Consider the following 56,344-nt stretch of genomic DNA (forward strand, 5'->3'; position numbering starts at 1 on the left):
CGACGCCGCCCACCGCGACCGTCCGGGCCTCTACGACCACTACCTCGTCGGCGAGCGTCTGGAGAGCGCCGAGGTGGCCCGGCTGGTCACCGAGGAGCGGCTGAACGCCCTGGTGGCCGCGGGCGCGGTCGGCGAGGGCCACGTCCCGGTGGACGCCCTGGGCGAGCTGTGGTCGACGTTCCCCTCCGGCTCGGTGCTCGCCCTGACCCTCAAGGACGGCGAGCACGACCACGACGTGGCCGACGTCGACGCGTGGCTCGCCCGGACCAGCGACACCGGGACGGTCGTCCGGCGGCGCTTCCGCCACCGCCTGTCGATGGCCGGGAACGAGCTGTACTACGTCGTGCTCGGCGCGGTGAAGCGCTAGTCCGCGAGCCCTCCGCGCAGCACGCGCAGCCGCGGCCGTGCGCGGACGGGCACCGTCGCGACGACGGGTGGGACGAGCTCGGCGCCCACCGCGCGGGCGGGCCGCCGGTGCACCCGGGGACGCAGGCAGGCGAGCTCGTTGACGAGGTCGTCGGCGAGCTCCTCGCAGAGCACGCGGTCGAGGTCGTAGTCGTCCAGGACCTCCCGGCCCCGCCGCCACGACGCATGCTTCCCGTTCCCGATCATCACGACCATCGTCGGCGCAGGTCGGGAACCTCCACAGGCCTGATGCCGCATGGAGTGATGACTCGATCGAGGGCCGTTTTCCGACGCGCCGCCCGGCGTGGCGCACCCGATCGTCGGCGTGGCGCGTTCCGACCGGTCCTCCCGGCCGGGCGGGACCGGAGAGGTGCGGATCACGCCCACCTCCGACAGGATCACCGTATGAGGACGCACGCCGTGGCGATCGTCGGCTCGGGCCCCTCGGGCTTCTACGCCGCGGGGGCGCTGCTGGACTCGGAGGACCCGCCGGTCCGGGTGGACATGTACGACCGCCTCGCGACGCCGTGGGGACTCGTCCGCGCGGGCGTGGCCCCGGACCACCCGAAGATCAAGTCGGTGAGCAACCAGTACGAGAAGATCGCCGCGCGGCCCGGGTTCCGGTTCTTCGGGCACGTGCACGTCGGCGAGGACGTCTCCGTGGACGAGCTGCTCGACCGGTACGACGCGGTGATCTACGCGGTCGGCTCGCAGACCGAGCGTCGGCTGGGCATCGAGGGCGAGGACCGTCCCGGCAGCCTGGCGTCGGTGGACTTCGTCGGGTGGTACAACGGCCACCCCGACTACGTCGACCTCTCCCCGGACCTCTCCGCCGAGCGCGCCGTGGTGATCGGCGCGGGCAACGTGGCGCTCGACGTCGCGCGGATGCTGCTGCTCGGCGAGGACGACCTCCGCGCGACCGACACCGCGGACCACGCCATCGAGAGCTTCGTCGCCTCGACGGTCACCGAGGTCGTCGTGTGCGGGCGCCGCGGCCCGGTCGAGGCGGCGTTCACGACGACGGAGCTGCGGGAGCTCGACGACATCGACGGCCTCACCACGGTGGTCGACCCGGCGCAGGTGCCGCCGGTCGAGGGCGACGCCGACCTGGTCAAGGGCACCCGTCGCAACGTCGAGATCCTGCGCGGGTGGGCCGAGCGCGGGCCCGATCCGGACGCCGCCCGCCGGATGGAGTTCCGGTTCCTGCGCTCGCCGCTGCGGGTGCTCGGGGACGGCGACGAGGGCCCGGTGACCGGCGTGGAGCTCGCGGTCAACCGCCTCGAGGCCGACGACGACGGCCGGGTCCGTCCCGTCGACACCGGTGAGCGCGAGACCGTCGAGTGCGGCCTGGTGCTGCGCGCGGTCGGGTACCGCGGGATGGCGCTGCCCGGGGTCCCGTTCGACGACGCGTCGGGCACGATCCCCAACCACGAGGGCCGCATCGACGACCGCGAGCGCGAGTACGTCGTCGGCTGGATCAAGCGCGGGCCCACGGGGATCATCGGCACCAACCGCAAGGACGCCAACGAGACCGTGCGCGGCGTGCTCGCCGACCTCGCCGGCGGCTCCCGCGAGGACGCGACCGTGGCGAGCGCCGAGGAGGTCGAGGAGTGGCTCTCGGGCCGCTGCCCGGACCTGGTGGACCTCGACGGCTGGGACGCGATCGACGCCCACGAGCGCGCGGCGGGCCAGGACGGCGGCCGGCCCCGCGTGAAGGTCGTCGACCGGTCGTCGTTCATGGACCTGGTGCGCCCGCAGTAGTCACGGTTCGTCCGGCGATGCGGCACTCGCCGCTCCGGGCTGACGCATCTCGGGGAGCGCCCATGAGCCGGCCCGACGAGACGATCCGCCTGCTCGGCGGCTTCCCACGGCCCGCCGGCACGGACCGCAGGTTCGCCCGCCGCACCACCGCCGCACGGCCCACGCGCCGCCAGTCCGAGTAGCCGAAGATCCTGTTCCACCGAGCGGAGAGGGGCGCGGACCGAGCGGTCCGCGCTGCTCGACGAGATCTTGGGCGGCGAGCGGGCGCTCGGCGCTCAGGCCGGAACGGTGCGCCGGCGTCGGGCAGGCCCACGGACCGTCGGCCGTCGTCTTGTCGTGGGTTCCGTCCCCGCCTCCGTCACCCTGTCGCTGTGACTCACTACGACAAGGTGAGCGGCGGGTGGAGGTAGCCCGCGACAAGCTGTCCGGGCGCACCTTGTCGTTGCGGTTCACCGCGACAAGCCGCACCCGCCGGAGGACCACCCGACCCCGGGGTCGCCCGTGACCGCGCGAGGCGCGACGAGCGGGTACCCAGCGCTCTCCGAGGCTCTCGCCCGGACAGCGCTGAGTACCCGTTGATCAACCGCCCCATGGGACCTACGCGGTGTCGGACTCCTCGTCGAGGTCGATCCGGCGGAGGTCCCGCGCCTCCGGGGAGGCCAGGAGCTCGGTGACGTAGCCGATCACGTGGTGCCGGATCTCGGCGTCGAGGTTGCCGAGCCGGCGGACGAGCACGCCGCCGATGCCCGAGGTGCGGGTCTCGAGCGCGATGTCGCCGGGCCCGATCTCGTCGACCTCGACGACGATGTGGTCCGCGTCCGGGGCGAGGCACGCCTCGAGCCCGATCCGCACCGTCATGTCCGCGTCGACCGGCACCGTGCGGGCGCCCATGTCCACCGTGAGGTCGAGCTGCACCGGCACGTGCACCTCGGTGCGGGTGGCGCCCTGCTGCCGACCGCGCAGCTTCCCGACCACCCCGGTCGCCCGCGCGGTCGCCATCCCGCCCGGCCCGGCGGGGACCGGGCCGAAGGCGATCCGGTCGCCGATGAGCCAGGAGATGTCGCGGACGGCACGGTCGGGACCGGCGATGGCGGCGATGATCGCGTCGCGGTCGGTCATGCGGGCACCTCCGTGACGACGGCGAACGGCGGCGTCGAGACCCCGGCGATCCGGTAGCGGCCCCACGGGTCGACGTCGGAGAGCTCCCCGACCGCCTCGCCCCGGGGGGTCGTGACGACGGCCTGGGCCCGCTTCCCGCCCAGCGCGGCCTCGAGCCCCGCGTGCACGGCGACGCGGCCGTACCAGTGGTAGCGGCCGTCGAGCGGCTCGACGTACCCGCGCAGCGTCACCTCCGCGTCGAAGACCTGCTCGTCGGCCAGGCGCAACGACGCCGGCCCCCGGTACCCGTCGTCATCGTCGTCGTGATCGGTGTGGCCGTCGTGCGTCATCGATCCCCGTTCCCCGCGTCGGCGACATCGGACTCGCCCCTCCCGGAGGAGGATCCTCCGGGAGACATCTGGATCACCTTGTTGATCTCGAGCGGCACGTTCGGGTCGATCACCACGTCGGCCTGGCGCGCGAACCCGTCGATCGCGGCCCAGACCAGCTGGGTGAGGTACTCGGTCACCGAGTCGCGGCTCATCGACCGGCGTTCCAGCCACCACTCCGCGGTGTTCTGGACGAAGCCGACCACGCCGTAGGCCCAGGGCTCGGCGGCGCCGGAGTCGAGGCCGAACGCCCGCAGGTAGTCACCGAGCAGCGCCGAGAGCGCCGTCGCGATGAGCTCCTTGTCGGCCTGCACGACCTCCTGGCCGTGACCGTGCCGGGCCAGCACCCAGTAGAGGTTCGGGTAGTCCTCCAGGGTGCCGAGCACCGCGTCGATCGACTTGCGGATGCGCGGGAGCGGGGCCTCCTCGGAGTTCAGCGCCGGGATCAGCCGGTCGAGCAGGATCTGCGTCCCGCGCTCGCCCATGGCCTCGACCAGGTCGGCCTTGTCCGAGAAGTGGCGGTAGAGCACGGGCTTGGTGACGCCGGCCTCGATGGCCACCTGCTCGATCCCGAACTCCGGACCGGTGTCGGCGAGCACGCGCATCGCGGCCTCGACGAACTCCGCGCGGCGCTCCTCGCGGTGCTTCGTCCACCGGGTGCGACGCCCGTCACGAGCAGGGGGCGTACCGCCCTGTCTCGGCTTGACACCGTCCGCCATGGGCGATGACGCTACCACCAGTTACGGTTACCAGCGGTAAGACGTACAGCAGGTTGGGGATACAGCTCGTACCCCCCTCGCTCCCCCGCACGACCGACCGAGAGGACGACGCCATGTCGGCCCCTGCCACGACCCGCTCCGGCGAGCGGGACGGCAACGCGACCGCCGCCCGCCTCCTCCGCTCGGCGGCGAAGAAGTCGTACGACCCGGACGTCGACATCGACTGGGAGGCCCCGCTCGTCGAGGGGAAGATCTGGGTCCCCGAGCACCGCGTCTCCCTCTACGGCACGGAGCTGTGGGAGCGCCTGACGCCAGAGCAGCGCGTCGAGCTGGGCAAGCACGAGGCGTGCAGCGTCGCGAGCGTCGGGCTGTGGTTCGAGACCCTGCTGATGCAGCGCCTGCTCAAGGACTTCTACGCCGACGACCCGACCAGCGAGCGCGCCCAGTGGGCCCTCACCGAGGTCGCCGACGAGTGCCGGCACTCCCAGATGTTCGCCCGCCTCGTGCACCGCGCCGGCGTGGAGCCCTACGGCGCCGTCCCGTTCGTGCACCAGCTCGGCAAGCTGTTCTCCGTCGTGAACTGGGGCCCGGCGGCGTACGCCTCGATCCTGGTGGCCGAGGAGGTCCTCGACCGGCTCCAGCGCGAGCAGGCGAACGACGACCGCATCCAGCCGCTGATGCGCCAGGTCAACCGCATCCACATCATGGAGGAGGCGCGGCACGTCGCCTTCGCGCGCGACGAGGTGACCCGCGGCCTCGCCGGACTGTCCCGCGCCGAACTCGCCTACCAGCGCTTCATGTGCGCCTTCACCTCGTACTTCGTGGTGCGCAGCCTGATCAACCCGAAGGTCTACGCCGCCGTCGGGATCGACCCGGCCGAGGGCCGCCGGGCCGCGCTGGCCAACCCGCACCACCGCGAGATGATCCGCTTCGGCGGCGAGAAGATCATGTCGTTCCTCGACGGAGCGGGCATGATCGCAGGACCGGGCACGGCCCTGTGGAAGAAGTCGTTCCTCCTGGAGACGTGATGGCACAGCGAGAATCCGTCGGTCCCCTGACGCTGTCGACCGGGATCACGCTGCGCGTGGCGCGCAGCGGGGTCCGGAGCGCGGGAGTCCCCACCCTGGTCCTCGCCCACGGCTGGTCGCAGGACCTCCGGACCTGGGACCGGGTGGTGGGCGACCTGCGCCGCGCCGGGCTGTCCGGCGAGATCGTCCGCTACGACCACCGCGGCCACGGTGGGTCGGAGTCCGGCGGGGAGCACGCGTCGACGATCGGCCAGGCCGCCGACGACCTCGCGGCGCTCCTGCGCGACCACGTCGAGGGGCCGGTCGTGATCGCCGGCCACTCGATGGGCGGGATGACGCTCATGGCACTCGCCGAGCGCCACCCCAACCTCGTGCGCGAGCGGGTGGTCGGTGCGGGCTTCGTCGCGACGGCGAGCGACGACATGGCCGACCTGACCCTCGCGATCCCCGGCCGGCGCGGGGCCTTCGTCGCCCACGGCGAGCGAGCCGTGATGCCGTGGCTCGCCTCGCTGGGCAACCGCGCGCCGATCAACCGCGCGGACCCCGAGGGCAGCGGGGTGCATGCCCGCTCCGTCGCGCTGGCCCCCGCGGTGCGCGCGCTCGTGTTCGGCCGGCACCCGCGGCGCGCGGACGTGCTGTCGGTGGCCGAGCAGACCTTCGCCGCCGACCCGGTCGCCGTCCTGGCCTTCCGCGCCTCGATCGGCGAGCACCGGCGCACGTCGTCGCTGGAGGCGATGCGCGAGGTCCCGACGGTGGTGCTGGTCGGCACCCGCGACCGGCTCTGCCCGATCGACCACGCGAAGACCATCGCGACGGCGTTGCCCGCGGCCGAGCTCGTCGTGCTGCCCGACGCCGGGCACATGATCACCTTCGAGCGGTCCGTCGAGGTGGCCGCCCACCTGCAGGGCCTCGTCGAGGCCGCCACCGTGCCCGCACCCGCCGTCGCGAAGGAAGCATCCCTTGTTCAGTGAGGTCGTCATCGTCGGCTCGGGCTTCTCCGGACTCGGCCAGGCGCTCGCGCTGCGGGAGGCCGGGATCACCGACGTCGTGATCCTGGAGAAGGCCGACCAGGGGGTCGGGGGGACGTGGCGCGACAACACCTATCCCGGGTGCGCCTGCGACATCCCCTCCCACATGTACTCGCTCTCGACCGATCCGAACCCGCGCTGGTCCCGGTCGTACTCCCCGCAGCCGGAGATCCACGACTACCTCGAGCACGTCGCCGACCGCCACGACCTGCGCCGGCTGATCCGCTTCTCCACCGAGATGACGGGGGCGACGTGGGACGAGGAGTCGCGGACGTGGACCGTCCACACCACCACCGGTGAGTACCGCTGCCGCTTCCTCGTCTCCGGGGTCGGTGCGCTGCACCTGCCGTCCACCCCCGCGCTGCCGGGCGTGGAGCGCTTCCGCGGCGAGACCTTCCACTCCGCGCAGTGGCGGCACGACGTCGACCTGCGGGGCAAGCGGGTCGCGGTCGTCGGGACGGGCGCGAGCGCGATCCAGTTCGTGCCGCAGATCGCGCCGCTGGTCTCCGAGCTCACGCTGTTCCAGCGCACGCCCGCGTGGGTGCTCCCCAAGGGCGACCACCCGATCGGCGAGTGGCGCAAGCGGCTGTTCGAGAAGGCCCCGGTCGTCCAGCGGGCCTACCGGGGAGCCGTCTACGCCGCGCTCGAGTCGCGGGCGTTCGGCTTCATGAGCCGTCCCGAGCTGCTGCGTCCGGCGGAGTGGGTGGCCCGCAAGCACATCGAGCGCTCGATCTCCGACCCCGACCTCGTCGACCGGCTCACCCCGCGCTACTCGCTGGGCTGCAAGCGGGTGCTGGTGTCGAACGACTACTACCCGGCGCTGGCCCGGCCGAACGTCGACGTCGTCTCGAGCGGCATCGCCGAGGTCACCGAGCACGGCGTGGTCGACCACGACGGCGTCGAGCACCCGGCCGACGTGATCGTCTACGGCACCGGGTTCCACGTCACGGACGCCTTCGACGGCCTCGAGTTCACCGGCCGTGGCGGGCGCACGCTGCGCCAGAGCTGGGGCGAGCTCGGGATGCGCACGCACTACGGCATGACCGTGACCGACTTCCCGAACCTGTTCCTCCTGCTCGGCCCGAACACCGGCCTGGGCCACAACTCGGTCGTCTTCATGATCGAGTGCCAGGCCCGCTACGTCGCCCAGGCGATCTCGACGGTGCACGAGCTGGGCTGCTCGGGGCTCGACGTACGCGCCGAGGTGCTCCAACGCTCCAACGCCGCGGTGCAGCGCCGCCTGGAGAAGGGCATCTGGACCCGCGGGGGCTGCACGTCCTGGTACCTGGACGCCGCCGGGGTGAACCGGACCATCTGGCCCGGCTTCACCGTCCGCTACTGGGCCGAGACCCGCCGCTTCCGGGCCGCGGACTTCGAGTTCTTCGGCCGCGCGTCGGATCTCGCGCCTCACGAGGTCACGTCGAGCACCACCTTGCCCGCGACGCGCCGGCCGAGGAGCGCGTCGACCGTCTCCTCGTAGTCGGTCCACGGGCGGCGCAGCCCCACGTGCGGGTCGAGCCGGCCGGCCGCGAGGAGCCCGACGAGCGCGGTCAGGTCGGCTGCGCTGTCGGCGCCGCGGGTCATGATCTCCAGCCGGGTGCCGCCGGCGCGGCGGCGCTCGGCCTCCAGGTCGAGCACCAGCGGCTGCTCCGACGACGAGCCGACGGCCTGCACCACCCCGCCGGGTTCGAGCCGGGCGAAGGCGCGGGCGAGCAGCGGTCCACCGACGTTGTCGACGACGCCGGCCACGTCCGCGGTCAGCCCCTCGAGCTCCTCACCGTGCACGATCTCCGTCGCGCCGATCTCGCGGAGTCCCTCACCCCGGGCCGGTGCCCCGACCGCGGCCACCACCTCCGCGCCCATCGCCGCGGCGAGCTGCACCGCGAACCGGCCCACCCCGCCCGACGCGCCGGTGACGAGGACCCGCCGGCCGAGGACGTTGCCCAGGCCGCGCAGGGCCCGCAGCGCCGTGACCCCGGCGACGGGGAGCGTGGCGGCGTCGCCGAGGTCGACGCCGTCGGGGACCAGCGCCGTCTCCGCGATCGGGACCGCACGCCGCTCCGCCCACGCCCCGCCCCAGCCGAACGTCACGACGCGCGCCCCGACGGGCGGCCCCGACCCGTCCGCGGCGGCCCGGACGACGACGCCGGCCGCGTCCCAGCCGGGCACCTCGCCGGGCGCCCGCATCTGGGCGACGTAGCGGGTCTCCCCCGCGTTCAGGGACACGGCTCCGACCGCGACGAGAGCTTCGTCCGCGGCCGGCTCCGGCTCCGCGACCTCGGCGAGCGCCAGGCCGACGCGCGCCGCGGGGTCGTGCACCAGGGCGCGCACGCTCAGCGCTCCCCGAACACGTCGGCCGTGCCCCGGAACCCGGCGGAGGCCAGGGCCTCGTCGATGCGGGCGAGCGTGGGTCCGTCGAGCACCACCCGCGCGGCGTCGAGGTTCTCGACGATGTGCGCCGGCGTGCGGCTGCCGGGGATCGGGACGACGTGCGGGTGCTGGGCGAGCAGCCAGGCCAGGGCGAGCTGGGCCGGGCTGATGCCGAGGTCCTCCGCGATCGCCCGCACCGGCGCGTAGCGGTCGTTGTTCTCCTGCAGGTGGGAGAACCGCTCCAGGTTCTGCCGGAAGTCCCCCTCGCCGATCCCGGCCACGGCCCCCGTCAGGAAGCCGCTGCCGAGCGGGCTCCACGCGACGAGCCCGGCGCCGATCTCGTCGCAGGCGGCGACCAGGTCCGGGTCCGGCCGGTGCCACATCGCCCACTGCGTCTGCACCGCGCTCACCGGGTGCACGGCGTGGGCCCGGCGCACCAGCGCGGCGTCCACGTTCGACAGCCCGAGGTGGCGCACGAGGCCGGCCTCGACGAGCTCCGCGACGGCGCCGACGGTGTCCTCGACCGGCACCTCCGGGTCGGGGAAGTGCGGGTAGTACAGGTCGATCCGGTCGGTCCCGAGCTCGCGCAGGGACTGCTCGGCATAGCCGCGGACCAGCCGCGGGTCGTTGTTCACGGCCAGCTCGCCGAACTCCATGCTCACGCCGAAGCGGTGGGCGGGCTCGCCGTCGGGGACGCGGAAGCCGAACTTGGTCGCGATGACGACGTCGTCGCGGACCGGGGCGAGGGCGCGGCCGACGAGGCGCTCGTTGTGGCCGTCGGTGCCGTAGCCGTCGGAGGTGTCGACGAGGGTCGCGCCGGAGTCGACCGCCGCCCGGAGCGCGGCCTCGCCGCGCTCGTCGTCGATCTCGCCGTACATCCCGGGGGAGAGGACCATCGCGCCGACCCCGAGGGCCGAGGTGGTCAGGCTGCCGAGGGTGCGGGTGGGCATCACGGTGCCGAGCCTCCGGGCTCGGGGTTTCGGAGTCCAAGACCTGCTGTGATAACCATCGGTCATGACGGCGGACGTCCACCTGCGCGACCTGCGGTACTTCCTCGCCGTCGTCGACGCGGGCAGCTTCACGCGGGCCGCGGCCACCTTGTTCGTCTCGCAGCCCGCCCTGTCGAAGCAGGTCCGGGCCCTCGAGACGCAGCTCGGCGTGCGGCTGATCGACCGGCGGCCGGGCGGGCTGGTGCTGACCGCCGAGGGTGAGGCGCTGGTCCCCCACGCCCGGCGGCTGGTGGCGGACTGGGCCCGGGCCTCCGACGAGGTGCGGCGGGCCGGGTCGGTGCCCACGCTCGTCGTCGGGATGCAGACCACGGTCGGGCGGGACCTCACCCGCCGGCTGCTCGCCGCCACCCGCGAACGCGGTCACCGGATGCAGGTCCGCCTGATCAGCTGGTCCGACCCCAGCGCCGGACTGGCCGACGCCACCACCGACGTGGCGTTCGTGTGGCTGCCGCTCGTGGCGGGTGACCTCGAGGCGCACGTGCTCCTCCGCGAGCCCCGTCGGGTGGCCCTGCCCGCGGACCACCGCCTGGCGGGACGGTCGTCGGTCGACCCCGCCGAGCTCGCCGACGAGCCCTTCGTCGCCCTCCCGCGCAGCGCCGGCCCGCTGCGCGACTTCTGGCTCGGCGGCATCGCCCGGACGATCGGAGCGGAGACCGACAGCGCCGAGGGTGCGATCGAGGCCGTCGCCTCGGGCAGCGGCGTCGCCCTCATCGCGGAGGGCAACGCGCGGCTCCTGGCCCGGCCGGACGTCGTGTGTGTCCCGGTCCCGGACCTGGCGCCGTGCGAGCTCGCCCTGGCGTGGCGGCGCGGGGACGACCGCGAGGTGGTGCGGACGGCGGTCGCGGCCCTGACCGCCGGTTCCTGACGGCGGGTCGTCAGCGCGTCCGGCGCCGGATCAGGCCCTCCTGCACGACGCTCGCCACGAGGGTGCCGTCGGCGCTGTAGAGCCGGCCGGACGCGAGCCCGCGGCCGCCACCGGCGTTCGGGGACTCCTGGACGTAGAGCAGCCAGTCGTCGGCCCGGAACGGGCGGTGGAACCACACCGCGTGGTCGAGGCTCGCGAGGCTGACGTCGCGGGAGCCGGCGCCACCCTGCACGTGCGGGAACACCGCGGCCTCGAGCAGGGTGAGGTCGCTCGCGTAGGTGAGGACGCAGACGTGCAGGAGCCGGCCGCCGGGCTCGGACGGGTCGGGCAGCTCCCCGTCGGCCCGGATCCAGACACGGTTGCGCGGCGGGCGTTCCGCGATCTCGTCCCACGGGGCGTGGTCGACGTAGCGGACGTCGAGCGGCCACGTCAGCGCCTTGCCCGTCGTCGTGAAGGCCGGTCGGTCCGCGGGCACGGGCGGCATGTCGCGGCGCGGCAGCCCGTCCGGGCCCGGGGTGTCGGGCATCGGCGCCTGGTGCTCGACGCCGGACTCGGGCCGCTGGAACGACGCCGACATCGTGAAGATGATCTCGCCGTGCTGCACCGCGGTCACCCGCCGCGTGGTGAACGACCGACCGTCGCGGGCCCGGTCGACCTCGTAGACGATCGGCGCGAACGGGTCGCCCGGGCGCAGGAAGTAGCCGTGCAACGAGTGCACGTCCCGGTCGTCCTCGACGGTCCGTCCGGCGGCCACCATCGCCTGCCCGGCGACCTGACCCCCGAAGACCCGCAGCAGGGACTCGCGCGGGCTGCGTCCCCGGAAGATGTCGCGTTCGATCGCCTCGAGGTCGAGGACGTCACCGACGAGCTCGTCGAGAGCCTTGCTCATGGGGCGGCATCATCCCCGAGCGGCGCCGCCGGCGTCGATCACTGCCCGAACGAGAGGACCGAGACCTTCGCGACGCCGAGGTCGAGGCCGAGCAGCGCCCCGCCGCCGCCGGACTGCTGCTGCCCGCCGTCGTCGGTGTCGTCGTGCTCGGCCTCCTGCGGGGCCGGCGCGGACTGCTGGTGCTGCGGCGCGGCCGGCGCGGCGGCCTGGCGCTGCGGCGCGGTCTGCTCACCACCGGAGAAGGTCATCATCGACGGCGCGGGCTTCGCTCCGGCGATCGGCAGGGTCTGCGTCGGAGCGGCGGCCTCGCCCGGGGCCGCGATCTTCGTCGTGGAGGTGCCGCGGGCTGTGGAGCCCGCGGAGGAGGTGCCCGGGGTGGTCGACGACTCGGCGGGCTCCTGGTCGCCCGGGGCCGAGAGCAGGTCGAGCGTGGCGGGCGGCGGCGGGGTGGCCAGTCCGTAGGACTGGAGGGGGCTCGCGGACGGAGCGGCGGTCGCTGCGGCGGGCGCGGCGTCCTGCTGCTCGGACAGCGGCGTCACGCCCAGCACCGAGTGGGCCCCGAACGCGACCGCGGCGGCCACGGGGACGCCGACGACGACGCCCTTGGACCGCAGGGGGTGCACACGCATGGCGTGGCGAGCGCGAGGCATCGGGTTCCTCTCCACGAGCGATGTCGTCCAGGGGTGTCCGCCGTGCCCCTGACACACGGCGGCGTGACCACTCGACGCACCTAACGCGCCCGCGGCACCACCGTTACGGGTGATCCGCCGATTTCTTGAGCCTCCGGAGAGGTGATACGGACCGTGGTCGTATGTCGCTCTTCGTGACCGGACGTGACCGACTGGCCGCGGCGGGTCCCACCGGTCAGACTCCTCGCCGAGAGGCGTCGGGGCCGGTGGGAGGAGACGCGTGCAGCAGCTGTCGGGTCTGGACGCGGTGTTCCTCGCCGCGGAGGACGACCACCAGTTCACCCACATCAGCCAGCTCGTCGTGCTCGACCGGCCGGACCCGGACTTCGAGCCGTTCACGGCCTGGCGCCGGCAGCTCGCCGACCGCCTGCACCTGTTGGAGCCGCTGCGCCGTCGGCTCGTGGAGGTCCCGTTCGGGCTGGACCACCCGTACTGGATCTCCGACCCGGACTTCGACCTGGACTTCCACGTCCGGCACTCCGCGGTGGCGCCGCCCGGGTCCGACGACCAGCTCGACGAGCTCGTCGGGCGCCTGGTCGCCGGGCCCATGGACCGCGACCACCCGCTGTGGGTCTCGCACGTGATCGAGGGGCTCGCGCCGACCGAGGAGTCACCGCATGGTCGCTTCGCGCTCCTGACGATGATCCACCACGCGGCGATCGACGGGGCCTCGGGCGCCGAGCTGCTGACGCTCATGCTGGACGACTCGCCGGACGCGGAGCGCCCCGCCGACGCGGGCGAGTGGCGTCCGGAGGACCCGCCGTCGTACCCGGGGCTGGTGGGACGTGCCGCGTGGCACGGCGTGCAGCGCCCGGGCCGGGCGCTGCTGCTCGCGGCGAAGGCGGGTCAGCAGGTCGCGGGGGCGACCCGGCACCCCGCCGTCATCGACCTCGCCGACCGCATCCGGAACACCCTGCGCGGGCAGCTCGGCGCGGTGCTCAACCTCGGACGGGCGCGCGACGCCGACGTCTCCTCACCCCGGCTGCCGGCCACGCCTGCACCGGTCACGCCGTTCAACGCCCCGATCAGCCGCTACCGCCGGTTCGCGCGGCGCTCGGTGCCGCTCGACGAGGTCAAGGCGGCGGGCAAGGACAACGACGCGACCGTGAACGACGTCGTCGTGGCGGCGTGCGCGGGAGCGCTGCGGGCCTACCTGCTCGAGCACGACGCGCTCCCCGGCGCGCCGCTCTCCGCGATGATCCCGGTCTCGCTGCGCACGGGTGAGGAGCCCGACCGGTGGACCAACCGGGTCTCGGCCACGGTGGCCTCGCTCCCGACCGACCTGGACGATCCCGCCGCGCGCCTGTCCGCCGCCCACCGGGCGCTCGACACCGCGAAGGCGGTCTTCGCGGCCTCCCCGGGCGCCCTGGCCCCGGAGGGCGCCGGGCTCGGTGTCCCCGCGCTGACCACGCTGATCAGCCGGGTCACCACGCGCACCGCCGCCCGCGGCCTCGTCCCGTTCAACGTCATCATCTCGAACGTGCCCGGCCCGCAGGAGCCGCTGTACATGGCCGGCGCCCGGGCCCGGCACTACTTCCCGGTGAGCGCGGTCGCCGACGGGCAGGGCCTCAACATCACGGTGCAGAGCTACGACGGGTCCGTCGACATCGGCCTGGTCTCGTGCGCCCGCCTCGTGCCGGACCTGCACCGGCTGGTCGACCTGATCGTCGCCGAGTTCCACACGTTGCACGAGCTGGCCTCGTCGTGACCGCCCGGGACCGGGTGCTGGCGCTGCTCGCGGAGCGGCCGACCGACACCTCCGGGCCCTGGCTCGACCTCGTGCACGGCCGCCCCGGGTCGCGCGGCCGGGTGCAGGAACTCTGGGAGAGCGCCTCCGGCGCGAGCGGGTACGACGGGGTGCTCGCGCTCGGCGACCGGGTCGAGGCCTACGTCCCGGGTCTCGTCGGCGGCGCGGCGCTGCGGGACTTCTACCGGGTCGACGAGCGCCTGGGGCTCGTCGGCGGCGAGACCGTGCTCGACCTGGCCTGCGGCCCCGGGACGTTGACCCGCCGGCTGGCCCGGGCGGTCGGCCGCCGCGGTCTCGTGATCGGCGCGGACCTCTCGGAACCGATGCTCGCCCGGGCGGCCCGCTCGACCGCGTTCGCCCAGGTCGACTTCGCGCGTCTAGACGCGATGGACCTGCCGTTCACCGACGCCGCGATCGACGCGGTGTCGTGCTCGATGTGTCTGCACCTGGTGCCGGACCTCGTCACGACGCTGCGCGGGATCGCCCGGGTCCTGCGCCCGTCCGGCCCGGTGGCCTTCGCGGTCCCGGCGCACGCCCCGGGCCCGCTGCGCCCGTTCAGCGACCTGTTCGCCCGGGTCGGGCAGGCGCGCCTCTTCGGTCCCGGCGACCTCTCGGGGGTCCTGCGCGACCTCGGCTTCACGGGCGTCGAGGAGCGGTGGCTCGGTGGGGTCCGGGTCGTCGACGCGAGCGCGCCGCCGTCGTAGGGGCGCATTTCGGTGTCAGCAGTGCGGCCATGCTGACGTCGAATGTCAGCATGGCCGCATTCACGACGTGCGGAGGAGGCCCCGCCGGGCGCCGTCCAGCACGAGCAGCGCCCCGCCGACGGCGGCGAGCACGCCGTAGGCCGCGAGCACGTCGCCCGGCCGGTGCCAGCCCGCGGCCACGACGGCCACCGAGGCACCCGCCACCACGACCAGCCCGACGACGCCCGCCACGTACCGCGCCGCCGCCGGCAGCACCAGCAGCGTCGCGATCACCAGCGCGCCGATCACCGTCACGTGGCCGCTCGGCAGGGAGTTCTCCCCCGCCCCCTCGCGCGGCAGCACGGCCTTGAGGCCCTGGGTGATCGCCTGGGACGTCAGGACCAGCACCACCGCGGCCACGGCCGCACCGACCCGTCGTCGGGACAGCCCGATCGCGGCGATCACCACGAGCGCGAGCCCGACGGTCGCGACGCTGACCAGGCCGAGCAGGTCGAGGACGTCGCCGCGCACGCCGGAGAAGAGGTCCTCGACGGAGACCATGACGGCGTGGTCGACCCGGCGACCGGACGCGGAGTCGACCAGCAGCAGCCAGCTCGCCGTCGTGAGCACCGTGCCGAGCAGGCCGAGGACGAGCCCGCCCACGACGCGAGCGGCCCACCGTCCGCCCGGCCGGTACGCCGGGTGCATCGGGACGGTGGGCCGCGTCGCGAGGGTGGTCATGTCGACCAGGGTCCCCGCCGGACCTGAGGATGCGGTGAGAACCTCCTGGGGCGTGCGGAGCGACGGGGAAGGGTCACCGCCAGGCGCGCTCCGCGTGGCCGAACACGATGACGTTGTCCTCGTAGCTGCGCCGGTCGGCGTCGAACTGGCCGCCGCACGTGATCAGCCGGATCTGGGCGTCGCCGGTGGGGCCGTAGACCTGCGCGGTCGGGAACGCCTGCTTCGAGGCCTGCTCGACGCGGTCGACCACGAACGCCACCGACGACCCGTCCGCCCGGTGCACCAGGATCTGGTCGCCGGCCGTGAGGTCGTCGAGGTGGGCGAACCCGCCCTCGGCGCCGTGGTAGTTGACGTGCGAGGCGAACACGGCCGGGCCGTTCGTGCCGGGGGCGGCGCCCCGGGAGAACCAGCCGACGGTCGCGGCGTCCGGCGGGACCTGCAGCGACAGGTCCTCGTTGTAGCCCAGCTTCATGACGGAGTCCCGGGTCAGCCCGATCGCCGGGATCTCGATGCCGGTGGGCGCCGAGGCGGCGAGGGGCAGCGACTCGACCGCCGCGCCCGCGGGCGCCGACACCGTGGTGGTGCCGGTGCGCGCGGAGCCCGGGCCGGTCATGAGCACCGTGAGCGTCACCGCCGCGGCGACGATCGCGAGCACCCAGATCAGCAGCGGCGAGCGCGTGCGGGTCACGCGTCCTCCCGTTCCCGACGGCGGGTGGTGCCGGCCACGCCGGCCAGGGCGAGTCCGGCGAGGGCGACCGCACCGGCCGGGACGCCGGGCTGCGAGTCACCGGTCGCGACGCCGCCCTGCGGGTACCCCTCGTAGTGCGCGGCGACGGTCTCGTAGTCGTCCGGGTTCCACTCGCAGGCGCGGCCGTCGTCGTCACCGTCGAGGTTGTTCGGGTCCGACCGGTCGGCCTCGTAGGTGGCCTGCGCCTCGTCCGCGGTCACGTCCCCGCAGTCGATGTCGCGCCCGTGCCAGTCGTGGTGCTTCGTGTGCTTCAGCCCGTGGCAGAGCCGGTCGAGCGCGGCGACGAGGTCGGGCAGGGTGCCGTAGCCGGTCGCGGGGTCGAAGGAGTCCGGGAGCGCGCCGCAGAACGAGGCGAACTGCGTCCCGACCGCGTCGGCGTCCGCGTCGTCCACGCTGACCTTGCTCGCGAGGTAGACACAGGCGTCCCGTGGGCTGGAGAACGACCCGGACTCCGGGAAGTCGGGGATCGTCACGTCGCCGAGCTCGAGGTTGCCCCGCGGCAGGTCCTTCAGTGCCTCGTCGATCGGGAGTCCGGATCGGACCGTGCCCGTGAGGTTCTGCAGCGCAGCGGCGGCGTCCTCGGCGGAGACGGTCGAGCGGGTGGCCGGCGCGTCCTGCTCGGAGTCCGTCGTGGTGGTCGTCGTCGTGGTGGACGAGTCGGTCGTCGCCTCGGTCGACGACGCACCGGTCGTCGTGGCGGTGTCCGGCGTCGTGGTCGTGACCGGGGCGGCCGCGGCGGCCTCACGGGCCTTCTCCTGCGCGGCGCGGGCCTTCTCCTGGGCCGCCTGCACGCGGGCCTGCGCCTGCTCGGCGGCCGCCTTCGCGCGGGCCCGGGCCCGCTCGGCCGCCGCCTGTGCGCGGGCCTGCGCCTGCGCGACCATCTCCTGCGGCGAGACGCACGACCCGCTGTCGGCGTCGAAGATCTCGCCCTGCGCGGCGCAGCTCGCCGAGGACGGCCCCGACTCCTGCGCGGACGCCACACCCGGCGCGATGACCGCGGCTCCCACCAGGCCCGCCATCAGCACCGCGGCGGAGCGGGTCCCCCTGCCAGTCCTCACGTGCACTCCTCGACTCCGTCGTCCCGCCACGACGGGGGACCGTTCGAGGAACGCATCGCCGGAATGTCCCGTCCGCGTTACACCGATCGGACCAGCGACGTTCGTGGCACGGACCGGCTCGGTCTGCGAGCGCTCCGTGAATCCGCTTCCGCCGGAATCGGTTCCGCGGGGGGTGTGGCACCGAGGGCCGGCTCCTACGGCGCGCTCCCTGGTTCCGCTTCCGCCGGAATCGTTCTACGGGGGTCGTAGCGCAGGGGGCCGGAGCCCCCAAGCGCGCTGTCTGGATCCGCTTCCACGGGAATCGGTTCTGCGGGAGTCGTGCCGCCGAGGGCCGGATCCCACAGCGCGCTGTCTCGATCCGCTTCCACGGGAATCGGTTTCTGCCGGGGCGTGGCGCAGTGGAGCCGCCTCCTCCGCGAACTCGAGGGATCCGGGTCCACGGGAAGCGGATCCGCCGGGAGCCCCGGTCGAGTCGGGGCGTGTCACCACGGAGTCGGACGTCGTCGGACGCGGACCCGGTCCGTCGGTGCGACACCCGGCAGGTTCGGCGACCGCCGGACCTGCGTCACGTCACTCTCGCGACGGCGGGCGGTGCGGCGCCAGGGAGTCCTCCCCGGTCACCGGCCCCGTGCGGCCCCGTGACCTCGCCGGCGCCGGGCGACCATGTGCCCCGCGACCAGGCGGGCCGGGCTCTCGCGCAGGCAGATCGACACACCGGCGTCGAGCATCGCGACGAGCCGGTCGGTGGGGGCGTGCCGCCCGAGCAGGACGACGACCTCCGCTCCCGGTTGCCGGTCCAGGACGTCCACGACCTGCTCCGGCTCCGGGTCGACCAGGACGACGAAGTCGACGCAGGGGTGGTGGGACGGACGGTCCGTGGCGACGATCCGCCAGCTCGTCGGCGCGACGTCGGTGAGCAGCCGGGCGGTGGAGCGCGAGGCCACGACCTCCACCGTCGCCGGGGCGTCGTCCACGAGCCGCGGATCGGGTGTCGGGACGACCGGCAGCGGACCGCTCGGGTGGGGGTCCCGCGCGACGGGCTCGGGGGTCCGCGGGTGCCCGACGGAGTGCCGACCGGAGCGCAGGGAGAACCTCATGACGTCGATGCTGCGCCGCGGACCTGGACGTCTCCTGAGCGCCGCCTGTGGGATCCGGGTACGCCGACGCGGCGGTGTCCCGGGGGGCAGGACACCGCCGCGTCGACCCGCACCGCTCGTCAGGCGAGCGGCCGGCTCAGGTCGTAGACGGTCCGGCCGCCCACGTCGAGCTTCGTGAAGTGCGCCGCGACCCACGTGGCGATCTCGCCCGTGGTGCCCCGGCTCGTCCGGCCACCACGCTGGTCACCGGGCGCGTCGCCTCCCGGGGCGCCGCCGCCGGGACCGCCGCCCTCGAGGTAGTACCGGACCTGACCGGTCGCCACGTACTCCTGGAACTGCGCCAGGGTCGGCGCGGGGTCGCCGCCGTTGAACCCACCCAGGGCCATGACCGGCACCCCGGTCGCGAGCTGCACGGAGGCCTGGCTCATGGCGCCGGTGGTGGCGGCGGCCCAGCGGGTGCCGGCGCCCTGCAGGAGGGCGACGAGCTGCGGCGACGCCTGCTCGCCCTCCGGGCCGCCGCGCATCCCGCCGGCCTGGTCGTCGGCGCGGGCGCGGTCCCCGTCGCGGCGCATCCCGCCGCCGGGCCCGCCCATGCCACTGCTCGCCCCGGCCGAGACGATCGAGCCCTGGTGCGGGGTCGCGGCCGTGACCGCCGCGAGGGCCGTGGACGCGCCGACGGTGCCGAGCAGTGCCAGGACGGTGACGACGACCGCGCCGGCGCGTCGGGCGAGCAGCCTCGGCAGGAGGAGCCCGACGGCGCCGAGCAGGCCGGCGGCCACGACGACCCAGCGCAGCCACGCGAGCGACTCCGCCTGGGTCAGGACGACCGCGCTCCAGGCCGCCGTCCCGAGGACGACGACCGCGAGCACGATCCGCGCGGACACGAGCGCGCGGGAGCGCCACAGGACCGACGCCCCGGCGGCCGCGGTGATCGCGACGCCGGGCGCGAGCGCCACCGTGTAGTAGGGGTGGATGATCCCGCTCATCGCGGAGAACACCACCGTGTGGACGAGCAGCCAGGTGCCGCCGAGCAGCAGCAGGCCGCGGGTCCGGTCGGTCCGGGGAGCCGTCCGCGTGAACCACAGCCCGGCGACCAGCAGCACGATCCCCGCCGGGAGCAGCCAGGAGGCGTTCGCGGAGAACTCCGAGGTCAGCATCCGCCACGGGCTCGGCGAGCCGCCGAAGCCGCCGCCACCACCGGGGCCTCCGCCGGGACCACCCGGCCCACCACCGGGCGGCATCCCGCCCCCCGGCATCCCACCGCCGGGCATCCCACCGCCACCGCCGCGCTCGTTGCCGAGGATGCGGCCGAGCCCGTTGTAGCCGAGGGCGAGCTCGAGCAGCGAGTTGTCGGTCGAGCCGCCGATGTAGGGCCGGTCGGACGCGGGCCACAGGTCGACCAGCGCGACGTACCACCCCGCCGACACGACGATCGCGACCCCCGCGGCCAGCAGGTCACCGATCCGCCGCCGGAGCGTGGTGGGGGCGACGAGGACGTAGACCAGCGCGAGGCCGGGGACGACGAGCAGGACCTGCAGCTGCTTCGTCAGGAAGCCGAGCCCGACGAGCACGCCCGCCGCGACCAGCCACCACGTGCCGGCCTTCGTGCCCGCGGCATCGACGGCGCGGACGGTCACGTACGCCGCGGCGACCATGCACAGCACGAGCAGGGCGTCCGGGTTGTCGAACCTGAACATCAGCGCCGCGACCGGCATGAACGCCAACAGGGCGGCCGCGGCGAGGGCGGTCCGGGGCCCCGACCAGCGTCGACACGCCGCGTACACCAGCGCCACCGACGCGACGCCCATCAACGCCTGCGGCACCAGCAGCGACCACGACGAGAACCCGAAGATCCGACCCGACAGCGCCATGACCCACAGCGAGGCCGGCGGCTTGTCGACGGTGATCAGGCCCGGGGCGTCCAGCGCGCCGAACAGCCAGGCCTTCCACGACTGCGTCCCCGCCTGGACCGCGGCCGCGTAGAAGGAGTTGGCCCAGCCCGAGGCGCCGAGGTTCCACAGGTAGGTCACCGCGGTCGCGGCCAGCAGGACCCAGAAGGTGGGCCGGACCCAGCGCGGGTCGTCCACGGTCGCGGCGACGGGTTCGTCGGGCGCCGGGCGGGGCGTGTCGAGGGTGGTGCTCATGGCGGGGTGGGTGCTCCTGGCGGTCAGGCGGACTGGCGACGCGGGTGGAACACCCACGCCCGGTAGGCGACGAAGCGCAGCAGGGTCGCGACGGCGTTGGCGACGACGAGGGTGACCAGCTCGACCGCGTGCGAGGCCCCGGGGGCGAGGACGTCGAGCAGCGCGAGCGCACCCGACGTCAGGACGAGGCCCAGACCGAACACCACCAGGCCCTCGACCTGGCTGCGTCCGGCGTGGCGACGCCCGCGGATGCCGAAGGTCAGGCGGCGGTTGGCCGCGGTGTTGCCGACCGCGGTGATCACGAGCGCGAGCAGGTTCGACACCTGCGCCGGCATCGCGGTGCGGAACAGCGAGTAGAGCAGCAGGAACGCGAGCGTGGACACGACGCCGATGGCCGCGAACCGCACGATCTGCGCCGTGGTGCCCGGCGCGACGCCGGCCGCCTCGTCGGCCTCGCCGATGGGGCCGCGCCCGAACTCCCGCCGCAGCTGGGCGACCGGCAGTGCGCCGGTCGCGAGGGCCTTCCCGACGCGCGCGACGCCCTTGAGATCCGCGACGGCAGTGGCCACGACGTCGACGCGGGAGTCCGGGTCGTCGACCCAGTCCACCGGCACCTCGTGGATGCGCAGTCCGGAGCGCTCGGCGAGGACGAGCAGCTCGGTGTCGAAGAACCAGCCGGTGTCCTCCACCAGCGGGAGCAGGCGCTGGGCGACGTCGCGGCGGATCGCCTTGAAGCCGCACTGCGCGTCGGAGAACCGCGCCCGCAGGGTCCCGCGCAGGAGCACGTTGTAGCAGCGGGAGATGATCTCGCGCTTCGCGCCGCGGACGACCCGGGAGGTGCGGGAGAGCCGCGACCCGATCGCCAGGTCGGAGTGGCCGGAGATCAGCGGGGCGACGAGCGGGAGCAGGGCGTTCAGGTCGGTCGAGAGGTCGACGTCCATGTAGGCGAGCACCGGCGCGTCCGACGCCGACCACACCGCCCGCAGCGCGCGACCGCGGCCCTTCTGGTCGAGGTGCACGACCTCCACCTCGTCGAACCGCGCGGCCAGGTCCTTCCCGACGACGAGGGTCCGGTCGGTCGAGGCGTTGTCCGCCACGGTGATCCGGAACGGGTAGGGGAACGCGGCGGTGAGGTGGGCGTGCAGGCGCTCGACGCACGGGCCGAGGTCGCGCTCCTCGTTGAACACGGGCACGACGACGTCCAGCACCGGGGTCCCGGGGACGACCTCCGGGGCGGGCCGGGTGAGCGGCTGGGGAGCGAGCGTTGCGGTCATGTCCTCACCGTCGGAGCCGGACGTGGACGATCGGTGGGCCTCGCCTGTGATCGCCCTGTGCATGACGACCAGCGTCGGGAGCGGGCATGTCACCGGGCTGGAGGGATGCTGTGCGGGAGCTGTGCGCCTGCCTGTCCGCTTCGTCCGGACAGTGATCCGCGTCTCTCAGGAACTTTGCAGACTCGTCCACAGTGAGCACACAGCCGACGCGGGAACCCTCGGTTCCATGACCGACCAGGACCCGTTCGCCCGGACCCCGCAGTCCGGCGAGCCCGCCCACTCCGCCGGCCCGGCCCCGCGTGACGGGTCCCCCGGCGCCGGAGTGCGCTACGACGACCCGACGACCAACCCCGGCGGCACCGCGACGATGCCGCGCTCCGACCAGCAGTACCCCTCGGCCGGCTGGAACCAGCCCACCGGGCAGCATTGGGCACCCGGCCCGTCGTCGGGCACCCCGGCCGGGCCTCCGCCGCCCACGAACCAGTGGCCCACCGGCGGCCCCGGGTCGGGCGGTGGCGGTGGACGGCGTCGGCGCAGCCCCGTCGTGCTCGCGGCCGCCGCCCTCGCCGCGTTGCTCGTCGCCGGGGGCATCGGCGGGGCGGTCGGCTACGAGGCCGCCTCCGCGGGTGGCTCGGGCACGTCGGTGCTGTCCGGGTCCTCCTCCGACTCCTCGTCCCCCTCGGCCGCCGCGCCCGCGGGGTCGGTCGAGGCGGTGGCGCAGAAGGTCCTGCCGAGCGTGGTGCAGCTGCGCGGCGCCTCCGGTGAAGGCTCCGGCATCGTCATCTCTGCCGACGGACTGATCCTCACGAACGCCCACGTCCTCGAGGCCGGGCAGTCGCAGCAGCCGTCGTCGGGCGGGCTCGGCGGCCTCCTCGGCGGCGCCGCGCCGCAGCAGCAGGCCGCACCGCAGCTCCAGGCGGTGTTCCAGAACGGGCAGACCGCGCAGGTGCAGGTCGTGGGCACGGACGCGACGGCCGACCTCGCCGTCGTCCGCGCGGTCGGCGTCTCCGGGCTGACCCCGGTGGAGATCGGCGACTCCTCGCAGCTGCAGGTCGGCCAGGGCGTGGTCGCCGTCGGGTCGCCGCTGGGCCTGTCCGGCACGGTGACCACCGGCATCGTCTCCGCCCTGAACCGGCCGGTCGTGGCCGGCGGCGAGGGCTCCGGCCAGGCGACCGTCACCGACGCCATCCAGACCGACGCCGCGATCAACCCGGGCAACTCCGGCGGTGCGCTGGTCGACATGGAGGGCCGCGTCGTCGGCATCACCTCGTCGATCGCCTCGCTCGGCGGCTCCTCGGGCGGCGGGCAGCAGTCCGGCTCGATCGGCCTCGGGTTCGCCATCCCGATGAACCAGGCCAAGCGCATCGGTGACCAGCTGGCCCAGCAGGGCTTCGCGACGCAGGCCGTGATGGGCGTCGGCATCGCCCAGACCCAGCAGGGCAGCACCGACTCCGGCGCCATCCTCGGCACCATCGCCCCGGGCGGTCCGGCCGCGGGCGCCGGACTCGCGCCCGGCGACGTCGTCACGAAGCTGAACGACCGGATCATCGACGACGGCGACGCCCTGGTCGCCGCGGTGCGCACCCAGGAGCCGGGCTCCCAGGTGACGCTGACGGTGCAGTCGGGCAACGCCGCGCCGCGCCAGGTGCAGGTCACGCTCGGCTCGGAGCGCGCGCCAGGTGCCTGACGGCAGGTGAGCACTTTTCCGTGTCCTGACACGGAATAGTGCTCACCTGCGCGCAGCGCACACTCCACCCCGTCTCCACCCCCGGGCCGAGGCGGTCGAGGGCCCCCGGATCGCAGGGTGGTCGCCATGACCACGACGGAGATCCCCGCACCCGCCCCGGCCTCGTCGACCGGGATGCGCAGCAGCCTGCGCGGCCTGCTCGCCGACGTCGGGCTGCCGATGGGCACGTACTACGGCCTGCACCTGCTCGGCGTCGGCGACTCGACCGCCCTGCTGGCCGCGACCGTCGCGGCCGGCGTCCGGGTCGGCGTCGTCGCCCTCCGCACACGGCGCCTCAGCGCCTTCGCCGCGTTGATGCTGGGGGTCTACGCGATCGGGCTCGCGGCCTCGTTCGTCACCGGCGACCCGCACCTGATGCTGCTCAAGGACTCCGTCGGCACCGCCGTCGTCGGCATCGGCTTCCTGGTCAGCCTGGCCCTGGACCGCCCGCTCCTGCTGGCGGCGATGGAGGGCATGAACCCCGCGAAGGCGGTCGAGGCCCGGCGGGCGTACGAGGACATGCCGGGCGCCCGGCGCACGATCCGCGGGGTCACGGCACTCTGGGGCGTGGGCCTGCTCGCCGAGGCGATCCTGCGCATCCCGGTCGTCCTCGCGCTGCCGATCAGCGTCGGCGTCGCGGTGTCCCAGCTGATGACCGTCGTCGTCATCGTCGGGCTCGTGGTGGTCGGCGGAATCTGGGTACGGACCGCCCGCCGCCGCGCACACTGACCGTCGTGGCCTTCGACGAGCGCGCCCTGGTCCGCGGCCCACAGCCCGCCGTCCCCGAGATCGTTCCCTATGACGACGGGTGGCCCGACCGCTTCGAGCAGCATCGACGCCGCATCGCCGTCGCCCTCGGGTCCCGGGCGCACGAGGTGGAGCACATCGGCTCGACCTCGGTGCCCGGGCTCGGCGCCAAGGACGTCGTCGACGTGCTGGTGGTGCTCGACGATCCCGACGACGAGGCCGCCTACCTGACCGACCTGGAGCGCGCCGGGTACGAGCTCCGGGTCCGCGAACCGGGGCACCGGGCCCTGCGGGAGACGTCCGGACGGCGGGTCAACGTGCACTGCTACGCCGCGGGCGACGACGAGATCACGAAGTACCGGCTGCTGCGCGAGCACCTCCGCGCTCACGAGGACGCCCGCCGCACCTACGAGGACGCCAAGCGTGCCCTCGCGGGCCGGGAATGGCCGGACATGAACCACTACGCCGAGGCCAAGGGCCCGACGATCCACCGGCTCCTCCGCGAGGCCGGCTGGACGGGAGCCCTGTAGCAGAACCGGTGCCGCGACGGCAGGGCTGGACGGAACCGGACATTCGCGCGACTGTGATCGGCACCACCACCCGCCCCGCCGGCCCCGGAGCGCGCCCGTGACGCAGACCAGCACCCCCTTCGTCGGACAGAGCCTGCCGCGCCGGGAGGACGAGGCCCTCATCACCGGCCGCGGCACCTGGACCGACGACATCTCCCCGCCCGGCGTCCTGCACCTGGCCGTCGTGCGCAGCGACGTCGCGCACGGCCGGATCCGCTCCGTCGACGCGACCCGGGCCCGGGAGCACCCCGGTGTCGCCGCCGTGTTCACCGGCGCCGACCTCGCGGGCGAGTTCGCGGCGGGGATCCCCTGCGGCTGGCCGGTCACCGAGGACATCCTCGTGCCCGACCACCCGCCGCTCGCCGTCGAGGAGGTCAACCACGTCGGCGACGGGCTCGCGGTCGTGCTCGCCACCTCCGCCGCGGCCGCCCGCGACGCGGCCGAGCTGGTGGAGGTCGATCTCGAGGAGCTCCCCGCGGTCGTCGACGTCGAGGCGGCCCTGGAGCCCGGCGCCCCGCTGGTGCACGAGCAGTTCGGCACGAACCACTGCTACACGTGGCCGCTCGCGGTCGGGGACGTCGACGCCGCCTTCGCGCAGGCCGACGTCGTCGTCGAGGGCCGCTACGTCCAGCAGCGGGTGCTCGCGTCCCCGATGGAGCCGAGAGCCGTCGTCGTCACCCCGGACGCGTACGGCGGCGGGTTCACCCTCCACACGTCCACCCAGGTGCCGCACTTCGTCCGCGACATCCTCGCCGCGATCTGCGGTGTCTCGGACACCAAGCTCCGGGTGGTCGCCCCGGACGTCGGCGGCGGCTTCGGCGCGAAGCTCAACGTGTACGCCGAGGAGGCGTTGGCGCTCGTCCTCGCGCGGCGGCTCCGGAAGCCCGTGAAGTGGACCGAGACCCGCTCCGAGCACCACGTCGCCACGACGCACGGGCGCGGGCAGGTCCAGCACCTCACCATCGGCGCCACCCGCGACGGCCGCATCCTCGGGATGCGGATCCGGCTGCTCGCCGACATGGGCGCCTACCTGCAGCTCCTGACGCCGGGCATCGCCGTCTTCGGGGCGTTCACCTACTGCGGGCTCTACGACTTCGGCGCCTACGACTTCGAGTGCCGCGGCGTGTTCACCAACCTCACGCCGACCGACGCCTACCGCGGCGCCGGGCGCTCCGAGGCCGCCTACGCCCACGAGCGGATCCTCGACGACCTCGCGCGGGCGCTGGAGATGGACCCGGCCGAGCTGCGGCTGCGGAACCTGCACCCGAAGTTCGACGAGCCGCGCACCGTGCCGTCCGGGGTCATGTACGACTCCGGCGACTACGAGCCCTGCATGCGGCGCGCGCTGGAGCTGGTCGACTACGACGGTCTGCGGGCCGAGCAGGCCGAACGCCGGCGTCGCGGCGACCACGTCGAGCTCGGCGTCGGGATCGGGAACTTCACCGAGTCCGGTGGGCTGTCGCCCTCCAAGGTCGCCGCCGGGGTGCGGCTGCAGTCCGGCGGCTGGGAGGCCGCGACGGTCCGCATGACGACGGCGGGTCGGGCCGAGGTGGTCACCGGCACCAGCCCGCACGGGCAGGGCCACGAGACCGCGTGGGCGCAGATCACGGCGGACTCGCTGGGGATCGACCCGGCGGACGTCGAGGTCCTGCACTCGGACACCATGATCGCGCCGTTCGGCCGGGACACCTACGGGTCGCGCAGCCTCGCCGTCGGCGGCAGTGCGGTGTACGGCGCGGCGGAGAAGGTCGTCGCGAAGGCGAAGCTCCTCGCCGCACACCTGCTCGAGGCGGACCCGGCCGACGTGGAGTTCGCCGCGGGCACCTTCTCGGTGCGCGGGACCGGGGGCGGCGGGATCACCATCCAGGAGGTCGCGGGCGCGGCCTCGCTCGCCGCCGACCTGCCCGAGGGCATGGAACCCAACCTCACCGCCGACCACAACTTCGACCCGCCGAACTTCACCTGGCCGTTCGGCACGCACGTGTGCGTGGTCGAGGTCGACACCGAGACCGGCTTCACGACGGTTCGTCGCCGTCGACGACTGCGGCCGGATCGTCAACCCGACGATCGTCGACGGGCAGCTGCACGGCGGGATCGCGCAGGGCATCGCCCAGGCCCTCTACGAGCACGCGACCTACGACGAGGCCGGGCAGCCGACCACGGCCACCCTCGCCGACTACGCCGTCCCCGCCGCCAGCGACCTGCCCGGCTTCGACCTCGAGCAGCGGGTGACGCTCTCACCGACCAACCCGCTGGGCGCGAAGGGGATCGGGGAGTCCGGGGCGATCGGGAGCTCACCCGCCGTCGTGAACGCGGTGATCGACGCCCTCGCCGCGCGCGGGGTGACCCACCTGGACATGCCCGTGACCCCGCAACGGGTCTGGCGGGCGCTGCACGGGACAGGAGTGGCCTAGATGGAGACGCGGTACGACCACGGGGGCGACGAGTTCGTCTACGTCGAGATCGACGCGGCGATGAGCCTGCCGGCGCACTTCACGTCCCTGGCGATCACCCGGCAGCTGGCCGCCGAGGCGATCGACGGCGTGGAGGAGATCTGCCCGTCGAACGCGTCCTACATGGTGCGCGTCGACCCGGACCGCATCCACCCGCGCGACCTGGTCCGGGAGCTGCAGCGCATCGAGTCCGAGGTCGGGGCCGGGGACGACGACTTCACCGTCGAGACCCGGATCGTCGACGTGCCGATCATGCTGAACGACCCGTGGACCCACGAGGTCCTCATGCGCTTCCGGGACCGGCACCAGGACCCGACCGGCACCGACCTGGACTACGGCGCCCGGATCAACGGCTACGACAGCACCGACGCGTTCGTCGACGCGCTCGCCTCCTCGCCGTACCTGGTGACGATGATGGGCTTCGTCCCCGGGCTGCCGTGGTGCTTCCAGCTTGTGCCGCGGGAGCGTCAGGTCGAGGTGCCGAAGTACGTCCGGCCCCGGACGGAGACCCCGGAACGCGCATTCGGGTTCGGGGGCGCGTTCGCGGTGATCTACCCGGTCAAGGGCGCGGGCGGCTACCAGCTCTTCGGCTCCGCGCCCGCCCCGATCTTCGACGCCGCGATGGAGCAGCCGGACTTCGCCGAGCAGGACTCCGTGGTGTTCTTCCGGCACGGCGACGTCATCAACTTCCGCCGGGTCGACGAGGCGGGGTACGACGAGGTCCGCGAGCAGGTGGCGGACAAGCAGTGGCGCTACCGGACGGCGCCGGTCGAGTTCTCGCCGCGCCGCTTCCTCGACGATCCCGACGGCACGAACGCCGCGATGCTGGAGGGCCTGTACTCGTGAGCATCCTCGTGCACGACCCGGGACTCGAGACGACGGTGCAGGACACCGGACGGTTCGGCCACTACGCGATCGGTTTCCCGCCCTCGGGCGCGCTGGACTCGTTCGCCTACCACGTCGGGAACGCCCTGGTCGGCAATGCACCCGGTGCTGCGGCCCTGGAGGCGGTCTACCTCGGGCCGACGCTCGAGTTCACGGCCGACACCGTGATCGCCGTGACCGGCGCGGACATCCCCGCCACGCTCGACGGCGAGGTGATCCCGCTGTGGGAGTCGGTGGCGGTGCGGGCCGGGCAGACCCTGGCGTTCGGGCAGCTGGCCGGGGGCGCGCGCCCCTACGTCGCGGTCGCGGGCGGCATCGACGTGCCGGAGGTCTACGGCAGCCGCTCGACCTACACCCTCGTCGGGATGGGCGGGTTCGCCGGCCGCGGTCTCGCGGCGGGCGACGAGCTCGCCCTCGGCGACGACGCGGTCGCACCGCGGGCCGGACGACGGGTGCCCGACGACGCCGTCCCGGTCCATCCCGAGGTCGCGGAGCTGCGCCTACTGGTCGGGCTGCACAGCTACCGGCTGACCCCGGACAGCCTGGAGCGGTTCACCGACACGGCGTGGAAGGTCACCCCGGACGCGAACCGCGTCGGCTACCGGTACCGCGGCGCGGAGCTCGAGTTCGTGCCGCGCGAGCAGCCCTTCGGCGCCGGCAGCGACCCCGCGAACGTCACCGACTGCGGCTACCCCGTCGGGTCGGTGCAGGTGCCGGGCGGCGTCGAGCCGATCGTCCTGCTCCAGGACGCGGTCACCGGGGGCGGCTACGCGACGCTGGGCACCGTCGTCTCCGTGGACCGCGACCGGCTCGCCCAGACCAAGACCGGCGACCGCACCCGCTTCGTCCCCGTCGACCTCGACGAGGCCCTGGCCATCCGCCACGACCGGACCGCGCAGCTCGAGCGTCTCCGGTCCGACCTGAGCTGAGGAGAGCGCACCCATGGGACACACCATCGCCGCGCGGACGCCGGGCGTCTTCTACCGGCGGCCCTCCCCCGACGCCGACCCGTACGTCGCCGACGGCGCCACGGTGGCCGAGGGCGACGTCATCGGTCTGATCGAGGTGATGAAGACCTTCCGCGAGGTGAAGGCCGACGCCGCCGGGACGATCGCGCGCTGGCACGTGGACAACGAAGACGAGGTGTCGATCGGCCAGGAGCTGGTGGAGATCGACCCGTGAGTCCCCTCCGGTCCGTCCTCGTCGCCAACCGCGGCGAGATCGCGGTGCGGGTGATCCGCGCGTGCCGGGACCTGGGGCTCGCGGCCGTCGCGGTGTACTCCGACGCCGACGCGTCCGCCGCGCACGTCCGGCACGCCGACTCCGCGGTGCACCTCGGGAAGTCCTCGGCCTCGAAGAGCTACCTCAACGTCGAGGCCCTCCTCGCGGCCGCGCGGGAGTCCGGCGCGGACGCGGTCCACCCGGGCTACGGCTTCCTCTCCGAGAACGCCGCCTTCGCCCGGGCGGTGGCCGACGCCGGGCTGACGTGGGTCGGGCCGTCCGCCGACGTCATCGAGCGGATGGGCGACAAGGCGACCGCCCGGGCCACGGCCGAGGCGGCGGGGGTGCCCGTCGTCCCCGGCAGCGGCGTCGTCGCGTCGGTCGACGAGGCGGTCGCGGCCGCCGCGGAGGTCGGCTACCCGGTGCTGGTGAAGGCGTCGGCCGGCGGAGGCGGGCGGGGCATCCGCCCGGCGGCCGACGACGACGAGCTGCGGCGCGTCGTCGACGAGGCGCGGCGCGAGGCGGCCTCCGCGTTCGGCTCCGACGCGGTCTACGTCGAGCGCGCCCTGCAGCACCCCAAGCACGTGGAGGTGCAGGTCCTGGCCGACGCCCACGGCGGGGTCGTGCACGTCGGCGAGCGCGACTGCTCGCTGCAGCGACGCCGGCAGAAGCTGCTCGAGGAGGCCCCCGCACCCGGGCTCGACCTGGCGCTGCGCGAGCGCATGTGCGCCGCGGCGGCCGACCTGGCGCGGGAGGTCGGCTACGTCGGCGCCGGGACCGTCGAGTTCCTCGTGGAGGACGGGGAGTTCTTCTTCATCGAGATGAACACCCGCATCCAGGTCGAGCACCCGGTGTCCGAGCTGGTCACCGGCGTCGACCTGGTCGTCGAGCAGCTGCGGGTCGCGGCGGGCGAGCCGCTGTCGGTGGCCCAGGACGACGTCGTCGTGCGGGGCGCCGCGTTCGAGTTCCGGGTGAACGCCGAGGACCCGGACGACGACTTCCTGCCCACCCCCGGCGAGATCACCGCGCTCGAGCTGCCGGGCGGGCCCGGGGTGCGGGTGGACACCGCGCTCGCCGTCGGCGACGTCATCCCGCCGTTCTACGACTCGATGGTCGCGAAGCTGTGCGTCTGGGGGCCCGACCGGGCCACCGCCCTGGCCCGGGCCCGGCGCGCCCTCGCAGAGTACCGGGTGGAGGGCGTCCCGACGACGCTCGGGCTGCACCGGCGCCTGGTCGACGAGCCCGCGCTCGTCGACGGCACCCACGACATCACGAGCCTGGAGCAGATCCTCGCTCAGATCAGCTGAAGCGCCGGCACGCGCTCGACCCCGAGCTCGTCGAAGCGGGCGACGATCGCCGCGCAGATGTCCGGGGAGTTGGGCCGGTCGCCGTGCAGGCAGATGGTGTCGACCTCGACGTCGAGGTGCTTCCCCGACGTCGACGTCACGTGCCCCTCGAGGAGGTCCACGGCCTGCTGCGCGACGACGGCCGGGTCCTTCGCCAGCGGGGCGGGCTCGACGATGATGCGGGCGTCGTCGTCGTACTCGAGGTCGGCGAACCCCTCCCGCGCCACCTTCGCGCCGAGGGACCGGGCGAGGTCGGCCGTGGGGCCGGCGAGCCAGAAGAGCAGCAGGTCGGGGTCGAGGCGCAGGACGGCCTCCGTGATCGCCGTGGTGATCGCGTCGTCGGTGAGCGCCATGCCGTAGAGCGCGCCGTGCGGCTTGACGTGCACCACGGCGGCGCCCTCGACCGCGGCCGTCGCCTGCAGCGCGCCGACCTGGTAGACGACGATCTGCGCGGCCTCGTCGGGGCGCAGCGCCATCCGGCGCCGGCCGAACCCGACGAGGTCCGGCAGCCCCGGGTGGGCGCCGATCGCAGTGTCCGTCGCCGCCGCGGTCCGCACCGCCTCCCGCATCGTCACGGGATCGCTCGCGTGGTAGCCGCAGGCGACGTTCACCGAGGTCACGTGCTCCATCAGCGCGGTGTCGTGCCCGAGCTTCCAGAGCCCCAGGCTCTCCCCCGCGTCGGCGTTCAGGTCGATCCGCGTCTGCATCAGCGCCTCCCGGGCCGTCCGAGCCCCCATCGCATCAGCGCGGCGGCGCGGGCTCAATACCGGAACGGTCGCGCCGCCGGGAACGACCGGACGTCGACGACCCGGTCGTCGCGCACGACGAGCAGGTCCAGGCCGTTCCCGCCGGTGGGCGCGGTCCACATCACGGTCGCCGTGCCGCGGTCCGGGTCCACGATCGGCTCCCGGTGGACCGCGGCCGCACCCCGGGCACGGAGCACCGCCGCCACGGCGTCCCGCCCGTCGACGTCACCGACCTCGGCGAGCCGCGAGTGCAGGACGACGTCGGGTGCGAGGACCGCCTCCGTCCCGCGCGCCCAGCCGCGGGCGACGCCGAGCAGGACATCCCGGGACGCCGACCGCGGGGTGGGGTCCGCGGCGGTGATCCGGCGGTCGCCGGCGATGGTCCAGTTCTCGGCGACCCGCCCGTCGCGCAGGGCGTTGACGTCCAGGCCGGAGAGGATCCGGCCGTCGGGCAGCACGGCGTCCCAGCAGTACGCCAGCCACCCGGCGCCGTCCGCGGCGGCGAGGCGGGGAGTGAAGCGCGGGCCCGGGTCGATCGCCCAACGGGTCATGAACGGCACTGTCGGCTCCGGGCCGACGAGGTCGTCGAGGCCGGGGGTGAGCCCGGACCACTGCACGGCGTCCGGGGTCAGCAACTCGTGGGCCAGGGTGGGTTCGGCGTTCCACATGCGGCACCAGCGGAGGGCGAGGTCGGGGACGGCGGGGACGGTGCTCGTCTCGGTCATGCACCGAGCGTCGGACGCGACCGCGACACCGTGCTGTCGGTGTTCGCCGTCACGTCCGCAGCGGGTCCGCGTCCAGCCGGTCCAGCTCACGACGCAGGTCGGCGTCTCGGGGTGGTGCGTGCTCGGCCAGTTCCGTCACCGCCGTGATCCGCCCGACGTGGAATCCGCGGACGCCCTCGCGCCGGCGGCACCACGCCATCAGGTACCAGCCGCGCGTGCCCCACAGGAGCCCCAGCGGCTCGACGTCGCGCTGCGAGTCGTGTCCGGCGGAGTCGGTGTAGGCGAGCCGGAGCACGCGGCCGGAGGCGACGGCGTCCGCGAGGGTGTCGGTCGGGGTCCCGGCGGGGGCCTCGACGTCTCCGACGGTGTGCACCCGGGCGGCGAGCACCTCCTCCCGACGACGGACGTCCGGGGACAGCCCGGCCAGCACCTTCCGGGCCGCGGACCGGGCGGCGCCGGCGAACGGGGAGGACGCCGCCGACCGCAGCGCGATCCCGACGGCCAGGGCCTCGCCCGCGGTGAGCGCGAGCGGCGGCAGGGTGCGGGCCCGGTCGAGGCTGTAGCCCCCGGACCGGCCGGTGTCGGCGGTGATCGGCACCCCGGACTGTTTCAGGGCGTCGAGGTCGCGCTCCACGGTCCGCACGCTCACCTCGAACCGCGCGGCCAGCCACCGGGCGCTCCGCGGACGGGGCGCGACCGCCCGCAGCTCCTCGGCGAGGGCGTAGAGGCGGTCGGTGCGGTTCAGTTGATGCACCCCGGTGCGGCGGCGGTGATCGGCGGGGTGACGGGCGCGGGAGCGGCGGCCTGGACGGTCGTCGTGGACGCCGACGTGGTCGGGTCGTCCGTCCCGGAACCCGACGAGTCGTCCCCGACCTCCGCCGCGTGCGCCCGCGCCGCGTCGGACCACCCGATCGGCTCCGGGGTCGGCAGACGCTTCCCGGCGTCCACCGCGATCGAGTCGTCGACGAACTGGCGGACCTGGGTCGGGTCGACCTCCACCGCGGTGCCGTCCGAGGCGGTCTGGAGGTAGGGGTCTCCGGTCGGGATCGTCCGGAAGGTCACCGCGCCGGCCGAGATCCCCTGCAGCTGCCCGGCGAAGGAGAGCACGTCCCAGCGATCGTCGAGGGTGACCGAGCGACCGAGCACGCCGGAGAGCCGGTCGAGCGCGAACGGGTTCGCGAGGGTGCCGGCGGACAGCAGCTGGCGGGTGGCGCTCGCGAGGAAGGTCTGCTGCCGGGTGATGCGGTCGAGGTCGCCGCCGGGCAGGCCGTGGCGCTGCCGGACGAACGCGAGCGCCTCGGCGCCGGAGACCTCCTGCGGACCCGCGGGGAGGCGCAGGCCGGAGTACGGGTCGTCGACCGGGGCGCGCAGGCACACCGGCACGCCCCCGAGGGCCTGGCTGACGTCGGCGAAGCCCGCGAGGTTGACCGAGGCGTAGTGCGTGATGGGCAGGCCGGTCAGCGCCTCGACGGACTCGACCGTCAGACGGGCGCCGGCCTCGAGTGCGGCCCGGCGCACGGACGGGTCGTCCGGCGAGGCGGACGGACCGGACTCGGGCGCGAACGGCGAGGTGGCCGCACCCCCGGTGCTCGTCGTCGTCAGGGAGTCGGTGGTGTACGCCGCCGCCCGGGAGTAGGCGGAGTTGATCTTGTGCTGACCGTAGCCGTCGGCGAGCCGGACGTAGGAGTCCCGCGGGATCGAGATCGCCGTCGCCCGGCCGCCACCGGCGGGGATGTGCACGACGGTGATGGAGTCCGCGGTGTCCCCGCCGTCGCCGGTGTCCCCCGCGTGCAGGGCGTCGAGGAGCTGCGGCGGGAGGGGGTTCCCCTGCGGGTCGGTGCGGCTGTCCACCCCGAGCAGGAGGATGTTCTGCTCGGCCGTGGGCGGGGCGGCGACGGGCGTCTGGATGACCGAGGCCGAGGCGGTGGATCGATCCAGTTGGCGCACCTGGATCCAGGCGAACGCGGACACCGCGAGCACGGCCGCCGACACCGCGACGACCAGGCTCCGGACGAACAGGCGCACGCGCCGCCCCCCGCCCGTGGTTCCGCTCACTGCACCATGGTTCCCACAAATCACCCCCGCGTCACCGTGACGTGGGGCGGGATCGCATCACGGTTGGCCCGCACGCCTCACTCAACACTCATGACGGCCGGACTCTCGATCGATCCAGTCGCTCACAGCCACGGCACAACATCGGCCCAGGAACCGGACATCCCGGCCCTGCAGGGTCGTCACCATGACCACGACGACCCACCTCCGCACCGGGCCCGCGCCCCGGCGGGCACCGGGTGCACCCGGGCGTCACGCGCTCCCCGCCCGGTCCCCGTCCCGCCTCTGGCGCGGACCCGCGTCCACCCCACCATGGGAGCGGCCGCTGCTCCTCGTCCTGCTCCTCGGCACCGCGGTGCTCTACCTGTGGAACCTGGGGGCGAGCGGCAACGCCAACGAGTTCTACGCCGCGGCCGTGCAGGCCGGCACGCAGTCGTGGAAGGCGTGGCTGTTCGGGTCGCTGGACTCCTCGAACTTCATCACCGTCGACAAGCCGCCGGCCGCCCTGTGGGTCATGGGGCTGTCCGGGCGCATCTTCGGCTTCACCTCGTGGTCGATGCTCGTCCCGCAGGCCCTGATGGGCGTGGCCTCGGTGGCGCTGCTGCGCGTTGCGGTCCGGCGGTGGGCCGGCCCGGACGCGGGCCTGCTCGCCGGGGCGCTGCTCGCGCTCACGCCGGTCGCGGTGCTGATGTTCCGCTTCAACAACCCGGACGCGCTGCTGGTGCTGTGCATGACGGCGGCCGCGTACACGGCCGTCCGCGCGATCGACGTCGCCCACCGCCGGGCCGGCCTGGGGTGGACCGCGGCCACCGGCGCCCTGCTCGGCCTCGGGTTCCTGACGAAGATGCTGCAGGCCTGGCTCGTGCTCCCCGCCCTCGCCGTCGTGATCGTGCTGGCGGCCGCCGTCACCTGGCGGCGACGCCTGGCCATGCTGGCCGTCGGGCTCGGCGCGATGGTCGCCTCGGTCGGCTGGTACGTCCTGCTGGTCGACCTCTGGCCGACCGACTCCCGCCCGTACATCGGCGGGTCGACCGACGACTCGTTCCTCGATCTCGTCCTCGGCTACAACGGGCTCGGCCGCATCCTGGGCGGCGAGGGCAACGGCGGCGGGGGCGGCCCGGGTGACGGCTCAGGCAACACCGGCTTCGGCGGCTCCACCGGGATCACCCGGATGTTCAACGAGTCCTTCGGCGGCCAGATCAGCTGGCTGCTCCCGGCCGCGCTGATCGTGCTGGTCGCGGGGCTCGCGGTCACGTGGCGTGCCGGGCGGACCGACCGCACGCGGGCCGCGCTCGTCCTGTGGGGCGGCTGGCTGCTGGTGCACGCGCTGGTGTTCAGCTTCATGAGCGGCACGGTGCACGCGTACTACGCCGTGGCCATGGCCCCCGGACTGGCCGGGACGCTCGCCGTCGGCGGCACCCTGCTGTGGCGGCGCCGTGAGCTGCTGACCGCCCGGCTGGCCCTGGTCGCGGCGCTCGCGGCCACCACGGCCTGGAGCGTCGTGCTCCTGCGCCGCACGCCGGAGTTCCTCCCGTGGCTGCGGTGGGTGGTGGCGGTCGTCGGGATCGTCGCGGTCGTCGGCCTGCTGGCCGGCGCGGTCACCCGGCACGCCTGGGCGCGGCGGGCCCTGCCGGTGCTGCTGGTCGGCGCCGTCCTCGCGGGCGCCGGCGGGTCCGTGGCCTACGCGGTGGACACCGCGGCGACGACGCACTCCGGTTCGATCGTGTCCGCCGGTCCGGCGAGCGCCGACGGCGGCCAGGGCGGCCCGGGCGGTGGCGGGCAGGACGGTGGCGGCCAGGGCGGGCAGCCGCCGTCCGGCGCCCGTCCCGACGGGGGCGCTCAGCAGGGTGGTCAGCAGGGTGGCGGCCCCGGCGGCACGACGACGGCGTCCGCCGAGCTGACCACGCTGCTTCAGGGCGCGGGCACCACCTGGTCGGCCGCCGTCGTCGGGTCCCAGGGCGCCGCGTCGCTGGAGCTCGCCAGCGGGACCGCCGTCATGGCGATCGGCGGGTGGAGCGGGTCCGACGCCGCCCCGACGCTGGAGGAGTTCCAGGCGATGGTCGTCGCCGGCGAGGTGCACTACCTCGTCGCGTCGGGCGACGGAGGGGGCATGCGCGGCCGGGGCGGGACGGACTCGGTCGGCTCGCAGATCACCACGTGGGTGCAGGAGCACTACGCCGCGACGACCGTCGGCGGTCAGACCGTCTACGACCTCACGAGCCCGACGACGAGCTGATCCCCTCGGCAGGCCCTCCCGGCCCGGTCGCCCCCGTGGCGGCCGGGCCGGTGGGCACGTCGAGCGGGTGGTCGAGCTCGTCGGGACCGAGCCGTCCGACGAGCAGCGCGACCGCCCCGATCACGGGTGGCGCCAGCGCCGCGACGACGAACACCGGTTCCAGGCCGACGGCGCCGCTGATCGGCCCCGCGAGGGCCATCGACACCGGCATGAAGGCGAGCGACACGAAGAAGTCCAGGCTCGAGACCCGGCCGAGCAGCTCGGGCGGGACCCGCCGTTGCAGCAGGGTCCCCCAGATCACCTGGGGCGCCGAGAACAGGGCCCCGATCAGGAATCCCGCGACAGCCATCGGCCACAGGGACGTGGCCAGACCGAAGACCGCCAGCGGCAGCGACGCCACCGACCACATGACGATCATCGCGGTGAGGTAGCGCCGCGGCGTGCGCAACGACCCGGCGGCGAAGGAACCGACCACCCCGCCGGCGCCGTAGCAGGCGAGCACCAGGGCGTGCTCCCCCGGACCGCCCCCGGCCCGGTCCTTGACCGCGAACGGCACCAGGACCTCGAGCGGGCCCAGCACCGCGAGGATCATCAGGCAGGCGAACACGAGCGTGACGAGCAGCCAGCGCGTCACCAGCATGTAGCGGAACCCCTCCCGCAGGTCCGCGAGTGCGGTCGGGGCGGCGCCGTCCCCCCGTTCGAGCACCGGGGTGGCCGGGAGCATGGACGCGCACCCGAGCGCGACCGCCGACGCCAGCGCCACCGCCCCGAGGGCGACGCCGGGTCCGGCCACGGCCACCACGAACCCGGCGATCGCCGGTCCGACCGCGGAGAGCAGGACGGGCCGGAGCATGCCCTCGAGGCCGTTGACCGCCTGCAGCTCGTCGGCGGGCACGAGCCGCGGCACGACCGCGGAGTACGCCGGGAACATGAGTCCACCGGCCACCCCGATGACGGCCGCCACCACCACGAGTGCGGGCAGGCCCAGCGTGCCGGTCAGCGACAGCCCCGCGACCAGGCCGACGGCCCCGACCTGCATCGCGGCCACCACGAGCAGGATGCGCCGCTGCGGGAGCCGGTCGGCCAGGACACCGCCGAGCAGCGCCGTCAGCACCGCTCCGAGCGCCAGGGCCCCGCTGACCAGGGAGAACGCCGTCGCCCCGCCGCCGAGCGCGATGACCTGCCACACCACGGCGACCACCCACAGGCCCTCGGCGAGCACCGAGGCCGCGAGGTTGCCCGCGAGCCACCGGTACGCCGGGTGACGCAGCGGTCGGACGGCGCGGGGCAGGCGGGATGCACCGTCGGTCGTCGTCGCCACGCGCCCGAGGCTAGGACGAACGGGACATCCGCCGCCGGGCATTTCGGTGCCGTCGCGCCGCGCCTAGCGTCGGGGCCGTGACCCGTGCGACGACGTTCGGCGCCCGTGCCGAGGACTACGACCGCCTCCGGCCCGGCCCGCACCCCGAGGCGCTCGACCGGGTCTTCCCGGCGACGGCACGCACCGTCGTCGACCTGGCCGCCGGCACGGGACTGGTGACGCGCGCCGTGCTCGCCCGGCCGGATCCACCCGCCGTCGTCGCGATCGAGCCCGACCCGCGCATGCTCGCGCGGGTGACCGGGGCCCGGAGGGTGCGCGCCACGGCCGAGCACCTCCCGCTGGCCGCCGGGAGCGTGGACGCGGTGCTCGCCTCGTCGGCGTGGCACTGGTTCGACGCCGCGGCCGCCACCTCCGAGATCGCCCGCGTCCTCCGCCCGGGCGGCACCCTGGGCCTCCTGTGGAGCCGCGCCGACCCGACGGTCGAGTGGGTCGCCGAGGTCCGCGGCGTCGGGCGCGCGGCCGCCGACGGGTCCGCACGGCTCACCCGCCGCGGGCTCGAGTTCGCGCTCCCGGAGGGGCACGGCTTCACCGACGAGACCCTCACCCCGGTGCGGGTCGCGTGGACCCGCCCGATGACGCGCGACGAGATCGCCGGGATGGTGTGCACCTACAGCGGCGTCCTGGAACTGGAGCCCGCCGCGCAGGACGAGGTGTTCCGGGCCGCGCGCGCCCGCCTCGACGAGCTCGTCAACGTCGCGGAGCCGATCGACGTCCCGTTCGAGACGGTCGGGCGCCGCTGGACCCGGACGTGACCTACGCCGGCCGGGGCATCCGCGGGCGCCGGGCGGGGATCGCGCGGTGGGTGAGGCGGGCCGGGGCATCGGGCCGGACGACCGGAGCCCCCGGGCGCGCGGTGCGGGGCGCCGGGACCGGGCCGCGCATCGCGGGGGTCACCGGCAGCGGGCGACCGGTCAGGACCGCGGACAGGACGTTGAGGACGTCGGGCAGCGTCGCGTACTCGGCCTCCGGCACCCGCGCGAGGAGCTCCCGGGTCACGTTGTCGGCGCCGTAGAGGTCGCCCGCGGTGAGGATCTGCCAGCGGCGGGCCGGGAACGGGAGGTCCCGCAGCACGGGCACGAGGCGCTCGGCGAGGGCGGCCGGCGAGCAGTCGCGCGGGGCGAGCCCGAGGGCGGCGGCCATGGCGGGGCGGGGTGTCGTGGGCATCGGATGCTCCTCAGGGTCCGCGGCACCGGGGCCGCTCCACACCTCTATCTGCCCCCGGTTCATGTTCCATAACCCTCGTTGTCCGTCGCGAGGCTGTCGAACGTTCCGCCGTCCGGACCTGGGTCGCCTCGGGAGACGGGGGTGCGCCGCCGGTTACCCCTGAGTAGGTTCTGCCGGCATGAGTGCCGTGCTGTCCTCCTGGAACCGCCTCTCCGGCTCACTGCCCGGCCGCCTGCTCGTCAGCGGGGCGGTCTGGCTGCGGGCCCCGTACTTCCTGACGGCGGCCCCGGTCATCTCCGAGCTCGACGAGAAGCACAGCCGCGTGCGGATGACGAACTGGTGGCTGGTGCACAACCACCTCGGCACCGTGCACGCGATCGCCTCGTGCAACCTGGCCGAGTACGCGATGGGCGTCCTGGCCGAGGCCGCCGTCCCGCCGACCCACCGCTGGATCCCGGTCGGCATGGAGGTGCGCTACCTCGCGACCGCGACGACCTCCGTCACCGCGGACGCGCAGTGGGCGACGCCGCCGGCGTTCGGGCCGGACAAGGAGGACGTGACGGTGGAGGTCGCGATCCGCGACGACCGCGGCACCGAGGCCGTCCACGCCTCGATCCGGCTGCGCGTCTCGGCGCGCCCGCCGCGCTGATCGCGAGTTGCGGCGCGCACACGGTCGGTGGAGGTCGCCTTCCGCCACTCGCGCGTTGCGGCACGCAATGCCGCGTCGAGCCCGGACACGAGGGCACGCCGTGTGCGCCGCGCAACGCACCCACGAGCGCTGACCGGTGCCCTCGACCGTGTGCGCGATGCACCGCGGCCTCGGACCGCGGTCCGGCGGCCGCCCCGTGTGCATGACGCAACGCCGCGCCGGCGCGAGCCGACGTCATCGACCACCCGCGCGACGCGTCCCGGTCGTCGGTGCTCACGGACGGCTCCCGTCGCGGTCGCCGTGCCCGTTCCGGGCCCACCGGGCCCGGCGCCGTGCCACGATCACCGGGCCATGACCCCGCCGCCCGAGCCCACCGGACGTCGCGCGGCGACCGCGGGTCAGGTGGTCGCGGCCCGGTTCTCCGCCCGCCGGCTCGCGTCCGCGCTGGTGCGGCGCGACCCGGCGCCGACCGTCGACCCGCTGCGGTCGCAGTCCCGGGCGACGATCGCGGGCGTGCTGCTCGCGGCGCTCGGGCTCGGGGCGGCGGCCGTGGTCGGTGCGGTGCACCGGCCGGCCGACTGGCGGACGTCCGCGATCGTCGTCGGGGAGCGGACCGGCGCGCTCGCCGTCGTGACCCGGGGTGACCCGCCCGCGTTGATCGGCGTCCCGAACCTCGCCTCGGCCCGGCTGGCCGCGGCCGCCGTCGCGGGCGGACCCGCGCCCGGCGACCCGGTGGAGATCGCCGACGACGTGCTCGCCGGAGCCCCGCGCGCCCGACCGGTGGGGATCGTCGACGCCCCCGCCCCGCCGCCGCCCGACCTGCCCGGACCCGCGGTCTGGTCGGTCTGCGACACGACCGCCCCCGACCCGGCGCTCGGTGCCGCCCGCCCGCGCACCACCACGACGGTGATCGGGGCCGCGCGGCCGCCGGGGCGTCCACCGGCGTCGCGCGAGGCCCTCGTCGTCGTGGACCGGGCCGGCCAGAACTGGCTGGTGGCGGGCGGCACCCGGGCCCGGCTCGACGTCACCCGCCCGGCCGTCGTGGAGGCACTCGGGCTGGGAGGTCTGCTGCCCCGACCGGCGAGCAGCGGCTTCCTCGCCGCCCTGCCCGAGGCGCCGCCGATCACCCCGCCGACGATCGCCCGGCGCGGGGCGCCGGTCCCGGTGGAGCTCGCGGGTGAACGGGCGGGCGGGGTGGTCCGCGTCGCCGGTGCCGGGAACGCCGACACCTACCTGCTGGTGCTGACCGACGGCGTCCAGGTCGTCCCGGAACTGCTCGCCCGGCTGATCCGCCTCGACGACCCGGCACTGGCCGGCGTGCCGATCCCCACCGTCGCCCCCGCGCAGGTCGCGAACGCCCCGGTGTCCCGCGCCGTCGACGTGAGCGCCTTCCCCGACCCCGCGCCGGTGCCGCTCCCGCCCGACCGGGCGCCCTCCGCGTGCGCGGACCGCACGGCGGCGCCCGGAGCGCCCGTCACGGTCTCCGTCGCGGTCGACGCCCTGCCGCCGGGTGTCGCGCTGCGCCAGGCCGACGGCTCCGGGGACCGGGTCGACCGCGCCGTGCTGCCGGGCACCGGCGCGACCGTGCGGGAGGAGGACGGGGCCCTGGTGGTGGTGTCGGCGACCGGCACGGTGCACGGCGTGCCGGATGCGGCCACCGCCGAGGCGCTCGGCCTGGGCCGGACGTTCTCGCCCGCGCCGCGCGCGGTCATCGGGCTCCTGCCGACCGGCGCGCCGCTCTCGGTCGAGGCCGCCACCCGCCCGCTGGGCTGATCAGGGCCCGGCGGCCGCGACCATCCTCGGCGCCGGGGGCACGGTCTCGGTGTCGCTCGAGGTCGGGGGCGTCTCCGAGCGACCCGTCGGGGTCTCGACCGTCGGGGCCTGCGTCGGTGGAACCACCGGTGCGGCCGGCGGGACCGCCGGGGCCACCGGGGCCACCGGCGTCGGGGTGGGCGTGGTGGTGCGGACGCGGGTCCGCGTGACGGTGGCCCGCGGCCTCGTCGACTCGACCGGCTCCGCCACGCGCGTCGTGGTCGTGGGGGCGATCGCCGCGGGGACCGGGAGGGCCGGCACCGAGGTCGGCACCGGCGGCGGCAAGGGGGTGGCCCGCGCCCCCGACACCAGCGTGTAGGCCAGCGCGGAACCCGCCACCAGGACCGCCGCGAGCGCGATGCCCGCGGCGACGAGCAGGCCACGGCGCGCCGGACGGGCCGGTGTGGCCGCCGCGCCGGTGGGCACGTCCTCGGCGGCGGGCAGCGGCGCGAGGGCGGCCGGGGCGACGGACGCATGGCTGGCCGGCCCGGCGGCGGTGGGCACCGCGCCGGTCGGTGCCGCCATGAGGGCCGGCGAGAGCACCGTCTCCGCGTCGAGGCCGATCTCCCGCGAGACCGTGCGCATCGCGGCGAGCACCTCGTCGGCGTCCGGGCGGGCCCCCGGCTCGTCGGCGGTCATCGCGACCAGCAGGGTGCGCAGCGAGTCCGGGAGCTGCGCGGGCACCGCCGGGCGGCGGTGCAGCCGGGCGACCGCGGCCTCGAGCGCGTTGCCCGGGTACTCGCGGCGGCCGGTGAGGCACTCGATGAGCACGAGGCCGAGCGCGTACACGTCGACGGCGGGGGTGACCGCCTCGCCGCGCACCTGCTCGGGGCTCAGGTAGGAGGCGGTGCCGATCACCATGCCCGCCGCGGTCACCGGGGCGGCGTCGCGGACGGCCGCGATGCCGAAGTCGGACAGGTGGGCCCGGCCCTCCGCGTCGAGCAGGACGTTGCCCGGCTTGACGTCGCGGTGGACCACGCCGCGCCGGTGTACGTAGCCGAGGGCGTCCGCGAGCGCGGACCCCAGGGCCACCACGTCACCCAGGGGCAGGGGGCCCCGGCGGATGCGCTGGGCGAGGGTGTCGCCCTCGATGAGCTGCATGACGAAGTAGGCGCGCCCGCGGTCGTCGCCGACGTCGTAGACCGTGACGAGACCCGGGTGCGAGAGCGCCGCCAGGGTGAGCACCTCGCGGCGGTTGCGGGCGTCCGAACCCTCCTCGAGGTCGCCGACGAGCTCGGCCGGCGGCGCCACGGCCCGCGGGGCCCCGCCGCTGCCCGGCCCGTAGCGCGCACTCTCGGCGGCATCGGGGTCCTCCGCCGGCGCGTCGGGCGCGGGGGCCTCGTCGGCGGCCGCCCCGGCCTCGGCGTTCGCCGCCGCGACCACCTCGCCGCCGCTGCCGAACATCTTGATCGCGACGTCCCGGCCGAGGAGCTCGTCGCGGGCCCGGTAGACGTCGGCCGCGCCGCCGCGACCGATCAGGTCGCCGACCGTGTAGCGCCCGCCGACCGTGGTGGGCGGCCCGGCATCGGTCGTGCTCACCGCGCCACCCCCTCCGCCTCCGGCACCGGGCCGACGGCCCGCCTGCGATTCTCCCCCAGGGGAGGACACCGTGCGCACGGTTCGCACGGTGCCCGTCCCGGGTTCATTCCTGGTCAACGACGACGTCGGGTCGGCGACGCGCGCCGTTACGGACCCGTGAGCAGGGGTGTCCCGATCGTGACGGAGCGGAGGCCCCCGCTGCGCCGACCGCCCGGTAGTGCGCCGCCGACGGGCGTGTCGGCCCCGTCAGGCCAGCGTGGAGAGCACCGCGGGCAACGCCCCGGGGTGGACCACGTCGAGCGAGCGCGTGGCCCGGGTCAGGGCGACGTACAGATCGTTGAGCCCCCGCGGCGACTCGGCGACCAGGCCCTCCGGATCGGCCAGGACGACCGCGTCGAACTCCAGGCCCTTCGCGTCGGACACCGTGGAGACCACCACGGCCACCTCGAGGTCGGAGCCGCCGCGCTCGTCGGCGGCGTCCTCACCGAGGAGCCCGTCGGCGCGCAACCGCTCCGCCAGCGCCGCGACCCGGGTCCCCGGGGCCAGCACGGCGACGCGGCCGTTGCCCTCGGCGTCGACCACCTCGTCGACCGCGGCCCGCGTCGTCGTCGCGACCTGGTGGACGAGGGCCTCGACGTCGTCGGCCGGCACCCCGACCGCCCGCGGCGGGACACCCGACTCGCGCACCGACTCCGGCGGGGTCTGCCCCGGGTCGATGACCGCCAGGACCTCGGCGGCGACCGCCGCGATCTCGGCGGGGGTGCGGTAGTTGACGGTCAGCGCCTCGCGGCGCCAGCGTGCGGCCACGTAGGGCGAGAGGACGGAGTGCCAGGACGAGGCACCGTCGCGCGCCCCGGTCTGGGCGACGTCGCCGACCAGGGTCATCGAGCGGCTCGGGCAGCGGCGCATCAGGACGCGCCACGCCATCGGCGAGAGCTCCTGCGCCTCGTCGACGATCACGTGCCCGAAGGTCCAGGTCCGGTCCTCGGCGGCGCGTTCGGCGGCGCTGGCCCAGCTGCCCTCGCTGCTCCGGTCGGCGAGCACGGAGGCGTCGACGACGTCGGTGGGCCGCAGCAGCTCCGGGTCCCAGTCCTCCTCCATCGCGAGGATCTCCAGCACTCCGGCGGCGTAGGCCTCGTCCGCCTCCCGCTTGCGCTCGGCGCGCTCGCGCTCGGCGGTGTCGTCCTCGCCGAGCAGCTCCGCGGCCTCGTCGAGCAGCACCGCGTCGGCCGGGGTCCACCACTGCGGGTCGAGCGGGTGCCGCGGGCCGGTGTCGCGGTGCAGCAGGTCCCGGTCGGCGTCGGACCAGCCGCGCGTGGCCGCCGTGATCCGCTTCCGGTCGGTGTAGAGGTCGGCCAGCAGCTGCGGCGGGGTGAGCGTCGGCCAGAACCCGTCGAGGGCGGCGATCAGGTCGGCGTCCTCGCGCATCGTCTGCCGGATGTCGGCGAGGTCGCCGCGGTCGAGCAGCCGCAGGTCCGAGTCCGGGACCTCGGGGTGCGAACCCTGGGCGCTGATCCGGTCCCGCTCCCGGCGCGCGAGCAGGTCGATCGCCTCGCGGACGAAGGTGCGCTTCGCGTCGTTGTGCGGCCGCCGGGTGCGGCGGGCCCGGGTGCGGGCCTGGGCGACGAGGTCCCGGTCGATCTCGACCGGCTCGCCGTCGACCACGAGACGGACCGGCCGGCGGGGCAGCTCCTGGCGGTCCCGGACGGCGGCGGCGAGCACCTTGGACAGGTCCTCGGCGCCCTTGCGGGCGGCGCGCTCCGGCGCCTCGTGCCCGCGCGCGGCCAGCCCGGGGTAGAGCTCGCCGACGGTCTGCAGGAGCACCGACGTCTCCCCGAGCGACGGCAGGACCTGCTCGATGTAGCGCAGGAAGGTCGGGTTCGGCCCGACCACCAGGACGCCGCGCTTCGCGAGTTGGCGGCGGTGCGTGTAGAGCAGGTACGCGGCCCGGTGCAGCGCGACCGCCGTCTTGCCGGTGCCCGGCCCGCCCTCGACGACGAGCACGCCGTTCACCCCCGAGCGGATGATCCGGTCCTGCTCGGACTGGATCGTCGCGACGATGTCGCCCATCCGACCGGTGCGCCCGGCGCCGAGCGCGGCGAGCAGGGTCGCCTCGCCCGTGAGGCCCTGCCGCTGGTGGCCCCGCGACGCGGCCGCGGCCGCCTCGCGCAGGTCGAGGATCTCGTCGTCGACCGCGAGCACCCTGCGGCTGCGGGTGCGCAGGTGGCGACGACGGCGGATGCCGTCCGGGTTCGCGGCCGTCGCGGTGTAGTACGGCCGGGCGACCGGGGCCCGCCAGTCGATGAGCAGCGGCTCGTAGTCGTGGTCCTCGTCGAGGAGCCCGAGCCGGCCGATGTAGACCGTCTCCTGGTCGAATCCCGGCGTCTCGGGGTCCGCGTCGCCCGTCAACGCCTCCGGCTCGACGTCGAGCCGCCCGAAGCACAGGCCCTCCTCCACCGCCGAGAGCGTGGCGAGCTGCTCGGAGTACATCGCGGCCGCCGCGTCGCGCTCCGAGACCGCCTGCGGCGTCCCGGTGGTCTCGTCGCGCAGCACGCGGGCGAGCAGCTCCGCGGTCTCCTGGCGACGGACGTCGAGGCGCCCGTAGAGCATCGAGACGTAGGGCTGTTCGGCGGCGACCGGATCCGGGTCCGGTTCGACCTCCGGCGCGGCGGGGGACGCGGGGTGCGACAAGGACGACCTTCGTTCGCGCTCGTGTTCGGCGATGACGGACCATCGAGGATAGCCGTCGCGCGTGACGGGACCGGTGTCCTCGGCGGGCTCCGGCGTCCGGCCCCGGGACTCGGGCCCCGGGACTCGGGCCCCGGGACTCAGGCCCCGGGCACCTCGTGCCGGTGCACCCCGGCCTCGTCGGCGACCCGGGTGACCCGCCCCTGCGCGGCGAGGACCTCGAGGTGGGCGTCGGTCTCGAGGATCGCGAGCACCTGGTGGAACGGCTCCAGGTCGACCAGCTTGGACTCCCGGCGGGTCCACGTGATCGCGCCGGCGACTTCCGCGGCCGAGGACGTCCCGTCCTGCACCGCTCGCTCGATGGTGTCCAGCCGGGCCGCGTGGTGGTCGAGCAGCTCGTCGACCCGGGCGTGCACGCTGGGCGCGACCGGCCCGTGCGCCGGGAGCAGGCGACGGTCCGGGCGCTCGCGCAGCCGGGCCAGCGAGGTGAGGAACCGCTGCAACGCCCCGGGACGCGGCGCCGGCTCGAAGCCGATCGAGGGCGTGATGTGCGGCAGCACGTGGTCCCCGGCGAAGAGCACGTCGTCGGCCTCGAACACCAGGTGTCCGCGGGTGTGCCCCGGGGTCTCCAGCGCGGTCAGGACGGTGTCGCCGACCGCGATCTCCTCGGCGTCGACGATCCAGTGGTCGGGGGCCGCGTAGTCCACGTACTCCTCGTCGGCGGTGCCCCCGGGTCCACCGGCGACCAGGTCGGCCAGCGCCGCGGCCCCCGCGGCGCGCAGTCCGGCGACCTGCGGCGCGAACGGGCCCGGCCGGCTCTCCATCGCCGCCATCGAGTCCTGCTCACCGGCGCCCAACGCCACCGGCACGCCCAGCTCGCGGCGCAGCGCGACGGCCTGCGTGTAGTGGTCCCGGTGCATGTGCGTGACGAGGAAGCGCCGGATGTCGCCGAACCCGGCGCCGCGCCCGGCGAGCGCCTCGGCCAGCAGGTCGCGCGAGCGGCTCAGCGTCCAGCCGCCGTCGACGAGGGTCAGCCCGGGCCCGTCGTCGAGCACGTAGACGTTGACCGCACGCAGGGCGTCCGAGGGCAGCGGGAGGGGCACCCGCAGCACGCCCGGGGCGACGGGCTCGGGTTCGGGACGGCTCCAGGCGTGGCGGTCGGCGGTGCTCATCCGATCAGGATGCCGCGCCCGCTCCCTCGCGCTCGCCGGACGGGGCGGGCTCGTCGCCGAGGTCACTCTCGAGCCGCCGGCCCGGCAGCTCCGCGCCGGCGGCGTCCTCGGCCTCCTCGGCGCGACGCGCGGCCGCGGACCCGAAGAAGTCGCCGCCCTTGGGCGCGGCCGCGTCCGTGCCCCAGCGCCGGCGCCGGTCGGTGGGCACCATCCGCGGGATGTGCTTGCGGCAGTGGATGTAGGCCTCCTCGACCTCCACCACGACCCACAGCTCGGCCCGGCGCCCCGGGGCGGGGTCGACGGGCAGGTCGGGGTACTCGTCGCGCAGCTCCGCGTCCTCGACGACGCGCGCCGTCCCGTTCACGTGCAGGCCGATGAGGTCCTCGACGAAGTCGACCATGAGGATCCCGACGTGCGGGTTCTCGGCGATGTTGCCCAGGCTCGCCAGCACGCCGTTGCCGCGGTACTCCGGGTAGGCCACGTGCCGGTCGTCGAGGACCTCGACGAAGCCCTCGGGTCCAGCGCGCAGCGAGTTGTCGCACTCCCCGTGCCCGTCGGAGGTCGCGACGAACATCATGCTCATCCGCTGGACGAACTCGATCATCGTCGGGAGCAGACGGTCGCGGACCTGGTCGCCGTAGAAGCGCTCGGCCCGGTTCACGGTCCCGAGACGTTCCTGCAGCCGGTGCTCGCCACGTGAACCGGGGAGCAGGTCACGCGGATCCAGGGCAGCGTCGGTCATGGTCCTCGTCTCGCGTCGGGGGTCGCGTGTCGGGGTGTGGATCGCCTCGGCGGCGATGGTACGGACACCGACCATCGGCTCCGACCTGGGCGTCGGCGCACCGGAGGCCGTTCGGAGCAACTTGAGAGTGACGTGCATCACTCGCACGTCGACCGGTTCGTCGTGACCAGCGCGTCTCACGGCCGCGACCCCGCCGTGAGCAGCGAGAACGTGACCGTTTCGTGATCCGGACCCTCGCGCGCGTCCCCGCGCCCGCACGGTGGACCGACGCGGGGATCCCTACGGTGGTTCCCGGCAGGCTCCCCAGCGGCGCCGGCCCCGGACTCGAAGCGCCCACCTGTCCCGGCGAGCCCGGCCCCCCGAACCCGTGTGGGACAGGTGGACGCACCGCGACGACGCGGTACCGGCTCGCTCCCCCTCGACCGGGTCCCGCGCGCCACGACCGAGGACATCCACGCATGGCTCGACACCGCTCCGGGTCCGACGCGACCCCGCGCACGGGGTCGTGGCCCGCGGCACTGGACGCCCCGCCCGCGGGCCCGCGTCCGGTCGCCGGGCGACATCGCCACGACCCGGCCACGAACCCGCTCGACCTCGCCGCGATCGCCCGCGCCGCCGCCGAGGCGCGCGAGGGGACCCCGGGGCGCCGCGCCGCGGTCGCGGAACACACCGCCGTCGCACCCACCGGCGGCACGCCCACCGCCGGCGCACCCACCGCCGTCGCACCCACCGCCGGCGCGCCCACCGCCGTTGTGCCCGCCGCCGCCGCACCCACCGCCGTGGCCCCGCCGCTCACGGCGCCCCGGACCACGGCCTCCCCGACGGCGGCGACCCCGGCACCGCGCACCCCGGTACCGCACGCTCCGACACCGCACGCCATGGCGGCGACCCCGGCACCGCGCACCTCGGGTCATCGCGCCCCGCGGTCCCGCACGTCGACCACCACGCGGGCGGCCGGGGCCCTCGCCCTGTTCGGCGCCCTCGCCGGCGCGAGCGTGGCCGCCGCCAGCACCGGCCCGGCGTTCCTCGCCGACCCGCCGGCCGACACCGGGGAGCTGCAGCGTCCGGACACCCTCGCGGTGGCCCCCGCCGGGGTCTCGGAGTCGGTGGCCCCGCGGGTCGCCCCGCACACCACCGCGCCGGCCCCGACGACCGAGGCGCCCGCCACGACGACCACGACGAAGGCGCCGGTCGACGACGGCCGGACCCTGTGGTCCGCCGACTTCCGCACCGCGGGGATGAAGAACTTCAAGTCCACGCCGTGGAACAACCAGGGCGCGAAGTCGCCGACCCTGGCCGGAGGTCTGCTGAACTTCCTCATGCCCGGCGGCGGGAAGCGCTCCGAGGTCGAGCCGGACTTCAAGAGCCTGTCCGAGGGCGACGAGTACTACTTCGGGTTCTCGGTGCGCCTCGCTCCGGACTTCCCGGCGAACACCTCCGACTGGCAGGTGATCACGCAGTTCAAGAACGACGGCACCGGCACCCCGCCGCTGGAGCTCAAGGTCCAGGACGGCAAGTTCCTCATCGACGGCGACGGCGGCGGGTTCTCCAAGGAGGTCGGCGCGGCCACGCCCGGCCAGTGGACCCACATCGTGCTCAAGGTGAAGTTCTCGGCCTCGGACGGGACCGTCAGCGCCTGGCAGGACGGCGTGCAGCGCTTCGCGGACTACGCGCCGCCCTCCGGGACGATGTACGAGGGCAAGGACAGCTACGTCAAGACCGGCATCTACCGCGACAGCTCCATCGGCCAGGCCGGGAAGCTGTCGTTCGGCAGCTGGGCGATCGGGACGAGCCTGGGCTCGGTGAGCAAGGACCTGCCGGCCGGCAGGGACTGACAGGGACGGACGGGGACTGATCCCGCACCCTCCACACGACGACGACGGGCCCGGTCACCTCGCGAGGTGACCGGGCCCGTCGTCGTGAACGGCTCTCAGCCGAGGGCGCTGACGAGCGCCTCCTTCTGACGGGCGCCGAGGCCGGCGACGCGCCGGTCCTCGGGGATGCCGGCCTGCTCGAGCACCGCGGCGGCCTTGGCCGGGCCGTAGCCGGGCAGGGCGCGCACGAGCTGCGAGACCTTGGTCTTGCCGGCGATCGGGTCCTCCTTGCCGCGGTCGAGCACGGCCGGGATCGTCTCGTCGCCGCTCTTGATGCCGGCGAGCAGGGCCGAACGGGCCTGACGAGCCTCACGCGACTTGGCCTGGGCGGCCTCGCGCTGCTCGGGGGTCAACGTCGGGAGTGCCATGGGAGTCTCCCTCTCTCCTCACCTGCACAGGTCGTGGATGGTGCCATCGTGGACGGTGACCGTCGTGACGACGGGCCACGACACACCATGTCGCACCGCGTGTCGGTGGACGTCGGCGGGGGCAGGTGGTCGGCCCCGACGACTCCGACGGTTGCGGGACCGTACACGCCGTCCGTCGGGCACCACGGGCTGACCTGCTGTTATCGCGGAGCGTGATATTTACTAGGCCATACGAGTGGCAGATGTCGGATTTGCTTGGCAGTGAGTTAGACGAAGAGTGACGGTACTCCCGTGCCCGGCGCCACCGAGGCGCCACCGCAACGAGGGAGAACCGTCATGACCCAGCAGGCCGACCCCCGCGCCCCGATGATCGACACCTCGGTCGACGCCGACGTCACCACCCCCGCCGGCGGCACACCCGTGGCTCCGCCCTCGGGGTGGCCGCCGCCCGGCGCGATCCCCCAGCAGCAGGGCTACGGGCAGCCCGGGCCGACCACGGCGATGCCGGTGCCGCCGCCCGCCGGGCCGATGGTCCAGCCGCCGCTGAACACGCTGTCCTGGCTCTCCGTCGTGTCCGCGTTCGTGGTCTCGCCGGTCGCGATCGTGCTCGGCGCGATCTCCCGCCGGCAGATCGCGCGGACCGGCGAGCGCGGCAAGGGCCTCGCCACCACGGGCATCGCCCTCGGCATCGTCTTCACGATCATGGGCATCGTCTCGACGATCATGGTGCTCTCGATGGTCACCACCGTGACCTACACGCCGGCGCCCGCCCCGGTCGCCGCGGCGCCGGTCCCCGCCGCGAGCGTCCCCTCCGCCCCGGTGACGGGCGGGACGGGCACCACCGGCACCGGCACGACCGCCGGTGGCGCCACGGGCGCCGAGACGGCCGGACGCGCCCAGCTGCTCTCGGGCTGGCTGGACGTCGCCGCGGCCGACGCCACGCTCAGCGAGAACCTGGACCAGCACAGCGGCGACCTGGACGCCATCAAGGCCGACGTCGCCACCTACCGTGACGAGCTGCAGCGCTTCCGCGACACGGCGTCGACGGTCCAGCTGTCGCCCGAGCTGCGGTCGCAGGTCGACAGCCGCATGCTGCCGGCGGTCGACCAGGTGCTGACCGACCTGAACACGATCGTCAGCTCGTCCAGCTCCAGCAAGGTGCAGGCCGCCGCGTCGGCCCTGAGCGACGACGCCACCGCCATGGCGAACGAGGTCACGGCCGTGATCGGCGGCTGACCCGGGGGGGAGGGACCGGCCCGGTGCCGGGAGCGTCAGGGCTCCCGGTGCCGGGCCGGTGTCATGTCCGGGCCGGGTGCGCCGCGCGGTGCACGATCGCCGGCGGCAGGTTGCGCCACACCGTCGGCGTGGTCGTCACCTCGCCGAAGAGCTCACGCAGCTCCCGCTCCAGCGCCCGCGCCGGGGCGGCCCAGCGGGTGAAGGTGTAGCCGAACTGCACGAGGACCCCGCCCCGGGCGAGGGTCGAGGCCACCACGGGCAGCAGCGAGTCGTCCCGGCCGGGCCGGGTCGCGGACCAGCCGAGTCCGCTGACCACCACGTCCACGCCGCCGGTGGACGGCAGGCCGCGCACCGCGAGCAGGGTGGGCAGCTCGGCGACGTCGGCCGGCACCACCTCGACGGCGGGCAGCCGCTCCGCGAGCCGGTGGGCCAGCGCCGGGTTCAGCTCGACCGCGAGGTGGCGTCCGCGCCCGCCGAGGCGTCGCGCCAGCTCGTGGGTGAACGCCCCGGACCCGGCGCCCAGCTCCACGACGACGGGTCCGCCGGCCCCTCCCCCGGGCGGGCGCGGGGAGGGCACCCCGTCGGCCGGCGGCGCGCCCTCCGGCCCCAGCGCCGCGTCGGCCACGGCCCGGGCCAACGCCGACGAGCTGGGCCACACCGAGGCCGTGGCCACGGGGGCGCGCACGAACTGGGCCGCGAAGCGGGCGTCGTCGCGCCAGTCGCGGGTCGGTACCTCGACCCGGGCGGGGTCCGCGGGGTCAGGCGGCACGGGTCACCTCCGAGCGCCGCACCGTCTCCGCCACGCGGGCCGGCGGGGCCGGGGCGTGCACGGCGGGCAGCGGGCGCGCGTCCGGATCGGGGGTGGGCAGGGCCGCGGTGACCGCGGACGCGGCCCGCCGGGCACATCCCCGGCGTGCCGGCTCGGCCCCCGGGAGGTCCCCGCCCTCGAGCGCACCGGTCCAGCCCGGCAGCACCCGGACGGTGAGCAGCGTGCGGGGCGCTCCGGCGACACGGATCAGGGAAGACAGCAGGTCGTCGTCGCCGACGAAGGCCGCGGACGCGTCGGGGGACCCGTCGGCGTCCGCGTAGGCGAGGGCCACCGGCACCATCGGCGCCCCGGCGTCGAGCGCGGCCTGGAACGCCGCCGGGCGGAAGCGGCCGAGATCGCGACCGCAGCGGGTGGTGCCCTCGGCGAAGACCCCGACCGACCCGCCGGCGCGCAGGGCACCGGCCACGGCCGCGACGGCGTCGGGGAGGGCGCGCAGCCGGTCGCGCTCGAGGAACACGGTGCCGGCGCGGGCGGCCATCGGGCCGATCAGCGGCCAGTCGCGCACCTCCGCCTTCGCCAGCATCCGCACCGGCGACACCTGGTTCAGCGCGAGCACGTCCAGCCAGGAGACGTGGTTCGCGACGACGAGCGAGCCCGGCGCCGGGCGCGGGCCGGTCACCACGGTGCGGACGCCGGCCGCCGCGAGCAGCCGACCGCACCACAGCGCCTGCACGCGGCCGACGAGGGCCGGGCCGAGCAGCGGGGCGAGGAGCGCGACCGGGACGCCGGCGAGCAGGACCACCGCGAGCGCGATCAGGCGCGCCGTCGTCCGCACCCGCCGCCGCAGCCGCGGCCACCCGTCGTCGGGAACGGGGACCGGCAGGCAGGCGGGGGTGCAGGGGGAGGTGGGGAACCAGCCGGAGACCCCGGGGGCGGTCACACGTCCTCCCCGAGCAGGTGGCGCCGCCAGCGCGGGTCGATCGCGGTGTGGTCGAGCAGGACCAGCAGGTCCGCCACGCCGAAGTCGGGGTCGACCGCGGGGGCACCGCCGATCTCGGCGCCGAGGCGCAGGTAGCCGCGCAGCAGCGGCGGGGTCTGCGCGCGGGCCGCGCGACGCCCGTCGTCGGGACCGATCGGGGCCGGGCGGTGCGGGATCACCCGGCGCTCGTCGGGCGCGTAGTGCTTCTCCCGCACCAGCGACCACACCGCACCGGGCAGTTCGCCGTCCGCGGTCAGCGGGACGCTCGCGCAGCCGACCAGCCAGCGGTGCCCGGAGAGGATGAGGTAGCGCCACATCCCGGCCCAGACCAGCGAGAGGACCGTGCCGGTGCGGTGGTCGGGGTGCACGCAGGAACGGCCGACCTCGACCAGGCGCGGGCGCAGGGGGTCGAGGCGGCGCAGGTCGAACTCGGTGTCGGAGTACAGCCCGCCGGCCTCGGCCGCGCCCTCCGGGGTGAGCATCCGGTAGGTGCCGACGATCCGGCCGTCGGTGTCGTCGCGGACCATCAGGTGGTCGCAGAAGGCGTCGAACCGGTCCTCGTCGCGGCCCTCGTCCGCCGCGACGCCGGGCGCGAGGCGGGCGCCCTGCTCGATCGCGAAGACGTCGTGGCGCAGCCGCTGGGCCGCCCGGACGTGCGTGCGCTCCCGGGAGACGAGCAGGCTGTAGCGCTCGGAGGCGCCGGAGTCCCCGGGCCGGGAGATGTCGGGCCCGGCGGGCGCCGGTCCGGCCGGGGCGGCAGGGAGCGTCGCGTCGCGCCCCGTCGACGCGCTCGCCCCGGTCGTGAGCAGGACCTCGGTGCTGGTCATGCCGCGGTGTCTACGGTGCCCGTGCGCCGTTCGGCCGACCCGCGCGTGACGACGCGGTGTGTTCCGCGTGAATCGTCGGCGGTGAGTTCCGTGTAGTGCTCCAGGAGCTCCTCGCAGACGGCGGGCCAGGTGCGGCCGGTGGTGGACGCGCGGGCGGCGAGACCCATGCGGCGCCGGGCCGCGGGGTCGTCCCGCCAGTCCCGCACCCGGTCCCGGATCGCGGTGTCGTCCCCGCCGGGCCCCGCGTCGAACAGCCAGCCGGTGACCCCGGGCTCGACGAGGTCGCGCACCCCGCCCGCGTCCGGCGCCATCACCGGGAGGCCGGTCGCCTTGGCCTCCTGCACCGTCTGGCAGAAGGTCTCGAAGGGGCCGGTGTGGACGAAGGCGTCCAGCGCGGCGTAGGCGGTGGCGAGCTCGGTGCCGCCGCGGAAGCCGAGGAAGGCCGCGTCGGGCATCAGCTCGGCGAGCCGGGCGCGCGCGGGGCCGTCGCCGACGATCACGGTGCGGACGCCGGGCAGCCCGGTGAGGGCGGCGAGGCGCTCGACCTGCTTCTCGTGGGCGAGCCGCCCGACGTAGCCCACCAGCATCTCCCCGCGCGGGGCGAGCTCGCGGCGCAGCGTCGCCGCGGCCGCACCGCCGTCGGTGTGCTCGGAGGCGGGACGGAACCGGGCGGTGTCCACCCCGCGGCCCCACCGGTGCACCCGCGGGATGCCGTGCTCGCGCAGCGCGTCCACCGCCCACGCCGACGGGGCGAGGGTCCGGTCCGCCCGGCCGTGCAGCCGCCGGGTCCAGCGCCAGGCGGCGCGCGCGGTGAGCCCGACGCCGTACGACGCGGCGAAGCCCGCCACGTCGGTCTGGTAGACCGCGACCGTCGGCACCCGGAGCCGGCGCGCCGCCGTGATCGCGCGGGCGCCGAGGACGAACGGCGAGGCCAGGTGGACGACGTCGGGCCGGAACTCCTCGAGCGTCGCCCGCACCGCCGGGGTGGGGACGCCGACCGGCAGGGAGTCGACCAGCGCGAGGTCGAGCGCGGGCACCCGGATCACCGGGGTCCCCTCGACCTCGTCGGGGCCGGCGCCGGGAGCCAGGACGAGCCCCTCGTGACCTCGTCGGTGGAGATGGGCGATGACCTGCAGGACCGAGTTGGTGACCCCGTTGACCTGAGGCAGGAAGGACTCGGTCACGACCGCGACGCGCACGTGATCGACGGTTGCCGCTGTGAGGTCCGGGTGAGCGACGACGACGTGACCTCCCGCGGAACCCTCTCCCAACAGCTCGGACGTCGGGCGGTGTGACGCAGTCGTGATCCCTCACCGTCGGTGTGCGGAAGCCGGGTCACGGCGCGGGACGCGCGCGCACGTTCCGGTCGTCCCGGCGCGCCGGTCACCCTGCGGGGTCGTCCGGGGGCGATTCGACTGGACCGTCCGTGGTGCGGCGTTTGACACCGCCGTGGGCATCCCCGCCTACTACAGCGACATCCAGCCCCCATGGGGAGGGATCGGACGGGAGGGGGTCGGGTGCTCGAGCCGACGCGTCGCCTCCGTCCGGCACCCGTGGCGCCCGCCCCGGCCGTCCCCGGCGGGCTCGCGGAGCGGGGCGCGGCTCCCCGCTCGACGCTCGGGCTACCACCGGGGTCGATCCCCGGCCAGCCCGGCCCGCCGTCGGACGAGCGCGGTCGCGTGGCCGCCGTCGGCTCCTCCCCCGACGAGTTCGAGCAGCCGAGCTCGGCGCGGGTCTACGACTACCTGCTCGGCGGCGCGGCCCACGGCGCGATCGACCGGCAGCTCGGTGACGAGCTGACGGCGGCGCGCCACGACGTGGTCGCCCTGGTGCGGGAGAACCGGGCGTTCCTGCGCCGGGCGGTCCGCTTCCTCCTCGCCGCGGGGATCGACCAGTTCCTCGACCTGGGCTCGGGCGTGCCGACGATGGGCAACGTCCACGAGGTGATCGCCCGCAGCCGGGCCGGGGCGCGGGTCGCCTACACCGACATCGACTCCATCGCCGCGATGCACGGCCAGCAGCTGCTCGCGGCACTGCCCACGGCCACCTACACCGCCGTCGACGTCACCGACGTCGAGGCCGTGCTGTCCGCACCCGGGGTGGCCGGACTGCTCGACCTGCGCCGGCCGGTCGGTGTGCTCGCGTTCTCGGTGCTCCAGCACGTGCCCGGGGACGCGGCCGGCCTCGTCGCGTCCTATCTCTCGCACGTCGTCCCGGGGAGTGCCCTGGCGCTCTCGCACTACACGACCGACGACCCGGGGGCGACCGACCGGATCGAGCGCCTCACCGCCCGCTACGCCCACAGCGACCCGCGGGCCCGCACGCGGGCGGAGGTGGCGGACGTCCTCGCCGGGGTGGACCTCGTCGAGCCCGGGATCACCTGGGCCGGGGAGTGGCGCCCCGAGGCCGGGCGACCGCCCGGTCCGGACGATGCGCGGGGTCACTGGGCCGCCGTCGGCTTCCTGCGCTGAGCATCCGTTCGGCCGATTCAGCCGGACGGGTGTTGCTCCGTTCGCCGCCCACCGCGCGGCACGCGCCACTCACCGCGACATTCCGCGACTCGACGGTCACGCGAGGTGACGATAGGTCTCGGTTCGATTACGGTTCCCGCTGCCGGTCCGCTCCCCACGCATTCCGGCCCGAGTGTCCCCGACTCGACTTGGAGCCGACGTATGTCCGGTCGCCACCGCAAGCC

Annotated in this window: 53 protein-coding genes and 1 pseudogene (2 of these 54 only partly in view); 25 read left to right on the forward strand and 29 right to left on the reverse strand. The window is 75.1% G+C overall.

Going from position 1 to position 56,344, the window contains the following annotated elements:
* Positions 1-367 carry the 3' portion of a class I SAM-dependent methyltransferase gene (locus QRT03_RS17830; RefSeq protein ID WP_286054279.1) on the forward strand. The gene continues 347 nt to the left of window position 1, outside the view, so only the last 367 of its 714 coding nucleotides appear in the window; its start codon lies beyond the left edge, outside the window; its stop codon occupies positions 365-367.
* Here QRT03_RS17830 and QRT03_RS17835 read toward each other — a convergent pair.
* A complete protein-coding gene (locus tag QRT03_RS17835) occupies positions 364-612 on the reverse strand; it encodes a hypothetical protein (protein ID WP_286054280.1) in 249 nt (82 codons plus the stop codon). The genes QRT03_RS17830 and QRT03_RS17835 overlap by 4 nt on opposite strands.
* Positions 613-810: 198 nt before the next feature.
* On the opposite strand from QRT03_RS17835, the gene QRT03_RS17840 reads away from it, so the two are divergent.
* The gene (locus QRT03_RS17840) at positions 811-2,166 is read left to right on the forward strand and encodes an FAD-dependent oxidoreductase (protein ID WP_286054281.1); all 1,356 of its coding nucleotides are present in this window, start codon (positions 811-813) and stop codon (positions 2,164-2,166) included.
* A gap of 597 nt (positions 2,167-2,763) precedes the next feature.
* On the opposite strand, the gene QRT03_RS17845 is transcribed toward QRT03_RS17840, so the two are convergent.
* Genes QRT03_RS17845 through QRT03_RS17855 form a run of 3 tightly spaced genes read right to left on the reverse strand, consistent with a single transcriptional unit; the run spans position 2,764 to position 4,372 of the window.
* Positions 2,764-3,285, reverse strand: coding sequence for a hypothetical protein (locus QRT03_RS17845; RefSeq protein WP_286054282.1), 522 nt, complete (start codon positions 3,283-3,285; stop codon positions 2,764-2,766).
* Positions 3,282-3,614 carry a DUF4873 domain-containing protein gene (locus tag QRT03_RS17850; RefSeq protein WP_286054283.1) on the reverse strand — a complete coding sequence of 111 codons (333 nt, stop codon included), beginning with the start codon at positions 3,612-3,614 and terminating at the stop codon, positions 3,282-3,284. The genes QRT03_RS17845 and QRT03_RS17850 overlap by 4 nt, the downstream gene beginning before the upstream one ends.
* Entirely contained in the window at positions 3,611-4,372 is a 762-nt protein-coding gene (locus QRT03_RS17855) for a TetR/AcrR family transcriptional regulator (RefSeq protein ID WP_286054284.1), read from the reverse strand. Before QRT03_RS17855 ends, QRT03_RS17850 begins: the two co-directional genes overlap by 4 nt.
* Positions 4,373-4,485: 113 nt before the next feature.
* Here QRT03_RS17855 and QRT03_RS17860 point away from each other — a divergent pair, with 113 nt between their 5' ends.
* The 3 genes from QRT03_RS17860 to QRT03_RS17870 are packed head-to-tail and all read left to right on the forward strand — an operon-like array spanning position 4,486 to position 7,908.
* On the forward strand, positions 4,486-5,400 hold the full coding sequence (locus QRT03_RS17860) for an AurF N-oxygenase family protein (protein ID WP_286054285.1): 915 nt from the start codon (positions 4,486-4,488) through the stop codon (positions 5,398-5,400).
* Positions 5,400-6,371: an alpha/beta fold hydrolase gene (locus QRT03_RS17865; RefSeq protein ID WP_286054286.1), complete on the forward strand. Its 972-nt coding sequence runs from the start codon at positions 5,400-5,402 to the stop codon at positions 6,369-6,371. The genes QRT03_RS17860 and QRT03_RS17865 overlap by 1 nt, the downstream gene beginning before the upstream one ends.
* Entirely contained in the window at positions 6,361-7,908 is a 1,548-nt protein-coding gene (locus QRT03_RS17870; RefSeq protein WP_286054287.1) for a flavin-containing monooxygenase, read from the forward strand. The genes QRT03_RS17865 and QRT03_RS17870 overlap by 11 nt, the downstream gene beginning before the upstream one ends.
* On the opposite strand, the gene QRT03_RS17875 is transcribed toward QRT03_RS17870, so the two are convergent.
* Positions 7,836-8,759 carry a zinc-binding dehydrogenase gene (locus tag QRT03_RS17875; RefSeq protein ID WP_286054288.1) on the reverse strand — a complete coding sequence of 308 codons (924 nt, stop codon included), beginning with the start codon at positions 8,757-8,759 and terminating at the stop codon, positions 7,836-7,838. The genes QRT03_RS17870 and QRT03_RS17875 overlap by 73 nt on opposite strands.
* A gap of 2 nt (positions 8,760-8,761) precedes the next feature.
* Positions 8,762-9,748, reverse strand: coding sequence for an aldo/keto reductase (locus QRT03_RS17880; RefSeq protein WP_286054289.1), 987 nt, complete (start codon positions 9,746-9,748; stop codon positions 8,762-8,764).
* Positions 9,749-9,812: 64 nt separating this feature from the next.
* On the opposite strand from QRT03_RS17880, the gene QRT03_RS17885 reads away from it, so the two are divergent.
* Positions 9,813-10,673 carry a LysR family transcriptional regulator gene (locus QRT03_RS17885; protein ID WP_286054290.1) on the forward strand — a complete coding sequence of 287 codons (861 nt, stop codon included), beginning with the start codon at positions 9,813-9,815 and terminating at the stop codon, positions 10,671-10,673.
* 10 nt (positions 10,674-10,683) lie between these two features.
* On the opposite strand, the gene QRT03_RS17890 is transcribed toward QRT03_RS17885, so the two are convergent.
* Together QRT03_RS17890 and QRT03_RS17895 are read right to left on the reverse strand one after the other, a co-directional pair.
* Positions 10,684-11,562, reverse strand: a complete 879-nt coding sequence (locus QRT03_RS17890; protein WP_286054291.1) for an acyl-CoA thioesterase — start codon at positions 11,560-11,562, stop codon at positions 10,684-10,686.
* 38 nt (positions 11,563-11,600) lie between these two features.
* Positions 11,601-12,191, reverse strand: a complete 591-nt coding sequence (locus QRT03_RS17895) for a hypothetical protein (protein WP_286054292.1) — start codon at positions 12,189-12,191, stop codon at positions 11,601-11,603.
* 280 nt (positions 12,192-12,471) lie between these two features.
* Between QRT03_RS17895 and QRT03_RS17900 the strand changes: the two genes are divergently transcribed.
* Together QRT03_RS17900 and QRT03_RS17905 are read left to right on the forward strand one after the other, a co-directional pair.
* Complete coding sequence (locus QRT03_RS17900; RefSeq protein ID WP_286054293.1) at positions 12,472-13,959, forward strand: WS/DGAT/MGAT family O-acyltransferase; 1,488 nt, start codon at positions 12,472-12,474, stop codon at positions 13,957-13,959.
* Positions 13,956-14,702 (forward strand): class I SAM-dependent methyltransferase, encoded by a 747-nt coding sequence (locus QRT03_RS17905; protein ID WP_286054294.1) that lies wholly within the window; start codon positions 13,956-13,958, stop codon positions 14,700-14,702. The genes QRT03_RS17900 and QRT03_RS17905 overlap by 4 nt, the downstream gene beginning before the upstream one ends.
* Positions 14,703-14,762: 60 nt before the next feature.
* Here the strand turns inward: QRT03_RS17905 and QRT03_RS17910 are convergent, their stop codons facing one another.
* From QRT03_RS17910 to QRT03_RS17935, 6 genes are all read right to left on the reverse strand, one after another.
* Positions 14,763-15,422, reverse strand: a complete 660-nt coding sequence (locus tag QRT03_RS17910; protein WP_286054295.1) for a phosphatase PAP2 family protein — start codon at positions 15,420-15,422, stop codon at positions 14,763-14,765.
* Positions 15,423-15,495: 73 nt separating this feature from the next.
* Positions 15,496-16,110 (reverse strand): class F sortase, encoded by a 615-nt coding sequence (locus QRT03_RS17915; RefSeq protein WP_286054296.1) that lies wholly within the window; start codon positions 16,108-16,110, stop codon positions 15,496-15,498.
* The gene (locus tag QRT03_RS17920) at positions 16,107-17,228 is read right to left on the reverse strand and encodes a hypothetical protein (protein WP_286054297.1); all 1,122 of its coding nucleotides are present in this window, start codon (positions 17,226-17,228) and stop codon (positions 16,107-16,109) included. Before QRT03_RS17920 ends, QRT03_RS17915 begins: the two co-directional genes overlap by 4 nt.
* Positions 17,229-17,845: 617 nt before the next feature.
* The gene (locus QRT03_RS17925) at positions 17,846-18,325 is read right to left on the reverse strand and encodes a hypothetical protein (RefSeq protein WP_286054298.1); all 480 of its coding nucleotides are present in this window, start codon (positions 18,323-18,325) and stop codon (positions 17,846-17,848) included.
* A gap of 119 nt (positions 18,326-18,444) precedes the next feature.
* The gene (locus tag QRT03_RS17930; RefSeq protein WP_286054299.1) at positions 18,445-20,469 is read right to left on the reverse strand and encodes an ArnT family glycosyltransferase; all 2,025 of its coding nucleotides are present in this window, start codon (positions 20,467-20,469) and stop codon (positions 18,445-18,447) included.
* A 23-nt stretch (positions 20,470-20,492) separates the two neighbouring features.
* A complete protein-coding gene (locus tag QRT03_RS17935) occupies positions 20,493-21,743 on the reverse strand; it encodes a bifunctional glycosyltransferase family 2/GtrA family protein (RefSeq protein WP_286054300.1) in 1,251 nt (416 codons plus the stop codon).
* A 226-nt stretch (positions 21,744-21,969) separates the two neighbouring features.
* Here QRT03_RS17935 and QRT03_RS17940 point away from each other — a divergent pair, with 226 nt between their 5' ends.
* The 9 genes and pseudogenes from QRT03_RS17940 (at position 21,970) to QRT03_RS17980 (ending at position 30,651) form a co-directional block, all read left to right on the forward strand.
* The gene (locus QRT03_RS17940; RefSeq protein WP_286054303.1) at positions 21,970-23,430 is read left to right on the forward strand and encodes a S1C family serine protease; all 1,461 of its coding nucleotides are present in this window, start codon (positions 21,970-21,972) and stop codon (positions 23,428-23,430) included.
* A gap of 126 nt (positions 23,431-23,556) precedes the next feature.
* The gene (locus QRT03_RS17945; protein WP_286054304.1) at positions 23,557-24,198 is read left to right on the forward strand and encodes a VC0807 family protein; all 642 of its coding nucleotides are present in this window, start codon (positions 23,557-23,559) and stop codon (positions 24,196-24,198) included.
* A gap of 5 nt (positions 24,199-24,203) precedes the next feature.
* Positions 24,204-24,746: a GrpB family protein gene (locus QRT03_RS17950; protein ID WP_286054305.1), complete on the forward strand. Its 543-nt coding sequence runs from the start codon at positions 24,204-24,206 to the stop codon at positions 24,744-24,746.
* Positions 24,747-24,969: 223 nt separating this feature from the next.
* Positions 24,970-26,932 (forward strand): annotated as a pseudogene (locus QRT03_RS17955) (xanthine dehydrogenase family protein molybdopterin-binding subunit); the annotation flags it as partial.
* Positions 26,933-27,013: 81 nt separating this feature from the next.
* Positions 27,014-27,199 carry a hypothetical protein gene (locus tag QRT03_RS17960; protein WP_286054401.1) on the forward strand — a complete coding sequence of 62 codons (186 nt, stop codon included), beginning with the start codon at positions 27,014-27,016 and terminating at the stop codon, positions 27,197-27,199.
* Positions 27,200-28,084, forward strand: coding sequence for a 5-oxoprolinase subunit B family protein (locus QRT03_RS17965; RefSeq protein ID WP_286054306.1), 885 nt, complete (start codon positions 27,200-27,202; stop codon positions 28,082-28,084).
* Entirely contained in the window at positions 28,081-29,052 is a 972-nt protein-coding gene (locus QRT03_RS17970) for a 5-oxoprolinase subunit C family protein (RefSeq protein WP_286054307.1), read from the forward strand. The genes QRT03_RS17965 and QRT03_RS17970 overlap by 4 nt, the downstream gene beginning before the upstream one ends.
* Positions 29,053-29,065: 13 nt before the next feature.
* Positions 29,066-29,305, forward strand: coding sequence for an acetyl-CoA carboxylase (locus QRT03_RS17975; RefSeq protein WP_286054308.1), 240 nt, complete (start codon positions 29,066-29,068; stop codon positions 29,303-29,305).
* The gene (locus tag QRT03_RS17980) at positions 29,302-30,651 is read left to right on the forward strand and encodes an acetyl-CoA carboxylase biotin carboxylase subunit (RefSeq protein WP_286054309.1); all 1,350 of its coding nucleotides are present in this window, start codon (positions 29,302-29,304) and stop codon (positions 30,649-30,651) included. The genes QRT03_RS17975 and QRT03_RS17980 overlap by 4 nt, the downstream gene beginning before the upstream one ends.
* Here the strand turns inward: QRT03_RS17980 and QRT03_RS17985 are convergent.
* From QRT03_RS17985 to QRT03_RS18000, 4 genes are read right to left on the reverse strand one after another with little or no spacing between them, the layout of a single operon-like run.
* Positions 30,639-31,397, reverse strand: a complete 759-nt coding sequence (locus QRT03_RS17985) for a LamB/YcsF family protein (RefSeq protein WP_286054310.1) — start codon at positions 31,395-31,397, stop codon at positions 30,639-30,641. The two genes, QRT03_RS17980 and QRT03_RS17985, sit on opposite strands and share 13 nt — an antisense overlap.
* Before the next feature lie 53 nt (positions 31,398-31,450).
* Positions 31,451-32,161, reverse strand: coding sequence for a hypothetical protein (locus tag QRT03_RS17990; protein ID WP_286054311.1), 711 nt, complete (start codon positions 32,159-32,161; stop codon positions 31,451-31,453).
* Positions 32,162-32,210: 49 nt separating this feature from the next.
* Positions 32,211-32,915, reverse strand: a complete 705-nt coding sequence (locus QRT03_RS17995) for a helix-turn-helix transcriptional regulator (protein ID WP_286054312.1) — start codon at positions 32,913-32,915, stop codon at positions 32,211-32,213.
* Positions 32,903-34,216 (reverse strand): LCP family protein, encoded by a 1,314-nt coding sequence (locus tag QRT03_RS18000; protein ID WP_286054313.1) that lies wholly within the window; start codon positions 34,214-34,216, stop codon positions 32,903-32,905. Before QRT03_RS18000 ends, QRT03_RS17995 begins: the two co-directional genes overlap by 13 nt.
* A gap of 184 nt (positions 34,217-34,400) precedes the next feature.
* Between QRT03_RS18000 and QRT03_RS18005 the strand changes: the two genes are divergently transcribed.
* Positions 34,401-36,449, forward strand: coding sequence for a glycosyltransferase family 39 protein (locus QRT03_RS18005; protein WP_286054314.1), 2,049 nt, complete (start codon positions 34,401-34,403; stop codon positions 36,447-36,449).
* Here the strand turns inward: QRT03_RS18005 and QRT03_RS18010 are convergent.
* Complete coding sequence (locus QRT03_RS18010) at positions 36,427-37,770, reverse strand: MFS transporter (protein ID WP_286054315.1); 1,344 nt, start codon at positions 37,768-37,770, stop codon at positions 36,427-36,429. The genes QRT03_RS18005 and QRT03_RS18010 overlap by 23 nt on opposite strands.
* 77 nt (positions 37,771-37,847) lie before the next feature.
* On the opposite strand from QRT03_RS18010, the gene QRT03_RS18015 reads away from it, so the two are divergent.
* Positions 37,848-38,582: a class I SAM-dependent methyltransferase gene (locus QRT03_RS18015; protein ID WP_286054316.1), complete on the forward strand. Its 735-nt coding sequence runs from the start codon at positions 37,848-37,850 to the stop codon at positions 38,580-38,582.
* Position 38,583: 1 nt separating this feature from the next.
* Here the strand turns inward: QRT03_RS18015 and QRT03_RS18020 are convergent, their stop codons facing one another.
* Entirely contained in the window at positions 38,584-38,994 is a 411-nt protein-coding gene (locus tag QRT03_RS18020; RefSeq protein WP_286054317.1) for a hypothetical protein, read from the reverse strand.
* Positions 38,995-39,172: 178 nt separating this feature from the next.
* On the opposite strand from QRT03_RS18020, the gene QRT03_RS18025 reads away from it, so the two are divergent.
* On the forward strand, positions 39,173-39,643 hold the full coding sequence (locus tag QRT03_RS18025) for a hotdog fold domain-containing protein (RefSeq protein ID WP_286054318.1): 471 nt from the start codon (positions 39,173-39,175) through the stop codon (positions 39,641-39,643).
* A gap of 351 nt (positions 39,644-39,994) precedes the next feature.
* Positions 39,995-41,416, forward strand: a complete 1,422-nt coding sequence (eccB, locus tag QRT03_RS18030; protein ID WP_286054319.1) for a type VII secretion protein EccB — start codon at positions 39,995-39,997, stop codon at positions 41,414-41,416.
* On the opposite strand, the gene QRT03_RS18035 is transcribed toward eccB, so the two are convergent.
* The 4 genes from QRT03_RS18035 to QRT03_RS18050 form a co-directional block, all read right to left on the reverse strand.
* Complete coding sequence (locus QRT03_RS18035) at positions 41,417-42,994, reverse strand: serine/threonine-protein kinase (protein ID WP_286054320.1); 1,578 nt, start codon at positions 42,992-42,994, stop codon at positions 41,417-41,419.
* Between the two features lie 246 nt (positions 42,995-43,240).
* Positions 43,241-45,685, reverse strand: coding sequence for a HelD family protein (locus QRT03_RS18040; protein ID WP_286054321.1), 2,445 nt, complete (start codon positions 45,683-45,685; stop codon positions 43,241-43,243).
* Between the two features lie 137 nt (positions 45,686-45,822).
* Positions 45,823-46,854, reverse strand: a complete 1,032-nt coding sequence (locus tag QRT03_RS18045) for an MBL fold metallo-hydrolase (protein WP_286054322.1) — start codon at positions 46,852-46,854, stop codon at positions 45,823-45,825.
* Between the two features lie 4 nt (positions 46,855-46,858).
* Positions 46,859-47,596, reverse strand: coding sequence for a pyridoxamine 5'-phosphate oxidase family protein (locus tag QRT03_RS18050; RefSeq protein ID WP_286054323.1), 738 nt, complete (start codon positions 47,594-47,596; stop codon positions 46,859-46,861).
* Positions 47,597-48,054: 458 nt separating this feature from the next.
* Here QRT03_RS18050 and QRT03_RS18055 point away from each other — a divergent pair, with 458 nt between their 5' ends.
* Positions 48,055-49,431, forward strand: coding sequence for a heparin lyase I family protein (locus QRT03_RS18055; RefSeq protein WP_286054324.1), 1,377 nt, complete (start codon positions 48,055-48,057; stop codon positions 49,429-49,431).
* 95 nt (positions 49,432-49,526) lie between these two features.
* On the opposite strand, the gene mihF is transcribed toward QRT03_RS18055, so the two are convergent.
* Positions 49,527-49,838 carry an integration host factor, actinobacterial type gene (gene mihF, locus QRT03_RS18060; RefSeq protein ID WP_286054325.1) on the reverse strand — a complete coding sequence of 104 codons (312 nt, stop codon included), beginning with the start codon at positions 49,836-49,838 and terminating at the stop codon, positions 49,527-49,529.
* 336 nt (positions 49,839-50,174) lie between these two features.
* On the opposite strand from mihF, the gene QRT03_RS18065 reads away from it, so the two are divergent.
* Positions 50,175-51,074 (forward strand): DUF4190 domain-containing protein, encoded by a 900-nt coding sequence (locus QRT03_RS18065; RefSeq protein ID WP_286054326.1) that lies wholly within the window; start codon positions 50,175-50,177, stop codon positions 51,072-51,074.
* Between the two features lie 61 nt (positions 51,075-51,135).
* Here QRT03_RS18065 and QRT03_RS18070 read toward each other — a convergent pair whose 3' ends face one another.
* From QRT03_RS18070 to QRT03_RS18085, 4 genes are read right to left on the reverse strand one after another with little or no spacing between them, the layout of a single operon-like run.
* Positions 51,136-51,843 carry a class I SAM-dependent methyltransferase gene (locus QRT03_RS18070; protein ID WP_286054327.1) on the reverse strand — a complete coding sequence of 236 codons (708 nt, stop codon included), beginning with the start codon at positions 51,841-51,843 and terminating at the stop codon, positions 51,136-51,138.
* Entirely contained in the window at positions 51,833-52,783 is a 951-nt protein-coding gene (locus tag QRT03_RS18075) for a lysophospholipid acyltransferase family protein (protein WP_286054328.1), read from the reverse strand. Before QRT03_RS18075 ends, QRT03_RS18070 begins: the two co-directional genes overlap by 11 nt.
* Positions 52,780-53,649 (reverse strand): GNAT family N-acetyltransferase, encoded by an 870-nt coding sequence (locus QRT03_RS18080; RefSeq protein WP_286054329.1) that lies wholly within the window; start codon positions 53,647-53,649, stop codon positions 52,780-52,782. Before QRT03_RS18080 ends, QRT03_RS18075 begins: the two co-directional genes overlap by 4 nt.
* Positions 53,646-54,848 (reverse strand): glycosyltransferase family 4 protein, encoded by a 1,203-nt coding sequence (locus tag QRT03_RS18085; protein ID WP_286054331.1) that lies wholly within the window; start codon positions 54,846-54,848, stop codon positions 53,646-53,648. Before QRT03_RS18085 ends, QRT03_RS18080 begins: the two co-directional genes overlap by 4 nt.
* A 318-nt stretch (positions 54,849-55,166) precedes the next feature.
* Here QRT03_RS18085 and QRT03_RS18090 point away from each other — a divergent pair, with 318 nt between their 5' ends.
* Both QRT03_RS18090 and QRT03_RS18095 read left to right on the forward strand, forming a co-directional pair.
* Entirely contained in the window at positions 55,167-56,120 is a 954-nt protein-coding gene (locus tag QRT03_RS18090; protein ID WP_286054332.1) for an SAM-dependent methyltransferase, read from the forward strand.
* 201 nt (positions 56,121-56,321) lie between these two features.
* Positions 56,322-56,344: the beginning of a transglycosylase family protein gene (locus tag QRT03_RS18095; protein WP_286054333.1), read on the forward strand. 385 nt of this gene lie beyond the right edge of the window; 23 of the gene's 408 nt are visible here — the first part of the coding sequence; its start codon is at positions 56,322-56,324; the stop codon falls past the right edge of the window.

It is taken from the genome of Actinomycetospora termitidis, from assembly GCF_030286555.1.
In the GTDB taxonomy this organism is placed as follows: domain Bacteria; phylum Actinomycetota; class Actinomycetes; order Mycobacteriales; family Pseudonocardiaceae; genus Actinomycetospora; species Actinomycetospora termitidis.

Coding starts and splice junctions, on each gene's coding strand:
- QRT03_RS17835 (WP_286054280.1), bottom strand. CDS start 612: ATGATCGGGAACGGGAAGCATGCGTCGTGGCGGCGGGGCCGGGAGGTC.
- QRT03_RS17840 (WP_286054281.1), top strand. CDS start 811: ATGAGGACGCACGCCGTGGCGATCGTCGGCTCGGGCCCCTCGGGCTTC.
- QRT03_RS17845 (WP_286054282.1), bottom strand. CDS start 3,285: ATGACCGACCGCGACGCGATCATCGCCGCCATCGCCGGTCCCGACCGT.
- QRT03_RS17850 (WP_286054283.1), bottom strand. CDS start 3,614: ATGACGCACGACGGCCACACCGATCACGACGACGATGACGACGGGTAC.
- QRT03_RS17855 (WP_286054284.1), bottom strand. CDS start 4,372: ATGGCGGACGGTGTCAAGCCGAGACAGGGCGGTACGCCCCCTGCTCGT.
- QRT03_RS17860 (WP_286054285.1), top strand. CDS start 4,486: ATGTCGGCCCCTGCCACGACCCGCTCCGGCGAGCGGGACGGCAACGCG.
- QRT03_RS17865 (WP_286054286.1), top strand. CDS start 5,400: ATGGCACAGCGAGAATCCGTCGGTCCCCTGACGCTGTCGACCGGGATC.
- QRT03_RS17880 (WP_286054289.1), bottom strand. CDS start 9,748: ATGCCCACCCGCACCCTCGGCAGCCTGACCACCTCGGCCCTCGGGGTC.
- QRT03_RS17885 (WP_286054290.1), top strand. CDS start 9,813: ATGACGGCGGACGTCCACCTGCGCGACCTGCGGTACTTCCTCGCCGTC.
- QRT03_RS17890 (WP_286054291.1), bottom strand. CDS start 11,562: ATGAGCAAGGCTCTCGACGAGCTCGTCGGTGACGTCCTCGACCTCGAG.
- QRT03_RS17895 (WP_286054292.1), bottom strand. CDS start 12,191: ATGCGTGTGCACCCCCTGCGGTCCAAGGGCGTCGTCGTCGGCGTCCCC.
- QRT03_RS17910 (WP_286054295.1), bottom strand. CDS start 15,422: ATGACCACCCTCGCGACGCGGCCCACCGTCCCGATGCACCCGGCGTAC.
- QRT03_RS17925 (WP_286054298.1), bottom strand. CDS start 18,325: ATGAGGTTCTCCCTGCGCTCCGGTCGGCACTCCGTCGGGCACCCGCGG.
- QRT03_RS17930 (WP_286054299.1), bottom strand. CDS start 20,469: ATGAGCACCACCCTCGACACGCCCCGCCCGGCGCCCGACGAACCCGTC.
- QRT03_RS17935 (WP_286054300.1), bottom strand. CDS start 21,743: ATGACCGCAACGCTCGCTCCCCAGCCGCTCACCCGGCCCGCCCCGGAG.
- QRT03_RS17940 (WP_286054303.1), top strand. CDS start 21,970: ATGACCGACCAGGACCCGTTCGCCCGGACCCCGCAGTCCGGCGAGCCC.
- QRT03_RS17945 (WP_286054304.1), top strand. CDS start 23,557: ATGACCACGACGGAGATCCCCGCACCCGCCCCGGCCTCGTCGACCGGG.
- QRT03_RS17965 (WP_286054306.1), top strand. CDS start 27,200: ATGGAGACGCGGTACGACCACGGGGGCGACGAGTTCGTCTACGTCGAG.
- QRT03_RS17975 (WP_286054308.1), top strand. CDS start 29,066: ATGGGACACACCATCGCCGCGCGGACGCCGGGCGTCTTCTACCGGCGG.
- QRT03_RS17985 (WP_286054310.1), bottom strand. CDS start 31,397: ATGCAGACGCGGATCGACCTGAACGCCGACGCGGGGGAGAGCCTGGGG.
- QRT03_RS17990 (WP_286054311.1), bottom strand. CDS start 32,161: ATGACCGAGACGAGCACCGTCCCCGCCGTCCCCGACCTCGCCCTCCGC.
- QRT03_RS18005 (WP_286054314.1), top strand. CDS start 34,401: ATGACCACGACGACCCACCTCCGCACCGGGCCCGCGCCCCGGCGGGCA.
- QRT03_RS18020 (WP_286054317.1), bottom strand. CDS start 38,994: ATGCCCACGACACCCCGCCCCGCCATGGCCGCCGCCCTCGGGCTCGCC.
- QRT03_RS18025 (WP_286054318.1), top strand. CDS start 39,173: ATGAGTGCCGTGCTGTCCTCCTGGAACCGCCTCTCCGGCTCACTGCCC.
- eccB (WP_286054319.1), top strand. CDS start 39,995: ATGACCCCGCCGCCCGAGCCCACCGGACGTCGCGCGGCGACCGCGGGT.
- QRT03_RS18045 (WP_286054322.1), bottom strand. CDS start 46,854: ATGAGCACCGCCGACCGCCACGCCTGGAGCCGTCCCGAACCCGAGCCC.
- QRT03_RS18050 (WP_286054323.1), bottom strand. CDS start 47,596: ATGACCGACGCTGCCCTGGATCCGCGTGACCTGCTCCCCGGTTCACGT.
- QRT03_RS18055 (WP_286054324.1), top strand. CDS start 48,055: ATGGCTCGACACCGCTCCGGGTCCGACGCGACCCCGCGCACGGGGTCG.
- mihF (WP_286054325.1), bottom strand. CDS start 49,838: ATGGCACTCCCGACGTTGACCCCCGAGCAGCGCGAGGCCGCCCAGGCC.
- QRT03_RS18065 (WP_286054326.1), top strand. CDS start 50,175: ATGACCCAGCAGGCCGACCCCCGCGCCCCGATGATCGACACCTCGGTC.
- QRT03_RS18080 (WP_286054329.1), bottom strand. CDS start 53,649: ATGACCAGCACCGAGGTCCTGCTCACGACCGGGGCGAGCGCGTCGACG.